This window comes from Lentzea cavernae, from assembly GCF_014653695.1.
GTDB classification, from domain to species: Bacteria; Actinomycetota; Actinomycetes; order Mycobacteriales; family Pseudonocardiaceae; genus Lentzea; species Lentzea cavernae.
Map to the genome: position 1 here is coordinate 629,889 of NZ_BNAR01000004.1, position 56,946 is coordinate 686,834.

At 71.7% G+C, this 56,946-nt stretch carries 54 protein-coding genes (1 of these 54 cut by a window edge); 35 read left to right on the plus strand and 19 right to left on the minus strand.

The features are described from left to right. Nucleotides 1-73: 73 nt before the first annotated feature. The 4 genes from IE307_RS16825 to IE307_RS16840 all read left to right on the plus strand — a co-directional run bounded on the left by IE307_RS16825 (nt 74) and on the right by IE307_RS16840 (nt 5,227). On the plus strand, nt 74-757 hold the full coding sequence (locus tag IE307_RS16825; protein ID WP_191298874.1) for a DUF2306 domain-containing protein: 684 nt from the start codon (nt 74-76) through the stop codon (nt 755-757). Nucleotides 758-782: 25 nt separating this feature from the next. Then, on the plus strand, nt 783-3,416 hold the full coding sequence (locus IE307_RS16830) for an ATP-binding protein (RefSeq protein WP_191298875.1): 2,634 nt from the start codon (nt 783-785) through the stop codon (nt 3,414-3,416). A 76-nt stretch (nt 3,417-3,492) separates the two neighbouring features. Next, nucleotides 3,493-4,308 carry an SDR family oxidoreductase gene (locus IE307_RS16835; protein WP_191298876.1) on the plus strand — a complete coding sequence of 272 codons (816 nt, stop codon included), beginning with the start codon at nt 3,493-3,495 and terminating at the stop codon, nt 4,306-4,308. Nucleotides 4,309-4,324: 16 nt separating this feature from the next. Next, nucleotides 4,325-5,227, plus strand: coding sequence for a LysR family transcriptional regulator (locus IE307_RS16840; protein WP_191298877.1), 903 nt, complete (start codon nt 4,325-4,327; stop codon nt 5,225-5,227). A gap of 17 nt (nt 5,228-5,244) precedes the next feature. On the opposite strand, the gene IE307_RS16845 is transcribed toward IE307_RS16840, so the two are convergent. From IE307_RS16845 to IE307_RS16855, 3 genes are read right to left on the minus strand one after another with little or no spacing between them, the layout of a single operon-like run. Next, nucleotides 5,245-7,269, minus strand: a complete 2,025-nt coding sequence (locus IE307_RS16845) for an iron ABC transporter permease (protein WP_191299007.1) — start codon at nt 7,267-7,269, stop codon at nt 5,245-5,247. Next, a complete protein-coding gene (locus IE307_RS16850; protein ID WP_191298878.1) occupies nt 7,269-8,225 on the minus strand; it encodes an ABC transporter substrate-binding protein in 957 nt (318 codons plus the stop codon). The genes IE307_RS16845 and IE307_RS16850 overlap by 1 nt, the downstream gene beginning before the upstream one ends. Before the next feature lie 24 nt (nt 8,226-8,249). Then, entirely contained in the window at nt 8,250-9,068 is an 819-nt protein-coding gene (locus IE307_RS16855) for an ABC transporter ATP-binding protein (RefSeq protein ID WP_191298879.1), read from the minus strand. Nucleotides 9,069-9,121: 53 nt separating this feature from the next. On the opposite strand from IE307_RS16855, the gene IE307_RS16860 reads away from it, so the two are divergent. The 3 genes from IE307_RS16860 to IE307_RS16870 all read left to right on the plus strand — a co-directional run bounded on the left by IE307_RS16860 (nt 9,122) and on the right by IE307_RS16870 (nt 11,861). After that, complete coding sequence (locus IE307_RS16860; RefSeq protein ID WP_229904770.1) at nt 9,122-9,937, plus strand: alpha/beta fold hydrolase; 816 nt, start codon at nt 9,122-9,124, stop codon at nt 9,935-9,937. A gap of 62 nt (nt 9,938-9,999) precedes the next feature. Then, the gene (locus tag IE307_RS16865; protein ID WP_191298881.1) at nt 10,000-10,416 is read left to right on the plus strand and encodes a hypothetical protein; all 417 of its coding nucleotides are present in this window, start codon (nt 10,000-10,002) and stop codon (nt 10,414-10,416) included. Continuing rightward, nucleotides 10,413-11,861, plus strand: a complete 1,449-nt coding sequence (locus IE307_RS16870; RefSeq protein ID WP_229904771.1) for an alpha/beta fold hydrolase — start codon at nt 10,413-10,415, stop codon at nt 11,859-11,861. The genes IE307_RS16865 and IE307_RS16870 overlap by 4 nt, the downstream gene beginning before the upstream one ends. Nucleotides 11,862-11,901: 40 nt before the next feature. Here IE307_RS16870 and IE307_RS46755 read toward each other — a convergent pair whose 3' ends face one another. Then, the gene (locus IE307_RS46755; RefSeq protein ID WP_229904772.1) at nt 11,902-13,419 is read right to left on the minus strand and encodes a PLL family lectin; all 1,518 of its coding nucleotides are present in this window, start codon (nt 13,417-13,419) and stop codon (nt 11,902-11,904) included. 108 nt (nt 13,420-13,527) lie between these two features. Here IE307_RS46755 and IE307_RS16880 point away from each other — a divergent pair, with 108 nt between their 5' ends. Further along, a complete protein-coding gene (locus IE307_RS16880) occupies nt 13,528-16,266 on the plus strand; it encodes an AfsR/SARP family transcriptional regulator (protein ID WP_191298882.1) in 2,739 nt (912 codons plus the stop codon). On the opposite strand, the gene IE307_RS16885 is transcribed toward IE307_RS16880, so the two are convergent. Together IE307_RS16885 and IE307_RS16890 are read right to left on the minus strand one after the other, a co-directional pair. Continuing rightward, nucleotides 16,226-17,989, minus strand: coding sequence for a bifunctional sugar phosphate isomerase/epimerase/4-hydroxyphenylpyruvate dioxygenase family protein (locus IE307_RS16885; RefSeq protein ID WP_191298883.1), 1,764 nt, complete (start codon nt 17,987-17,989; stop codon nt 16,226-16,228). The genes IE307_RS16880 and IE307_RS16885 overlap by 41 nt on opposite strands. Beyond that, the gene (locus tag IE307_RS16890) at nt 17,979-18,827 is read right to left on the minus strand and encodes a shikimate dehydrogenase (protein ID WP_191298884.1); all 849 of its coding nucleotides are present in this window, start codon (nt 18,825-18,827) and stop codon (nt 17,979-17,981) included. The genes IE307_RS16885 and IE307_RS16890 overlap by 11 nt, the downstream gene beginning before the upstream one ends. Before the next feature lie 270 nt (nt 18,828-19,097). Here IE307_RS16890 and IE307_RS16895 point away from each other — a divergent pair, with 270 nt between their 5' ends. The 3 genes from IE307_RS16895 to IE307_RS16905 all read left to right on the plus strand — a co-directional run bounded on the left by IE307_RS16895 (nt 19,098) and on the right by IE307_RS16905 (nt 21,673). Further along, on the plus strand, nt 19,098-19,742 hold the full coding sequence (locus IE307_RS16895) for a TetR/AcrR family transcriptional regulator (protein WP_191298885.1): 645 nt from the start codon (nt 19,098-19,100) through the stop codon (nt 19,740-19,742). 74 nt (nt 19,743-19,816) lie between these two features. Beyond that, the gene (locus IE307_RS16900; RefSeq protein ID WP_191298886.1) at nt 19,817-21,115 is read left to right on the plus strand and encodes an MFS transporter; all 1,299 of its coding nucleotides are present in this window, start codon (nt 19,817-19,819) and stop codon (nt 21,113-21,115) included. Between the two features lie 174 nt (nt 21,116-21,289). Then, the gene (locus IE307_RS16905; protein ID WP_191298887.1) at nt 21,290-21,673 is read left to right on the plus strand and encodes an anti-sigma factor antagonist; all 384 of its coding nucleotides are present in this window, start codon (nt 21,290-21,292) and stop codon (nt 21,671-21,673) included. 66 nt (nt 21,674-21,739) lie between these two features. Here IE307_RS16905 and IE307_RS16910 read toward each other — a convergent pair whose 3' ends face one another. The 5 genes from IE307_RS16910 to IE307_RS16930 all read right to left on the minus strand — a co-directional run bounded on the left by IE307_RS16910 (nt 21,740) and on the right by IE307_RS16930 (nt 25,545). Beyond that, on the minus strand, nt 21,740-22,630 hold the full coding sequence (locus IE307_RS16910) for an endonuclease/exonuclease/phosphatase family protein (protein WP_191299023.1): 891 nt from the start codon (nt 22,628-22,630) through the stop codon (nt 21,740-21,742). Nucleotides 22,631-22,697: 67 nt separating this feature from the next. After that, on the minus strand, nt 22,698-23,171 hold the full coding sequence (gene rraA, locus IE307_RS16915) for a ribonuclease E activity regulator RraA (RefSeq protein ID WP_191298888.1): 474 nt from the start codon (nt 23,169-23,171) through the stop codon (nt 22,698-22,700). 233 nt (nt 23,172-23,404) lie between these two features. Further along, nucleotides 23,405-24,040 (minus strand): AroM family protein, encoded by a 636-nt coding sequence (locus IE307_RS16920; protein ID WP_191298889.1) that lies wholly within the window; start codon nt 24,038-24,040, stop codon nt 23,405-23,407. 1 nt (nt 24,041) lies between these two features. Next, nucleotides 24,042-25,118, minus strand: a complete 1,077-nt coding sequence (locus IE307_RS16925; protein WP_191298890.1) for an isocitrate/isopropylmalate dehydrogenase family protein — start codon at nt 25,116-25,118, stop codon at nt 24,042-24,044. A gap of 16 nt (nt 25,119-25,134) precedes the next feature. Further along, nucleotides 25,135-25,545 carry a cupin domain-containing protein gene (locus IE307_RS16930; RefSeq protein WP_191298891.1) on the minus strand — a complete coding sequence of 137 codons (411 nt, stop codon included), beginning with the start codon at nt 25,543-25,545 and terminating at the stop codon, nt 25,135-25,137. Between the two features lie 148 nt (nt 25,546-25,693). Between IE307_RS16930 and IE307_RS16935 the strand changes: the two genes are divergently transcribed. The 4 genes from IE307_RS16935 (at nt 25,694) to IE307_RS16950 (ending at nt 31,469) form a co-directional block, all read left to right on the plus strand. Further along, a complete protein-coding gene (locus IE307_RS16935) occupies nt 25,694-26,566 on the plus strand; it encodes a GntR family transcriptional regulator (RefSeq protein WP_191298892.1) in 873 nt (290 codons plus the stop codon). A gap of 208 nt (nt 26,567-26,774) precedes the next feature. After that, the gene (locus tag IE307_RS16940) at nt 26,775-28,127 is read left to right on the plus strand and encodes a CitMHS family transporter (RefSeq protein WP_191298893.1); all 1,353 of its coding nucleotides are present in this window, start codon (nt 26,775-26,777) and stop codon (nt 28,125-28,127) included. Between the two features lie 14 nt (nt 28,128-28,141). Next, entirely contained in the window at nt 28,142-29,503 is a 1,362-nt protein-coding gene (locus IE307_RS16945; RefSeq protein WP_191298894.1) for an aldehyde dehydrogenase family protein, read from the plus strand. Between the two features lie 58 nt (nt 29,504-29,561). Beyond that, on the plus strand, nt 29,562-31,469 hold the full coding sequence (locus IE307_RS16950; RefSeq protein WP_191298895.1) for a DUF8189 domain-containing protein: 1,908 nt from the start codon (nt 29,562-29,564) through the stop codon (nt 31,467-31,469). A gap of 58 nt (nt 31,470-31,527) precedes the next feature. Here the strand turns inward: IE307_RS16950 and IE307_RS16955 are convergent, their stop codons facing one another. After that, nucleotides 31,528-31,704 carry a CsbD family protein gene (locus IE307_RS16955; protein WP_191298896.1) on the minus strand — a complete coding sequence of 59 codons (177 nt, stop codon included), beginning with the start codon at nt 31,702-31,704 and terminating at the stop codon, nt 31,528-31,530. A 132-nt stretch (nt 31,705-31,836) separates the two neighbouring features. On the opposite strand from IE307_RS16955, the gene IE307_RS16960 reads away from it, so the two are divergent. From IE307_RS16960 to IE307_RS16975, 4 genes are all read left to right on the plus strand, one after another. Continuing rightward, nucleotides 31,837-32,067 carry a hypothetical protein gene (locus IE307_RS16960; RefSeq protein ID WP_191298897.1) on the plus strand — a complete coding sequence of 77 codons (231 nt, stop codon included), beginning with the start codon at nt 31,837-31,839 and terminating at the stop codon, nt 32,065-32,067. Between the two features lie 19 nt (nt 32,068-32,086). Beyond that, nucleotides 32,087-32,824 (plus strand): D-Ala-D-Ala carboxypeptidase family metallohydrolase, encoded by a 738-nt coding sequence (locus IE307_RS16965; protein WP_191298898.1) that lies wholly within the window; start codon nt 32,087-32,089, stop codon nt 32,822-32,824. A gap of 150 nt (nt 32,825-32,974) precedes the next feature. Next, nucleotides 32,975-34,459, plus strand: a complete 1,485-nt coding sequence (locus IE307_RS16970) for a family 43 glycosylhydrolase (protein ID WP_229904773.1) — start codon at nt 32,975-32,977, stop codon at nt 34,457-34,459. 291 nt (nt 34,460-34,750) lie between these two features. After that, nucleotides 34,751-34,984, plus strand: coding sequence for a hypothetical protein (locus IE307_RS16975; RefSeq protein WP_191298899.1), 234 nt, complete (start codon nt 34,751-34,753; stop codon nt 34,982-34,984). A gap of 32 nt (nt 34,985-35,016) precedes the next feature. Here the strand turns inward: IE307_RS16975 and IE307_RS16980 are convergent, their stop codons facing one another. The 4 genes from IE307_RS16980 to IE307_RS16995 form a co-directional block, all read right to left on the minus strand. After that, a complete protein-coding gene (locus tag IE307_RS16980) occupies nt 35,017-35,361 on the minus strand; it encodes an STAS domain-containing protein (RefSeq protein WP_191298900.1) in 345 nt (114 codons plus the stop codon). 301 nt (nt 35,362-35,662) lie between these two features. After that, on the minus strand, nt 35,663-36,010 hold the full coding sequence (locus tag IE307_RS16985) for a hypothetical protein (RefSeq protein WP_191298901.1): 348 nt from the start codon (nt 36,008-36,010) through the stop codon (nt 35,663-35,665). A 120-nt stretch (nt 36,011-36,130) separates the two neighbouring features. Next, complete coding sequence (locus IE307_RS16990) at nt 36,131-37,594, minus strand: PP2C family protein-serine/threonine phosphatase (protein WP_191298902.1); 1,464 nt, start codon at nt 37,592-37,594, stop codon at nt 36,131-36,133. Between the two features lie 5 nt (nt 37,595-37,599). After that, nucleotides 37,600-38,322, minus strand: a complete 723-nt coding sequence (locus IE307_RS16995; RefSeq protein ID WP_191298903.1) for a GAF and ANTAR domain-containing protein — start codon at nt 38,320-38,322, stop codon at nt 37,600-37,602. A 195-nt stretch (nt 38,323-38,517) separates the two neighbouring features. Between IE307_RS16995 and IE307_RS17000 the strand changes: the two genes are divergently transcribed. From IE307_RS17000 to IE307_RS17030, 7 genes are all read left to right on the plus strand, one after another. Continuing rightward, the gene (locus IE307_RS17000; protein ID WP_191298904.1) at nt 38,518-39,723 is read left to right on the plus strand and encodes a glycosyltransferase; all 1,206 of its coding nucleotides are present in this window, start codon (nt 38,518-38,520) and stop codon (nt 39,721-39,723) included. Nucleotides 39,724-39,883: 160 nt separating this feature from the next. Continuing rightward, nucleotides 39,884-40,657 (plus strand): esterase/lipase family protein, encoded by a 774-nt coding sequence (locus tag IE307_RS17005; protein WP_229904774.1) that lies wholly within the window; start codon nt 39,884-39,886, stop codon nt 40,655-40,657. Then, nucleotides 40,647-42,296, plus strand: coding sequence for a RecQ family ATP-dependent DNA helicase (locus IE307_RS17010; RefSeq protein WP_191298905.1), 1,650 nt, complete (start codon nt 40,647-40,649; stop codon nt 42,294-42,296). Before IE307_RS17005 ends, IE307_RS17010 begins: the two co-directional genes overlap by 11 nt. A 25-nt stretch (nt 42,297-42,321) precedes the next feature. After that, the gene (locus IE307_RS17015) at nt 42,322-43,221 is read left to right on the plus strand and encodes an SDR family oxidoreductase (RefSeq protein WP_191298906.1); all 900 of its coding nucleotides are present in this window, start codon (nt 42,322-42,324) and stop codon (nt 43,219-43,221) included. Between the two features lie 228 nt (nt 43,222-43,449). Further along, nucleotides 43,450-44,025 (plus strand): DUF2231 domain-containing protein, encoded by a 576-nt coding sequence (locus tag IE307_RS17020; protein ID WP_191298907.1) that lies wholly within the window; start codon nt 43,450-43,452, stop codon nt 44,023-44,025. 132 nt (nt 44,026-44,157) lie between these two features. Beyond that, nucleotides 44,158-44,316 (plus strand): DUF4383 domain-containing protein, encoded by a 159-nt coding sequence (locus IE307_RS46760; RefSeq protein ID WP_229904775.1) that lies wholly within the window; start codon nt 44,158-44,160, stop codon nt 44,314-44,316. 91 nt (nt 44,317-44,407) lie between these two features. Further along, nucleotides 44,408-45,145 (plus strand): GAF and ANTAR domain-containing protein, encoded by a 738-nt coding sequence (locus tag IE307_RS17030; RefSeq protein WP_191298908.1) that lies wholly within the window; start codon nt 44,408-44,410, stop codon nt 45,143-45,145. Between the two features lie 10 nt (nt 45,146-45,155). Here the strand turns inward: IE307_RS17030 and IE307_RS17035 are convergent, their stop codons facing one another. After that, nucleotides 45,156-45,455 (minus strand): hypothetical protein, encoded by a 300-nt coding sequence (locus IE307_RS17035; protein ID WP_191298909.1) that lies wholly within the window; start codon nt 45,453-45,455, stop codon nt 45,156-45,158. 77 nt (nt 45,456-45,532) lie between these two features. Continuing rightward, entirely contained in the window at nt 45,533-46,159 is a 627-nt protein-coding gene (locus tag IE307_RS17040) for a zinc-binding dehydrogenase (RefSeq protein ID WP_229904776.1), read from the minus strand. 122 nt (nt 46,160-46,281) lie between these two features. Between IE307_RS17040 and IE307_RS17045 the strand changes: the two genes are divergently transcribed. The 9 genes from IE307_RS17045 (at nt 46,282) to IE307_RS17085 (ending at nt 56,724) form a co-directional block, all read left to right on the plus strand. After that, nucleotides 46,282-47,286 (plus strand): chemotaxis protein CheB, encoded by a 1,005-nt coding sequence (locus tag IE307_RS17045; protein WP_229904777.1) that lies wholly within the window; start codon nt 46,282-46,284, stop codon nt 47,284-47,286. Next, on the plus strand, nt 47,283-48,026 hold the full coding sequence (locus tag IE307_RS17050; protein WP_191298910.1) for an ATP-binding protein: 744 nt from the start codon (nt 47,283-47,285) through the stop codon (nt 48,024-48,026). Before IE307_RS17045 ends, IE307_RS17050 begins: the two co-directional genes overlap by 4 nt. Nucleotides 48,027-48,036: 10 nt before the next feature. Continuing rightward, nucleotides 48,037-49,896, plus strand: coding sequence for a CheR family methyltransferase (locus IE307_RS17055; protein WP_191298911.1), 1,860 nt, complete (start codon nt 48,037-48,039; stop codon nt 49,894-49,896). Nucleotides 49,897-49,924: 28 nt separating this feature from the next. Next, on the plus strand, nt 49,925-50,386 hold the full coding sequence (locus IE307_RS17060; RefSeq protein ID WP_191298912.1) for a P-loop NTPase family protein: 462 nt from the start codon (nt 49,925-49,927) through the stop codon (nt 50,384-50,386). Then, the gene (locus tag IE307_RS17065) at nt 50,383-51,312 is read left to right on the plus strand and encodes a phosphotransferase family protein (protein ID WP_191298913.1); all 930 of its coding nucleotides are present in this window, start codon (nt 50,383-50,385) and stop codon (nt 51,310-51,312) included. Before IE307_RS17060 ends, IE307_RS17065 begins: the two co-directional genes overlap by 4 nt. A 66-nt stretch (nt 51,313-51,378) precedes the next feature. Continuing rightward, nucleotides 51,379-52,665 carry a hypothetical protein gene (locus tag IE307_RS17070; protein ID WP_191298914.1) on the plus strand — a complete coding sequence of 429 codons (1,287 nt, stop codon included), beginning with the start codon at nt 51,379-51,381 and terminating at the stop codon, nt 52,663-52,665. 56 nt (nt 52,666-52,721) lie between these two features. Further along, nucleotides 52,722-53,954: an AAA family ATPase gene (locus tag IE307_RS17075; RefSeq protein WP_191298915.1), complete on the plus strand. Its 1,233-nt coding sequence runs from the start codon at nt 52,722-52,724 to the stop codon at nt 53,952-53,954. Beyond that, on the plus strand, nt 53,951-55,165 hold the full coding sequence (locus IE307_RS17080; RefSeq protein ID WP_229904778.1) for a vWA domain-containing protein: 1,215 nt from the start codon (nt 53,951-53,953) through the stop codon (nt 55,163-55,165). Before IE307_RS17075 ends, IE307_RS17080 begins: the two co-directional genes overlap by 4 nt. A 131-nt stretch (nt 55,166-55,296) precedes the next feature. Then, nucleotides 55,297-56,724 (plus strand): PKD domain-containing protein, encoded by a 1,428-nt coding sequence (locus tag IE307_RS17085; protein ID WP_191298916.1) that lies wholly within the window; start codon nt 55,297-55,299, stop codon nt 56,722-56,724. Here the strand turns inward: IE307_RS17085 and IE307_RS17090 are convergent. Further along, nucleotides 56,721-56,946: the final stretch of an FAD-binding oxidoreductase gene (locus tag IE307_RS17090; RefSeq protein ID WP_191298917.1), read on the minus strand. The gene runs 1,796 nt beyond the window's last position; only the last 226 of its 2,022 coding nucleotides appear in the window; its start codon lies off the right edge, out of view — the gene reads right to left on this strand; it ends in the stop codon at nt 56,721-56,723. The two genes, IE307_RS17085 and IE307_RS17090, sit on opposite strands and share 4 nt — an antisense overlap.

The window sequence follows — 56,946 nt, forward strand, 5'->3', positions numbered from 1 at the left end:
CCTGCCCCGGCGACGTGACGGCCCTGTGTTCCCGCGGCTCTCGATCGTTGCGCACAGGAAGTGGGAAACACGCATGTCCACTGCAGTCGTGTCACGCACCACCGGCAGGCGTTGGTGGTGGTTCGGGTGGGGACTCGTCGCGCTGGCGGCGCTCGCCACCGCCGCTGTCTTCGTGCCGCCGTACCTCGTCGGGGGCACGACCGTGCCGGGGCTCGACCGGATCACGCCGGGGTACTACACGAGCCTCGTCATCCACGCCGTGCCCGCCGGGATCGCGCTCGTCACCGGGCCGTGGCAGTTCGTGCCGAAGCTGCGGACCCGCTACCCCCGGCTGCACCGGGTGACGGGCCGCGTCTACCTGGTCGCTGTCGTCGTCGCCTCGCTCGCCGCCGTGTACTCGTCGGCGGTCACGAAGAGCGGGTTCGCGTTGCAGGTCGCGTTCTTCGTGCTGATCGTCGCCTGGCTCTACACCGCCGCGAAGGCCTACACCTCGATCCGGCGGCGCGAGGTGCAGATGCACCGGATCTGGATGATCCGCAACTACACGCTGACGTTCGCCGCCGTGACCCTGCGGCTCTACCAGCTGCCGCTCCTCGCGCTGATGAACTCGGTGACGTGGCTGGAGTACCGGGAGGTCTACACCTCGAGCGCGTGGCTGTCGTTGGTCGGCAACGTGCTCATCGCCGAGTACTTCATCGTCCACCGGTTCCTGAAGTCGCCGGCCCGGCAGGAGAAGGTGCCGGTGGCCGTCGGCTGAGGTCGCTGCCGCCAGAATGGGCAGCATGGCGATGATCGGCCGGGACGGCGAGAAGCGGCGCGTCGGCGACCTGGTCGGTCACGCGCGGGAGAGCCGTGGCGGCGCGCTCGTGCTCAGCGGCGAGGCGGGCATCGGCAAGAGCGCGTTGCTGGCGCACGCCGTGCACGCGGCCTCCGGTTTCCAGGTGCTGCGAGCCGCCGGGTCCGAGTTCGAACAGGAACTGCCCTACTCGGCGCTGCACCAGCTCTGCGTCCCGGTCCTGCGCCACCTCGCCTCCCTGCCCGGACCGCGCCGGGAGGCGGTGCGGATCGCGTTCGGCCTGGCGGACGGGACACCACAGCCCTTCCAAGTCGGCCTGGCGGTCCTCGACCTCCTCACGGCGGCGAGTGCGGAACGGCCTGTCCTGTGCGTGGTCGACGACGCGCAATGGCTGGACACGGCCTCGGCGCAGGCGCTGGCGTTCCTCGCCCGCCGGGTCGGGTCCGACGCCGTCGCCGTGGTGCTCGCACTCCGCTCTCCGTCCACGGCGGACGCGCTGGGCGAGCTGCCGCTGCTGCCCGTCGGCGGGCTGGGCGACCAGGACGCCAAGGCCCTGCTGGCCGCGCGGAACCCGTTCCCCCTCGACGACAGGGTCCGCGACCGGCTCGTCGCCGAGGCGAACGGCAACCCGCTCGCGTTGCTCGAGCTCCCCCTGGCCGGCGGCTTCGCCGCTCCGGCCGCGTCCTCGGTGCCGTCCCGGATCGAGGAGGGGTTCCGCGCCCGGCTGGCAGGGCTCCCCGAGGACGCGCGGCTGCTGCTGACCGTCGCGAGCGCGGACCCCACCGGCGATCCGGGCCTGCTGTGGCCGGCCGCCGAAGCCTTGGGCGTCGGCGGGGCCGTGGAGGACACCGCGGGGCTCGTCGAGTTCGGCGCCCGCGTCCGCTTCTGCCACCCGCTGGCGCGCTCGGCGGTCTACCGCGCCGCGTCCGGCAGCGCACGCCGAGCGGTGCACGGGGCGCTGGCCGACGCCACCGACCCGCTCACCGCGCCGGACCGGCGGGCGTGGCACCGCGCGCAGTCCTGCGCCGGGCCGGACGACGGCGTCGCGGCGGACCTGGAGCACTGCGCGGCACGGGCCCGGTCGCGGGGTGGCGTCGCGGCCTCGGCGGCGTTCCTCGAGCGCGCGGTCGCGTTGTCCCTGGACGGGCGGCTCCGTGCCGAGCGGACGCTGGCCGCTGTGGAGGCCTGCATCGAGGCGGGTGCCGTCGAACGGGCGGCGGACCTGCTCGCGACCGTCGAGACCGCGGCGCTCGACGATCCCCGGCGCGCCCGCGCCGACTTGGCGCGAGGCCGGATCGCCTTCAGCCGCCCCGGCGACGGCAGTGGTCCGTCGTGGACGGTGAGCGCGGCGCGACGGTTGGCGGGTCATGCGCCCGATCTCGCCCGGGACGCCTTCCTCGACGCCATCGAGACGAGCTTCGTCGTCGGCCGTGCCGGCGGGGTCGTCCAGGAGATCCTCACCGCGGCCCGCGCCGTGGCACCGGCGCCGGCCGAGCCGGACCTCCTCGAAGCGCTGATCACGTGGTCCGAGAAGGGATACGGTGCCGCGCTTCCGATGGTGCGCGGCGTGCTGCGCGAGGGCGGTCCGCTGTGGAGCCGGCGGCCCGCGCTGGCGTCGATGATCAGCACCGAGCTGTGGGACCTCGACACCCAGTTCGCCATCGCCGAGTGGCTGCTCAAGGTGGGCCGGCAGTCGGGCTCACCGCTGCTGCTCAGGCTCGCCTTCGCCCAGAAGGCCACCGGCGCCGTTCTCCGCGGCGACCTCGCGGAGGCGCTCGCCGCGACCGCCGAGGAGGAAGCCGTCGCCGACGCGGTCGGCGAACCCCCGTTGCGCCACCACCGGCTCCTGCTGGCGGCGATGGGCGGCCGCCGCGAGGAGACGTTGGACCTCGTCCGAGCAGCAGGAGGAACGGGACACGTGGCCAGCCTGCACTGGAGTGCCGCCCTGCTGCACAACGGTGTGGGCGACCACGCGGCGGCCCTGACCGCGGCCCGCGCGGCGACCGGGCACGGCGACCTCTTCCTCACCGGAGCGGCCCTGCCCGAACTCGTCGAAGCAGCCGTGCGATGTCATCAGCCGGATGTCGCCGCACGCGCGTTGGAGGCGTTGACCGAACGCACCCAGGCCGCCGGAACCGCGCTCGGCCGAGGGGTCACGGCGTACTCCCGAGGCTTGGTGACGGGCGTCGAGGACGACTACCGGGAAGCCGTCGAGTCGCTCGCGGACAGCCCGCTGCGCCCCTACCGCGGCCGCGCGCACCTGCTCTACGGCCAGTGGCTGCTCCGTGCGGGCCGTGGAACGGAGTGCCTGCGAGAACTGCGCACGGCCCACGACCTGCTGTCGGCGTCCGGGGCGGAGGCGTTCGCCGGACGTGCCGCCGAGGAGCTCCGCGCCGCCGGGCAGGGCGTCGAAAGCCGGCCGGCGCAGGTCCACGACAGGCTCACGAGGCAGCAGGTGGCCGTCGCCAGGCTGGTCGCCGCCGGAGCGACGTCGAACGAGGTCGCAGGCCAGCTGTTCGTCAGCAAGCGCACGGTCGACGCGCACCTGCGCGCGATCTTCCACAAGCTCGGGGTGACCTCGCGGCGGCAGCTCAAGGACCACCCCGGCCTCTCGTCGTGAGCCATGCGTCTCACGCATGGCTCAGCTGCGAAACCATCGCTGGTTCTCATGGCTTTGCCTGCCTAGCGTGGAACGCATGTCCACATGGTTCATCACAGGAGCGTCCAGGGGGATCGGGCGCGAGCTCGCCGAGCAGGTTCTGGAGCGCGGCCACCGGGTCGCCGCGACGTTGCGCGACCCGCGGCGGCTGGACGACCTCGCGGAGCGGTACGGCGACCGGTTGTGGCGCCGCGCTCTCGACGTCACCGACACCGCGCAGGTGGGGAAGGTGCTCCGGGAGGCGTTCGCCGAGCACGACCGCATCGACGTGGTCGTGTCGAACGCGGGCAGCGGCGTGTTCGGCGCCGCCGAGGACCTCAGCGACCAGCAGGTCGAGGACTCGATCGCCACCAACCTCACCGCGTCGATCCAGGTCGCGCGCAGGGCCGTACCGTTGCTGCGGGAGCAAGGCGGCGGCGTGCTCGTGCAGATGTCCAGCATGGGCGGGCACGTCACGTTCCCCGGCTTCGCGATCTACCACGCCACCAAGTGGGGCGTGGAGGGCTACTTCGAGACGCTGGCCGCCGAGGTCGCGCCGTTCGGCATCAGCACCGTGCTGGTGGAGCCCGGCATGGTCCGCACGAGCTTCTACGACTCGGCGCAGCGCGTGCCGGTCAGCGAGCCCTACCGGGGCGGTCCCGCCGACACGTCACCGCCGCCGGTCGACTCGATGCCGGGCAGCCAGTCGGGCGTCGCCAACGCGATCATCGAGGCCGCCTCGTCCGACTCGCCGCCGTTGCGGCTGCTGCTCAACTCCGACGCCTACGAACTGGTGACCGGCGCGGTCCGCGAGCGGCTCGCGGCGTTCGAGGCGCAGAAGGAGTCGGCGCACGCCGCGGACCACGAGGTCTGAGCGGATACTGGCGCGCATGTCGGAGATGACCTTGGCCGGGCTGCGCGTCGTCGTCGAGGTCGCACGGCGCGGCTCGTTCACCGCGGCCGCCGAGGTGCTCGGCTACACGCAGTCCGCGATCTCCCGGCAGGTAGGTGTGATGGAGACGGCGGTCGGCAGCCCGCTGTTCGAACGGTGGGCGCGCGGCGTCCGCCCCACGACCGCCTGCGAGGCCCTCCTCAAGCACGCACGACAGGTCGTCGTGCACCTGGAGGCCGCCGAACTGGAGATCGCGGGCCTGCGCGACCGGATCGCGGGCCGCCTGGCGGTCGGCGCCTACCCGACCGCGGCCGCGAGCCTCGTGCCGCGGGCGATGGCGCGGGTGAAGGAGGAGCACCCCGCGCTGGCCGTCCGGCTCGGCGAGGCGGGCAGCCCGGCGCTGCTCCGGCGCCTGCGGGCGGGCCGGATCGAGGTCGCGGTGATCGCGGTCGGCGACGGCCTGCCCGACTACGACCTCAGCGGGTTGCGCGCCGAGTCCGTGCCCGGCGGACGCGGACTCGGCGTCGCCGTGGCGGACGGGCACCCGTTCGCCACCCGGACCGAGGTCGACGTGCGCGACCTCGCCGGCCAGGTGTGGGTCGTGGGCGCGGGCGGGGAGGGCGGCCCGCAGTTCGGCGCCTGGCCGACGCTGTCCGCGCCCCACGTCGGCCACGAGGCCCGCACCTGGCAGACGCGGCTCGGGCTCGTCGCCGCCGGGCTCGGCGTGTCCGTCCTGCCCGGACTGGCCGCCGACGTCGTCCCGCGCGGGGTCACGTGGGTCCCGGTCCGCGACCCCGGTCTGGCCGAACGGCGCCAGACCGTCGTCGTCACCGACGAGGACCGCTCCCCCGCGGCCGACGTGTTCGCGCAGGCGTTGCGCTCAGGTCCGCACGGCTCGTGACCGCCCAGGCGGTGCGGTCACGTCCGCACCGCTCGCGACCGCCACAACACCAGCACGAAGTACGGCGTGCCCAGCAACGAGATCACCAGCCCCGCCGGTACCTGCGCGGGAGCGATCACCGTGCGCCCCAGGGTGTCCGCGACGCTCACCAGGACCGCACCGATCGCCGCCGCCACAGGGATGACCCGTGCGTGCCGGCCGCCGACGAGCGAGCGGGCCAGGTGCGGTGCGACGAGACCGACGAAGGCCACGACGCCGATCGCGGCGACGGCCGTGGCCGCGAGAACGCCGCACGCCGCCAGGACCGCCAACCGCGACCGTTCCAGCGGGACGCCGAGGATGCGGGGTGTGTCGTCGTCGATGCTGTGCAGGTCGAGCTCGCGGTGCCGCGACCACAGCAGCGGGGTCAGGACCGCCAGCGCGATCAAGCCGGGCACCACCTGGTCCAGCGTGCGGCCGTAGGTGGAGCCGGACAACCACGTGAGCGCCTTGGCCATGTTCCACGGGTCTGAGGTCACGATCATGAGCGTGATCAGCGCCATCCCGCCGGACCACAGCCCGATGCCGATGACCACCAGCCGGTCGGAGTCGAGCCCCGACCGCCAGGCGAGGCCGTAGACCAGTGCGAACGCGATCATCGCGCCCGCACCTGCCGCACCGGCGACCAGCCAGGCCCCGGCCAGCGGTACGAACGTGATCAGCGAGATGGCGCCGAGGCCCGCGCCCGCGGTGATGCCGAGCAGGCCCGGTTCGGCGAGCGGGTTGCGGCTCACGGACTGGATGCCGCAGCCGGACACGGCCAGCGCGGCGCCTGCGGTCAGGGCCGCCAGCACGCGGGGCAGACGTTGGTCGAGCACGAACGTCAACGCGGTGCCGGTGCGGCCGGACACCCAGTTCACCAGGTCGCCCAGCAGCACGAGGCGGTCGCCGAGCAGCATGCCGACGACCGGTGCGACCACCAGCAGCGCGGCGACGGCCACGCTCGTGACGACGAGCCGGCGGCGCGTTCCCGCCAGGAAGACCCGGCCCGCCGGGGGCTGGCGGCGGGTGCCGCCCGGACGGCTGCGGCGAGCCAGCCAGACCAGGACCACGGCGCCCAGCACGGTGGTGATCACGCCGGTCGGCACGCGCAGTGCCCCGGCCGAACCCATCGCGGCGCGGAGCACCACGTCGGCGCCGAGCACCAGCACGACGCCGAGGAGGCCGGACAGGGGCAGCAGCACGCGGTGCCTGCCCTCCCCGGACATCAGCAGGCGCGTGATCACCGGGGCGCAGAGGCCGACGAACCCGACGGGTCCGGCGACGGTCACCGCGGCGGCGGTCAGCGCCACCGTCAGCAGGACCGCGCCGACGCGGGTGCGGCGGACCTTGAGGCCCACGACGGTCGCGTTGTCGTCGCCCAGTGCCAGGACGTCGAGCGACCGTCCCATCGCGACCAGCGCGATGGTGGCGGCGAGCACGATCGGCGCCATCTGCGTCGTGGCGTCCAGGTTCGCGACGCTCAGCGAGCCGCTGCCCCAGGCGAACAGGCCCGTCGTCTCCTGCTCGTAGGTCAGCAGCAGGAGGATGGTGATCGACTGCAGGGCCAGCGTGACCGCCGAGCCGACCAGGACCAGCCGCGGGGTCGCCGAGCCGGCGCCGGACAGGCCCAGCACGAGAGCCGCGGCGGCGAGCGCTCCGACGAACGCCGTGGCACCGGCGGGCAGCACCGGCAGCGTCAGGCCGAGGGCGGAGACCGCGACGACGGCGAGGTACGCGCCCGCGTTCACGGCCAGCGTGTCCGGAGCCGCCAACGGGTTGCGGGCCACGGACTGCATGCCCGCGCCCGCGACGCCCAGCGCCACGCCGAGCAGCAGGGCCGTGAGCAGGCGCGGCACCCGTGAGCCGGACAGCACGGCGTACGTCTGCTCGTCACCGGCCCCGACCACGGCGCGCAGGACGTCGAGCACGCCGGTGTCGGCGGTGCCCTGGGTGAGGTGGACGGCGGCGAGCAGGGCGATGACCACCACGCTCGCCGCCGCGACGACGGCGTTCCTCACGATCAGGCGAGGGCTTTCACGAACTGGTCGGCGATGCGGGCCACGGACTTCGGCCCGCCGAACGTCCAGGTGCCCGGCTCGAACTTGTGGACCCTCTTCGCCGACACGAACGGAAGCCGCTGCCACACCGGGTTCTGCGCGAGGCCGGTGGTGAAGACGTCGTCCTCCGACGCGCTGTAGAACAGGGCGGTGTTCGGGTCGGTGAGCGCGGTCAGGCCTTCGACGTCGGTCTGGCCCAGGGCCCACTGCGGGTCGACCTGGCCGGTCCACGCGTTCTTCAGGCCGAGCGCCTCGGCCGTGTCGGAGACCAGCGATCCCTTGCCGAACGGGCGGATGCTGACCGTGCTGCCCTCGAGGTAGCCGTCGGCCATGAAGAACGGCGTGCCCGCCTTGGCCGCCAGCGCCTTCTTGCCGTCGGCCAGCTTGGTGTCCATTTCGGACAGAAGTGCGTCTGCCTCCGAAGTCCTGCCGATCGCCTGGGCGATCATCTTGACGTCCTCGCGCAGGCGGTCGAAGTTGCGGGCGGCGTCACTGGACTTCGTCACCACGACCGGCACGTACTTCTCGAGCTGCGGCACGATCGGCGAGTCGCGCTCGGCGGCCATCACGACCACGTCCGGGTTCAGCGCGACGATCGTGTCCACGCTGGGCTCGCCGCGCTTGCCGACGTCCTTGACCGAGGCGTCCAGCGGGACGGACGCGTTCCAGGTCTTGTACCCCGCGGTGTCGGCCGCGCCCACCGGCATGACGCCCAGCGACGCGACGATCTCCGCCTCGCCCCACTCCAGGACGACGACGCGCTTCGCGGCGGACTTCAGCTCGACGGCCTTGCCGCGGGAGTCGGTGACCGTGACCGGCCCGCCCGCGTTCTCGGTGGTCTGCCCGGACTGCGGTGTCTCCGTTGTGCCGCAGGCGGTCAGCAAGATCGCGGACACCGCGACCAGGAGGGGGATGCGCATGACAGTTCTCCAGACGGGGGTGGTTCAGACGCGGGGTGTGCGCCTGCCGACGGGGCGGCAGTGCAGGGTTCCGGTGACCGGGTCGTCCGCGACGTGCACGACGACGCCGTACGCCTCGGTCAGGTGCTGCGCCGTGAGCACTTCCTTCACGGCACCGCTCGCAAGGGCCTTCCCCTGCGACAGCAGGACCACGTGGTCGGCGACGATCGCCGCGTGGTCGAGGTCGTGCAGGACCACGCCGACCGCCACCTGGTGGTCGTCGGCCAGGTCGCGCACGACGTCGAGGATCTCCACCTGGTAGCGCAGGTCGAGGTGGTTGGTCGGTTCGTCGAGCAGCAGCACCGAGGTCTGCTGGGCCAGGCACGACGCCAGCCACACCCGCTGCAACTCGCCGCCGGACAGTTCGTCGACACCGCGGGAGGCCATGTCGGCGACCCCGGTCATCGCCATCGCCCTGGCGACGGCGGCCGCGCCGCCGGGGTCGGTGCCGCGCCAGCCCGAGCGGTGCGGATGGCGCCCGTAGCCGACGACGTCCTCGACGGACACCCCGGAGGGCGTGGGCCGCTGCTGGGTCAGCAGGGTGACGTTGCGCGCGAACTCCTTGCCCGACAACGCCGACCCGCGCCACACCGCCCGCTCGCCCAGGTGCACCTCGCCGCCCTTGGGCCTGTGCAGACGTGCCAGCGACCGCAGGACCGTCGACTTGCCGGACCCGTTGGGGCCGACCAGCGCCGTGACGGCTCCCGGCGCCAGCTCCACCGAAACGCCGTGCACGACCTCGTGCTCGTGGTGCGCGAGCACCAGACCGCGCCCGGTCAGCACCACCCCGTCCGTCTCCAACATGAGGGGAGCCTAACCTAAGTTCCATGACTCATTCGCAGGGCGAACCTCACATCGTGTCCACGAGGGACGGACGCCACCTGCACGCACAGCGCCGGGAGGGCCCCGCAACCGCCACCGCGGTGTTCGAGAGCGGACTGGCCGCGAACCGCTCGTACTGGGCACTGGTCCAGCAGCACCTGGCCGGACCGTCCATCGTGTACGACCGCAGCGGGCTCGGCCGCAGCGCTCCGGCGACCGGTCCGCGCCGGCTGCGCGACCTCGCCGAGGACCTGGTCGACGTGATCGACGCCATCCCCGGCGAGATCGTCCTCGTCGGACACAGCTGGGGAGGTCCGATCACGCGCCTGGCCGCCGCACGGCGCCGGGACCGCGTCGTGGGCCTCGTCCTCGTGGACCCGTCCGACGAGGGGTGCGACCTCGTCTTCGGCCGTCCGGCGCGCATCGCGGAGGCGGTCGGCCAGATCGGCAGCGCGGCGCTGGCCCGCCTCGGACTGCTCGCCACCGCCTACCGCTCCACCCTCGGCGCCCTGCCCGAGGACGCGCGGCAGGACATGCGCACCGAGGGCTTCACGGTCGCCACCACGAAGACGCGCAAGGCCGAACTCGCCGCCGTGGTCGCCGATCTCCGGTCGCTGCGGGAGACACCGCCCGATCTCGGCGGCATCGGCGTCACCGTGATCTCGGGCGCGCTGAACTCCGCGGGCATGGGCGCGAAGGTGCGCGCGGCCGTGACCGAGGCGCACCGTGCCTCCGCGGCCAGGGCCGGCGGACGGCACGTGCTCGCACCGAACTCCGGGCACATGGTGCCGGTGACCGATCCCGCCCTGGTCGCCGACGAGGTCCGGAGGCACTTCACCCGTTCGCTGTAGGGCCCTGCGCTAACGGGCCGCACACCCGCAGCGACAGGCCGGACATGTCTTCGCGGTGGTGGATGATCCCGAGCGGCGTGGCGGTGGCCGTGGTGCTCGCCTTCGTGGCGTTCTCGCTCCTGACGGACCGGACCGAACGCGGGCAGGCGACCCCGGCGCCGTCCAGTTCCGTCCCCGCGGCCGCGCCGCTGAGCGACGACGCGGCGAAGGCGCTCGCCGCGGACATCACCAGCGCCGACGAGTCACGGGTGCGCCGGGCACTGGCCATCTCCGACGCCCAGCCCCTCGACGGTGGCGCCGTGGCCCAGCTCGCGACCATCACACCGCTGGTGATCGACGTCGCGACGTTCGACGACGCGAAGGACGGCACCGCCACGGCGAAGGCCCAGGCCGGTGGCCCCTCCCCCACCACGTGGACGCTGCACTTCGTGCTGCACGACGGCAACTGGAAGATCAGCAGCACCGAGGTGTCGCAGTGACCACGCTCCTGAGAGTGCTCGCCTCACTCGTGGTGCTGGCCGCCACGATCACCCCGGCCTCCGCCGTCACCGACGACTGCGGCGACTGGCGCACGGCGGAGGGACAGGCCGCCACCCGTCGCCCGGTCGTGCTGGTGCACGGCTGGACCGGCGGCCCGATGACCGACACCGCCAACGGACTCGCCGCCCGGCTCGGCGAGCGCGTCAGCACGTTCACGTTCGACTACAGCCGCAGATCGCTGCACTGGGCCTCGGACACGCAGATCGCCGGGTGCCTGAGCCGGTTCGTCGACGCTGTGTCGAAGGACCACAAGGGAGCCGGGGGCGACGGCAAGGTGGTCGTGGTCGCGCACTCGATGGGCGGCCTCGCGCTGCGCTACGCCTTGCAGGGCAAGGGCGACACGGTTCCGCACGTGGTCACCCTCGGCACGCCGAACCTCGGGTCGCCGTGGGGCACGACCTGGGTGGCCGACCAGATCCACGCGATCAAGGCGGGCGACAGGGACCAGCCCGCGCCCGAACACAAGGCGGCGTTGTGCCTGGGCCCCCACGACAAGGGAAGCGCACTTCCCCAGGGGTGCAAGAGCGATCTGCCTCCGTGGCTGCCCGCACGCACGAACGTCACGCAGGTCGCCGGCGACGTCACCGTCGATCGGAGCCTCTTCGGATTCCGGCTCTACTCGCTGCCGCTCGTCAGCGACGGAGTCGTGCCCGTGCCGTCCGCCCACGGCTACCACACCTCAGGCCCGGAGGGGGTGAGCCCGGCTGATGGAGCACGGCTGACGACCGTCACCCAGTCCTGCACCGTCGACCACGGCCTGATGCGCACGAGACACGCGCTCGAGGTACCCGCCGGTCTCGCCCTGGACTTCGTCGCGCTGAAGGACCTGCAGTCCAACACCCTCAGCCCGGCGACCGGCTGGTACCTGATCCTCGCGACGTCGTCGGCGAGCTGTTCGCACATGAACCACACCGGTGACGCACCGACACTCGACCGGATCGGTGCCGCCGTGTCCGGGGCGGTCGACGCCCTCGCGCAGCCGATTCCGGTCAACCCCGACGACTACCGCATGCCGAACGAATATCTTGAGTACTACGCGTTCAAGTCCCCCTCCGGGAACTTCACCTGCAGCATCGTCTTCACCGAACCGTCCGCCGGCTGCCACGGGAAGACCTCGCCCCTCCCACCTCGCCCCGAACGCTGCAACCCCAACATCAGCTGGGGCAGCGGCCTGTTCGTCGACGCGAAGGGCAGGACCGACTTCATCTGCACGGGCGGCTTGCTCTACGGCGGCATGAACGGTGGGGAGAAGGTGCTGCCGTACGGGCGTTCGCTGACGGCAGGCGACTTCACCTGCGTCTCCAAGGAAACCGGCATCTCCTGCACCCACAAGCCGACCGGGCGCGGCTTCCGCATCGCCGCCGGGTCGAACGAGCAGTTCTGACGGTGGTGGGGCGCCCGGCCAGGACGCCCCACCACCCCGATCAGGACCTCCAGCCCGCCGCGAGGCTCACCCGCGTGGCGAGGCCGGTGCCGGGATCCCCGGCGTAGCCCCGCACGTCACCCCACGACGACCACCCACCGCCGCCGTAGCGCGCGGCGTGCCAGACCGCACCGCTCGTCGCCAGCGCGACCACGTGCAGCTCACCGCTGGTGAACCCGACGGTGGCGACGTCCAGGGCCAGACCGGTCCGGTTGCCGGTGTAGTCGTCGATCTTCAGCAGCGGTGTCCAGCTCCCGCTGGGCAGGCGGGTGGAGTGGCGCACCCCCGCGAAGCCGTAGTTCGCCACCAGGTGGAAGATCCCGTTCACCTCGGTGGCGCTGACCGACAGCGGGCCGCCCGGGTTTCCGGCGTATGCCTCGACGTCGCCCCACCCGCTCCAGTTGCCGTCGGTGCGGCGCAACGTGTGCATCAGCCGGATCCCGCTGACCGCGGCCACCTGCAGTTCGCCGTTGAGGAACCCCGCCGCGGCGACGTCCGTGAGGTCGGACAGGTCACCGGCGAACGCTTCCACGCTGTGCAGCGGGGTCCACGAGCCGTTGGGCCGCCGGATGCTGTGGTGGACGTTGTCGCCGGCGCTGAGGACGACCACGTGCAGCGCGCCGCCGATCTCCGTGGCGGCCACCCTGGTGATGGTGCCGATCTCCCCGGCGAAGTCCTCCACGTTGCCGAACACCGTCCACGGGCCCTCGACACGCCTGATGGCGTGCCAGAGTTCGCCGTCGTCGCCCGCCACCAGGGCGTGCTGCTCACCGTTGACCATCGCCGAGGCGGTGTCCACCGGGGTGACGGTGGCGCCGGTCGCGGACTTCACGTCACCGAAGCGGGTCCACGAGCCGTCCCGGCCGCGCATGGTGTGGACGAGGCCGCCGGAGCTGTTCGACGTGAACAGCTGGGTGCTGCGCCACTGGTTGACCGTCTCGCCCTTGAGCACGCTGAGCAGGGCGACCTTGTTGTCGTGGCTGGTGACCCTGTCGCGGTTCTCGCTGAGGTGGATGTGCCATAGGTGGCTCGAGTCCGAGCTCGCCGCCACCTTCTTGCGGAAGTCCCACCCCTCGACCGCGGTGTCGTTGTCCGTCTGGCCGAAGAACTCGCGCCACCCCTCGAGTCTGGGGTCGTTCGCCCTGCCCGCGGCCAGCAGGCGGTTCGAGTACACCGCGATGGTGCCGTAGCTGCCTCGCTGGGCGTCGGGGAAGGTCCAGTCGTACGCAGCCGCGAGGTTGGACGGGCCGCCCTGGTCCTGGGGGTCCGTGACCGAGTAGTCGTCGGACCTGTTGCCGGCTCTGGTGTTGTGGTAGCCGGGCTTGTTGTCGTAGATGCCGCCGTCGGTCGTCCCCGGCTGCAGCACCAGCAGTTGCTGCATGAGCCAGGTCGAGACGGGGCTCGTGTTCGCGGGAGCGGCGCCGGCCTGGTGAACGCCCCCCGTCGTCAGCACGCCCGCGACCACCGTCGTCGCGGCGAGCACTGTCGTCAACCTCCTGGTCGTGCGTCTCGGTTTCATGCCGCACAACGTGGACCTCCGGCACCTCGCGTTCACACCGGACTTCGGCAATCGCCTGCTCGGCGGCCGTGTGCCGGGGTAGTAAGTAGCGCCTGGGAGGTGTGCGTGGTGGAGCTGCGCGTGCTCGGGCAGGTCGAGGTGCTGGTCGACGGTCGGCCGGTGGAGATCGGCCACGCACGGCAGCGGTGCGTCCTTGCGGTGTTGCTGGTGGACGCGAACCGGGTCGTCACGGTCGAGCAGCTGCTGGACCGCGTGTGGGCGGAACGGTTGCCGCACAGGGCGCGGCAGGTCGCCACCAACTACGTGTCGCGGTTGCGGCGGGTGCTGGCCGGTGGGGCCGAGATCGCGCGGCTCGGCGGCGGTTACGTCCTGCGGGTGGACCCGGAAGACGTTGACCTGCACCGGTTCCGGCGACTCGTCGGGCAGGCGCGCGAACGGGAGGACGCTCTGGAGCTGCTGGAGGAGGCGGCCGGGCTGTGGCGGGGAGAAGCGTTCGAGGGCGTGGACTCGCCGTGGATCGCCGCCGTGCGCGAAAGCCTTGCGCGGGAACGGTTCGCCGCCGACGCCGACCGCGTGGACCTCGCGCTCGCGCAGGGCGGGCACGCCGCGTTGATCACCGAGCTCGTCGGACGGGCGGACGCGCATCCGCTGGACGAACGGGTCGCCGGGCAGTTGATGCTCGCCCTGCACCGCAACGGCCGCCAGGCCGACGCGCTCGCCCGGTTCGACGACCTCCGCGCACGTCTCGCCGACGAACTGGGCGCCGATCCCCGTCCCGAACTGCGCGACCTGCACCAGCGGATCCTGGCCACGAGCCCGGCGCGCGCCACCGCCGCGGACGTGCCGCGGCAACTGCCCGCGCCCCCGGAGTTCACGGGCCGCGCGGAGCAGCTGGCGCTGCTGGACAAGACGCTCCTGGGCTCGTCCGGCACGGTGCCGGTCGCCGTCGTCGCCGGTGCGGGAGGGATCGGCAAGACCTGGCTCGCGCTGCACTGGGCCCACCGGCACGCCGACGAGTTCCCCGACGGCCAGCTGTTCGCCGACCTGCGCGGCTTCGGCCCCGCCGACCCGCCACTGGCACCGGACGCGGTGCTGTTCGGCTTCCTCACCGCGCTGGGGGTCGCGCCCGACCGCGTGCCGACCGGCCTCGACGCCAAGGCGGCGTCGTACCGGAGCCTGGTCGCCGGCAGGCGGATGCTGGTCGTGCTGGACAACGCGGCCGGTGCCGGCCAGGTCGTCCCGCTGATCCCGGGCAGCCCGGCTTGCACGGTGCTGGTCACCGGCCGCCACCGGCTGGCCTCCCTGATCGACCGGTACGGGGCCAGGCACCTGCCGCTGGGCGCCCTCACCCGTGACGAGGGACGCGGACTGCTGGTCACGCGGCTGGGCGCCGACCGCGTCGCCGCGGAGCCCGCGGCGACCGACGACCTGGTCGACCTGTGCGGCGGTTATCCGCTGGCGCTGTCGATAGCGGTCCGCAACGCGGTCACCGATCCCGCCACCACGCTCGCCGAGGTGGCGGCCCAGCTGCGCGACCTCGGTCTGGCGGTGCTCGACCACGCGACCGATCCCGCCGCGAGCCTGCCCGCCGTGCTGTCGTGGTCCCTGCGCAGACTCACCGGCGAGCAACGCACCGCGTTCGGCCTGCTGGGAATCGCCCCTGGTCCCGACATCACCGCGCCCGCGGTGGCGGCGCTCACCGGGTCGTCCGCCGGCCGCGCGCACCACGTGCTGGCGGCACTGGTGGAGGCCTCGCTCGTCGAACAACGGCCGCACGGTCGCTACGGGATGCACGACCTCGTGCGGGACTTCGCCGCCACGACGGCCGAAACCGCCGACGAGGCCGGGTTGGCGCGCGTCGCGGACTTCTACCTGCACACCGCCCACGCCGCCGACGTGCTGCTCGATCCCCACCGTTCACTCGTGCGGCCCGGACCGCCCGCCGCCGGCGTCCGCCCACTCCCGTTGCCCGACGCGGAGGCCGCGATGGCCTGGCTGGAAGCCGAGCACGCCACCCTGCTCGCCACGCAACGCACCGCCGGCGCGCTCGGCCGGCACGAGGTCGTCTGGCACCTCGCGCGGGCGCTGGACACGTTCCACTACCGGCGCGGTCACCGGCACGACGCGCTCACGTCGTGGCGCGCGGCACTGGACGCCGCCGGACACCTGCCCGACCCCACCACCCGCATCCGCACCCACCGCTACGTCGGCAGCGCCTGTTCCCGCTGCGGTCTGCTGGAGGAGGCCACCGACCATCTCGACCAGGCCCTCGCGCTGGCGTTGCGCCACAACGACTCCACGGAACAGGCGCACACCCACCTGGCGCTCACGACGGTCTGGGAACGGCGGAGGGACGACCGCCGCGCGTACGACCACGCCCGGCAGGCCCTGGCCCTCTACCGCACCCTGTCCCAGCCGGCCTGGGAGGCCGACGGGCTCAACTCGGTCGGCTGGTTCGCCGCCAGGCTCGGCGACTTCGACACCGCGCGCGAGCACTGCGAGGCGGCCCTGGAGCTGCACAGGAGGCACCGCCACCCGATCGGCGAGGCGGACACCCTGGACAGCCTCGGGTTCATCGCGCACAGCACCGGCGACCACGGCCAGGCCGTCGGCCACTACCGCCGTGCCCTCACCCTGTTCCGCGCGCACGGCGACAGCTACCAGGTCGCGAACACCGCCGACAACCTGGGACACGCCCACGCAGCCCTGGGACAGCGTGAGCAGGCCGGGGAGGTCTGGTGGACGGCGCTGGAGCTCTACCGGGAGCAGGACCGCGCCGCCGAGGCCGCCCGCGTCCGGCAGCGGCTCACCGACCTCGGCGAGCCTCGTGGTGGGCCGCCATCCTGATGGGAGCGTTGACCACGCCGAACCCGCCGTAGCCCCCGATCCGTTGCACCACCTCGAAGAACACCCTCGCCCCGGCGAGCTCGGTGTAGAAGTGCAGGTACTCGCCGCGGTCGTCGCGGTCGTAGAGCACCGAGTGCTCGCGCAGCGCGGCGACGCGTTCCGCGGACAGGTCCGTGCGTGCCGCCAGGTCGTCGTAGTAGTTGCCCGGGATGTCGACGAGCCGTGCGCCGGACTGGCGGAGCACCTCGGCGCACGCCAGCGCGTCGGTGCACGTGAACGCGATGTGCTGCGGTTCCTTGACGGCGGGCGCCCATCCGCCGCGCCGGACCAGCGCGGCGTCGAGGGTGAGCCGCACGCCTCCGCTCACGCCCCGGCCCCGCACGAGTCCGAACGGCGCCGCGAACTCCGTCGTGGCACCGGGTTCGAGGCCCAGCACCGAGCGGTAGAAGAGCGTGGCCTCGTCGAAGTTGTCGAACGGCTGGGTCAGCGCCACGTGGTCGATGCCGGTGATCCCCGCGGGGGACGCCGACTCCCCCGTCGGCACGAAGTCGCCGAGCCAGTCCTCGTCGGCGCACAGGAAGATCTGGGTCCCGTCGGGGGCGGCGATCGCGGTCAGCGGCGCTTCGCCGGGGCCAGCCTCGCGGGACAGCGGTGGCGCGAGCAGGACCTTCGCGCGGTGCGCCGCCGCGGCGGGATCCGGTACGGCGACGCCGAGTGCGCCGATCGCGCCGGGCTCGCCCTCCGCGTTGACCAGCACGCGCGCCTCGCCCTGCGTCCACAGCTCCACGGGCTTCGAGCGGTGCACGCCCGCCCTCGTGAAGCCGAGCGCGGCGAGGTTCGACTCCCCCACGACCTCGGCGAAGGCGAACCCGGTAGAGACGGGCGCGGCCGGAACGTCCAGCAGGCCCAGGGAGTCCTTCAACGCCACCAGGGACCGCATCGCGTCGACCGCGGCGCGGTAGGGGTCGGCCTGGCGGAAGACGTCGTTGAACACCTCCAGCGAGAGCGGTCCGCGGTAGCCCGCGTCGAGCACGTTGCGGGTGAACGTCGTCAGGTCGAAGTCGCCCTGGCCGGGGAAGAGGCGGTGGTGGCGGCTCCACTGCAGGACGTCCATCGGCAGCGTCGGCGCGTCGGCCAGCTGCAGGAAGAAGATCTTCTCGCCGGGGATGGCGCGGATGGCCCTCGGATCGTCCCCTTTGGACAGGATGTGGAAGCTGTCGAGGCAGACGCCGAGCGCCGGGTGGGCGGCGCGGCGCACGATCCGCCACGCGTGCTCGTAGCCGTTGACGTACCTGCCCCACGCCAGCGCCTCGTAGGCGATGCGCAGACCCCGTTCGGCCGCGCGGGTCGCGAGCAGGTGCAGCTGTTCGGCCGCGAGATCGTCGTCGTCGATGGCGTCCGGCGACACCGACGAGCACACCAGCACGGTGTCCGCGCCGAGCTCGGCCATGACGTCGAACTTGTGCCCGGCGCGGCGCAGGTTGCGGGCGAGCACGTCCGGCGGCACGGCCTCGAAGTCGCGGAAGGGCTGGTAGAGGTCGATGTTCAGGCCCAGGTCGGCGCAGCGCCGGCGGATCTCCGCCGGGCCGCGGCGGGACGCGAGCAGGTCGTTCTCGAACAGCTCCACGCCGTCGAACCCGGCCTCGGCGGCCGCGGCCAGCTTGTCGTCGAGCGTGCCGGACAGGCAGACGGTCGCGATGGCGGTGCGCAGGTCAGGACGCATGCGCGGGCTCTCCTTCCAGCTCCTCGAAGTGCGCGAGCATGCGGGCCGCGTCCGGTTCGACGCCGGTGAACAGCCGCAACGACTCCGCGGCCTGCAGCACGACCATCCCGCCGCCGTGCAGCACGCGGCAGCCCCTCGCCCGCGCCGCCGCGAGCAGGGCGGTCTCCAGCGGCCGGTAGACGATGTCCGCGACCCAGAGGTCCTCGCGCAGCACCGACTCGTCGATCGGCAGCCCGGGATGGGCCGCCATGCCCGTGGGGGTCGCGTGGACCAGTCCGTCGGCGGTCCGCACGGCGTCGGGACCGCACGTGACGGCCCGGTCGGCGCCGAACCTGTGCTTCAGCGCCGCCACCAGCCCTTCGGCGCGCTCGGGGTCGACGTCGTGCACGCCCAGGCGTCCGGTGCCGAGCGACAGCAGCGCGTGCCCGACCGCGGCACCCGCTCCCCCGGCGCCGAGCAGGACGACGTCCTGCATGCGGGCGCCGGGAAGGCCTCGGCGCACGCTCCGGGCGAAGCCGGTGGCGTCGGTGTTGTGGCCCACGGCCTTGCCGCCGTCGAAGACCACGGTGTTGACGGCGCCCAGCGCCGCGGCCTCGGGCACCAGGTCGTCCAGGTGCGCCAGGACCGCCTGCTTGCCCGGATGGGTGATGTTGAGGCCGTGGAACCCCTCCGCGCGGGCCGCGGCGAGCACCTCGCCCACCGGTTGCCCGAGTTCGTCGAGGTCCAGGAGGCGGTAGGTGTAGCGCAGCCCGAGCTCGGCGGCCTCGCGTTCGTGCAGCGCCGGGCTCAGGGACGGGCCGATGCCGGAGCCGACGAGACCGATCAGGTAGTGGGTCACGCGGCCTCCCGGCTTAATGTACGAACTAGTGAGTTCACAGTAGCGCACCCGGCCCGTGCGCAGGAAGGCCTTAGAAGCCCCGGAAGTTCGTCCGGTGGCAGGCGCGGGCGAGAGTTCCGGAGGCGGTGCCGCCGCGATGTCCTCATACCGGGCGTGTTCGGGCATCGCGGCGGTGCCGTCTCCGGGGCCCTCGCCCGCCACCGCCGCCCGGTGGGACTTCCGGGACACGGCCTAGAGTTGGCTGGTCGTCCGCAGATCGAAGGGGGCCCGGTGGCCGCACCGTCGTCGTCCGATGCCGAGCGCCAGCGGGACAAGGACCGCACCCGCGCCGACATCCTGGACGTTGCCACGCGGGAGTTCGCGGACAAGGGCTACACGGGCGCGCGTGTCGACGAGATCGCCGAGCGCACCAGCACCACGAAGCGGATGATCTACTACTACTTCGGCGGCAAGGAACAGCTGTACATCGCCGTCCTGGAACGCGCCTACCTGGCCATCCGGGCCCTCGAGGCCGAGCTCGACGTCGAGCACCTCGCCCCGGAGGACGCGATCCGCCGGCTCGCGGAGCTGACCTTCGACCACCACGAGGCGCACCCCGACTTCATCCGGCTCGTCAGCATCGAGAACATCCACCGCGCCGAGCACATCGCGCGGTCCGAGGTGCTCGGCGGCCTGGCCAACCCCGCGCTCGACGGCCTGGCGCAGATCCTCGAACGAGGCCGCGCCGCCGGCCGGTTCCGCACCGACGTCGACCCGCTCGACGTGCACATGGTGATCAGCTCGTTCTGCGTCTTCCGGCTCGCGAACCGGCACACGTTCGCCGCCATCTTCGGGCGGGACATGCTCGACCCGAACCGGCGCGAGCACTACCGAAGCATGCTCGGTGACATGCTGGTCGACTACCTGACCAGCTGAAACAAACCCTTGACACGCGGGGGTGGCGTATCCGACCTTGTATTAACTAACTAGGTCGTACATGGGAGTACGCCGTGACCACATCGATGGCCCGCAAGACTGCGCTGGCAGCCTGGATCGGCAGCGCCCTCGAGTACTACGACTTCTTCATCTACGGCACAGCCGCCGCGCTGGTGTTCAACAAGGTCTTCTTCCCCGCCGCCGATCCCGCGACGGGGACCCTGCTGGCGCTCGGCACGTTCGGCGTCGGCTACCTCGCGAGGCCGCTCGGCGCGTTCGTCCTCGGACACGTCGGCGACCGCTTCGGGCGCAAGAAGGTCCTCGTGTTCACGTTGCTGCTGATGGGCGTGGCGACCTTCGCCGTCGGCTGCCTGCCGACCTACGGCACGGCCGGCGTCTGGGCGCCGATCGCCCTCGTCTTCCTCCGCCTGCTGCAGGGACTCTCGGCGTCGGGCGAGCAGGCCGGTGCGAACTCGATGTCGCTGGAGCACGCGCCGGAACACCGCCGGGCGTACTTCACGAGCTTCACCCTGAGCGGCACGCAGGCGGGGCAGATCCTCGCCACGGCGATCTTCCTGCCCGTGGCGGCGCTGCCCCAGGAGGACCTGCTGTCGTGGGGCTGGCGCATTCCGTTCTGGTGCAGCGCGATCGTCGTGGTGGTCGGGCTCGTCATCCGCCGCAAGATCGACGAGACCGCGGAGTTCAAGCGCGCCAAGGTGGCGAAGCTCCCCGTCGCGGTGCTGTTCCGCACGCACTGGGCCGACGTCCTGCGCGTCGTCGTCGCGGCCACCATCGCCTCGGTCAGCACGATCTTCACCGTCTACGCCCTGAGCTACGCGGTGAACACGATCGGGCTCGCACGCACGCCCATGCTGTGGGTCGGCGTCCTCGCCAACGTCGTGGCGCTCGCCGCGATCCCGTTGCTGGCGGGGCTGTCGGACAAGATCGGCCGCAAGCCCGTGTTCCTCGCCGGGTGCGGCGCGTGCGCGATCCTGATCTTCCCCTACCTGTGGTCGATCTCCATCGGCTCCTACGGGCTGGTGTTCGCGCTCGGCATCCTGCTGTTCGGCGTCGCCTACTCCGCGATCAACGGCATCTGGCCGTCGCTCTACGGCGAGATGTTCAGCACCGAGGTGAGGCTGTCCGGCATGGCGATCGGCACGCAGATCGGGTTCGCGGTCGCGGGCCTGGCGCCGAGCGTGGTCGCGGCGATCGGCTCCGGGCGCGAGGACTGGATCGGTGTCGCGATCTTCACGGCGGCCGTGTGCGCGCTCAGCGCGGTGGCGATCGCGACGGGACGCGAGACGTTCAAGCGGCCGACCGCGGAACTCGGGCGGCCCGCGCGCGAGGAACGCGCGACTGCTCCGGCCTGACACAACCCTTCCGGGGCAAGGGTTCGAGGCCGTCCACCGTCGCAGGCGGCCTCGACCCGCTCTCCAGGTTCTGCCCCACCAGGGAGAAAGGGGTTACACTCGTCCCTGAGCGGTTGAGCCTGCAGCTGCGCCCTTCTTCCGAACCCTGTTCGCGAAGGCCAGGAGGCTCCTGCCATGTCGAACACCTTCCTTTCGCCACTGCACGTGCAGCGCGAGGTGCACGGACTCTCGATCGTCGTGCGCGCCGCCGGCGAGGTGGACGACTTCACCGTGCTGCCGCTGCGGGTCGAGCTGCAGACGGCCCTCGCGATGGCGACAGCGCCGCACCCCGTCGTGGTCGACCTGTCCGCCGTGCGGTTCTTCGGGTCCGCCGGCCTCAACGAACTCGTGAGACACCACCGCGCCGCCGAGGCCGTGGGCATCCCCCTCCGGATCGCGGCGGCGCACAAGGCGGTGCTGCGGCCGATCTCGCTGACCGGGCTCGACCGGGTGCTCCAGGTGTGGCCGGACGTCGAGCAGGCGCTGACCGCCGGCCGGAGTGCCTGGACGGCCTGCTAGACCCGTTCTCCCCGGGGAGCCGGGGGGTCTGCGTCCTCAGTGGACCGGGCCCCCGGCTCCCTTCGGTCACGGCTTGGTCAGCCGCACCAGCCACCCGTCGTGATCGGTGTGGCTCATGCCGTACTTGGCCGTGCTGACGAACGCGTTGTCGTTGGAGAACACCACGTGCTGCACGTCGCCGTCGCCCTTGCGGACGTGGCCGGGCGGCACGCAGTTCTGCGCGTTCTCCGGGTCGGACGTGTCGTACTCCAGGTTGAAGTCGCCGCCGACGACCGTCTTGCCGCTCACGCCCTCGACGGACCGGATGTTCGGGACCACGTCGAACAGCAGCGCCCGGCACTGGGCCAGTGCGACCGGCTCGCTGCTCGCGGACAGGTGCGTCGCGCACGAGAGATGGTCACCCACGGCGTACGCACAGGCGAATGTGCGCTGCTCGTTACCGCTGTCCTGGCTCGTGTACCGGCCGCTCCACGCGTTCACGCCCCGGTAGTTCGCCGCCGCAACGCGCCCGAGCACGGCGTTGCCGTAGTCCTGGCCGTTGGTGCACTTGACCGGCGTGCCGGTGTCACGGCGGATCGCCGGTGCGAACACGTGGTAGATCACATCACCCGGCCAGGCCTGCGTCAGCGCCGGCGCCAACTGACCCGGCACGTCGCCGGAGCAGATCTCGTTGAGCGTCACCAGGTTCGGGCGCACCCGGCGGATCAGGTCGGCCGCCTCGGGAACCGACCGCCCCTGCGCGTAACAGCCGGCTATTCCGCTGTTGCACAGGTTCAGCTGCAGCTCCCAGAACCGTTCGGCGGCCACCACCGCCCCACCCGGCGAGGACACCACCACCGGCGTCGCGTCCAGGTACTCGACCGACCGGCTCCCCGCCGCCGCTCCCGGCACCGCCATCATCGACAGGAGCACCACCACCGCCGTCAGCACGGCCGTCGCGCTGTGTCTCCGAGCCACATGCCCTCCAGTTGGATCGAGTCACCGCGCACCCGATCCTGGCAGCGATCACCGCGCCGCGGAACGCTCAGGGCAGCAGCGCCACTCCGTCCTCGTCCGCGTGCAGCACGTCGCCCGGCCTGAACTCGACCCCGCCGAACGTCACGGGCACGTCCACCTCCCCCGCCCCGGTCTTGCCGCTCTTGCGCGGAACCGTGCCCAGTGCGAACACCCCCAGGTCCATCCCCGCGAGCGCCGCGCTGTCCCGCACCGCGCCGTGCAGCACGAGCCCGGTCCAGCCGTTCTCGGCGGCGGCCGCGGCGATCAGGTCACCGGTCAGCGCGGTGCGCAGCGACCCACGACCGTCGACCACGAGCACACGCCCCTCCCCCGGCGTGCGCAGGAGGGTGCGGACCAGGTCGTTGTCCTCGAAGCAGCGCACCGTGCGGACCGGGCCCGCGAACCGCCTGCGGCCGCCGAAGGACCGGAACTGCAGGTCGCAGACGCGCAGCGCGTCGCCGTGCTCGTCGACCAGGTCGGCCGTCGCGACTGGGGTGATCACCGGGTCTCCTCGGGTTCGCCGGCCACCCTGGTGCGGTGGCCCTGCGGTAGAAGGTAGATGCGTGCCGTCTCCTCGAGCTCCTCCGCCGCGTCGGCGGCGCTGAGGAGGTCGGGGCCGGCGACGAGCGCGGTGGTCGGCCAGCAGGGCGTGGAACAGGAGCAGCGGCTACTTCCCCACGCGCATCCCGAGGTACGCCGTGAGCGGCGGCAGGACGTCGCCGCCGAACACCGGGCTCACGCGCCCAACGCGGTCCGGATCGCCTGCGCCGCGAGGTGGGGAGCGCTGAGCACCGGAACGTCGAGGTTCGCCCGCACCGCGTCGGCGACCGGGGCGAGCGAGAACTGGCCGAGCACCACCACGTCCGCATCACGGGCACGGGCGGTCTCGGTCACCAGCCGGGCGGCGCGCTCGATCTCCCCGGCTGCCAACGCGTCACGTGCGCCGGGGACCACGCAGCCCTCCACCTCGACGGAACCGAGGTGAACGCGCAGCCTGTCCGCGGTGTCCCGGGCCCCCGCCTCGGCAGGGGCGAGGACGAGCACCCTGCTCGGGGACAGCCGGGCGACCTCCTCGAACAGGGCGAGGTCCGGCGGCAGCACCGGGACCGGGTGGTCCACCTCGGTGGCGATCGGGCCGTACATCGAGCACGTCAGCAGCACGGCGTCCGCGCCGCTGTCGACGGCGTAGCCGATCAGGGTGCGCATCCGGGCCTTGAGCTCGGGCGTCAAGCCGCCGGCCCGCTCGGCGGCGGCGGTCAACGTGTCGTCGAGGACGTTCCACAGCCGGGCGTCCGGCATGGCGGTGGCGAAGGCGTCGGCGGCGGGCGCCATCGGGGCCTGAGTGGCGTGCACGAGTGCGACGAGTGCCATGTCAGGCGTTCTCGATCGCGGTGACGACGGCCTGGGTGAAGCCGCTGCAGGACGCCGTGCCGCCGAGGTCGCGGGTGCTCGTGCCACCGGTCACCGTGGACGTGACGCCTGCCTCCACCCGTGCGGCGGCGTCGCGCAGGCGCGGGTCGTCGTGCCTGCCCGCCAGCCACTCCAGGAGCATCGCGCCCGAGTGGATCATGGCGATCGGGTTGGCGGCGTCCTGGCCCGCGATGTCCGGCGCGGAGCCGTGCGCGGCCTGTGCCATGGCGTGGGTGTCGGAGGAGTTCACCGACGCGGCGATGCCGAGCGAACCGGCGATCTCACCGGCCAGGTCGGAGAGGATGTCGCCGAACATGTTCTCGGTGACGATCACGTCGAACCGGTCGGCGCGGCGCACGAGGTGCACGGTCATGGCGTCGATGTGGAAGTCGTCCACGGTGACGTCCGGATACTGCGCGGCGATCTCGCGGCAGACGTCGCGGAACAAGCCGGTGGTCAGCCGGAGCACGTTGGCCTTGTGCACGATCGTGACGCGCTTGTCGCGCTGCATGGCCAGTTCGAACGCGGTGCGGGCGATCCGTTCGGTGGCGGCACGGGTGATGATGCCCATCGCGACGGCCACGTCCGGGGTGGGCATGTACTCACCGGTGCCCGCGAAGGTGTTGCGGTCGGCGTAGAAGCCCTCGGTGTTCTCCCGCACGATCACCAGGTCGGTGCCGGGCACGACCGCGTTGCCGCCGGGAAAAGCCTTGGCGGGACGCACGTTCGCGTACAGGTCGAAGTGCTTGCGGATCACGCCGCTGGGGTTGAGCTGCGAGCGGAACGGCTGCGGGTAGGCCACGCTGTCGTGCGGGCCGAGCAGCCACCCGTCCAGCTCGCCCAACGCGTCGAGCGTCTCCTGCGGGGTGTGGGCGCCGTGGGTCTCGATCGCCGCTGCCCCCAGCGGGAGTTCGGTCCACTCGGCGGGTTCGACGCCGGCCGCGCGCAGGGCCGCGTCGAGGACGGTGACGGTGGCGGGCACGATCTCCGGTCCGATGCCGTCACCGTGCAGGACGCCGAGGCGGTAGGGCTTGCTCATGTCGGATCTGCCTTTCTCAGCGGGCGTGTTCGGCGTCGACGCGGGTGGTCAGGCCGGTCGCGACGATCGTGCGGGTGGCCTCGACGGAGGCGTAGGTCCACAGGATGCGCATCGGGGCGGTGTCCGAGGCGTTGCGGAAGCGGTGGGGCACGCCCGCGTCGACGAAGGTGGTGTCGAAACGGGTGAGGTGGTGCTCCACGCCGTCGATCTCGACGACGGCGTCGCCCTCGAGGATCACGACGCTCTCCGGGCAGTTGTGCGTGTGCAGCGGGATGCCCGCACCGCCCGCGAACAGCGTCTGTCCATTCAGGAACGCCATCGCGCCGCGCGCCCTGGTCACGAGCGGGATCGTGCTGGCGCCGCCGCCGCGTGAGAACGCGGGCAGCTCGGCCGCGCGGAGCACCGAGGCGGGGAAGGTCTCGTTCATCGCAGGGTCCGATCCGGGTTTCGAGGTGGTGACGCCACCGTAACCCGGTCTTGGTATTTTGCCAACAAGTAATACCAACGAGGTGACCCGCGTCTCGGCGCCGGGCCGTAGACTGCGGGCGAACGAACACCCCCGCGAGGATGGACGCATGCCGCCGACTCAGCTCACCCGTCAGGTCGCCGCGCGCATCGTCGACTACATCCGCGCGGAGCAGGTCGCCGCCGGAACCCGTCTCGTCGAGCGCACCCTGGCCGACCAGCTGCGCGTCTCCCGGTCGCCGGTGCGCAACGCACTGCGCCTGCTCGCCGACTCGGGCGCGGTCGCCGAGGCCGAGCGCGGCGGTTACACCGTCCTCGACGCCGACCTCCCGCTCGACCTCGCCGAGGACGCGGAGGACGGCGCGGACGAGGCCGTCTACCTGGCGATCGCCTCCGACCGCCTGGACGGCGCGCTGCCCGACCGCATCACCGAGAGCGCGCTGGTCCGGCAGTACGGCCTCACCCCGGCGCAGCTCAACCGCATCCTGCGCCGGGCGTCGTCCGAGGGCTGGATCGAACGGCTGCCCGGCTACGGCTGGGAGTTCCGGCCGACGCTGACCTCCGAGCAGTCCTATGCGGACAGTTACCGCTTCCGCCTGACCATCGAACCGGCGGCGATCCTCGAACCGACGTTCGTGCTTGACCGCCAGGCGATCGAGCAGGTGCGCGACCAGCAGCAGCGGCTCGCGGACGGGGCGATCCACGAGCTGGACAACGTCGAGCTGTTCAACATCAACCACGTCTTCCACGAGACGATCGCGGAGTGCAGCCGCAACGGGTTCTTCATCGAGGCGCTGCGCCGGGTCGACAACCTGCGCCGCCTGGTCGAGTACCGCCGCAGGCTGCCGCGCGACCGCGGCGTGGTGCGGTGCCGCGAGCACGTGGAGATCGCCGACCTGCTGCTGGCCGGACGCCAGGCCGAGGCGGCCGAGCGCATGCGTGAGCACCTCAGCTCCGTCACCACTGAGAAGACCGTCTCCTAGCAGCCAGAACACGCCATCCCGTGATCCACGATCACCTACCGCGGGTGTGTTGCGACCAAGATTCTTGGTACTTCCTACTTGTAAAATACCGAGCAGCGACCTACTGTCGCCTCCACCGCACCCGGACCCGACGGCCGGTCGGCGCGGCACGAACCGCGCTCCGGCCTCCCGGCCCACGTTCCCCATCCGCGCGAGTGGAGAAGCAAAGATGCTTGCCGTTCTCGGTTTTCTCACGCTGGGCACGTTCATGGTGCTCGTGCTGCGCAAGTACGCCACGGCGTTCGTCGCGATCATCGCGGCGCCGGTCGTCTTCGCGATCATCGCCGGCCGCGGCGGTGATCTCGGGGACATGGCCGTCAGCGGTATCAAGACCGTGGCACCGACCGCGATCCTGTTGCTGTTCGCGATCCTCTACTTCGGCGTCATGATGGACGCCAGGTTGTTCGACCCGGTGTCCCGCGCCATCATCCGTCTGTCCAAAGGGGATCCAGTCCGGATCTGCGTGGGCACGGCCGTGCTGGCGCTGCTGGTCGCTCTCGACGGCGACGGCACCACGAGCTACATGATCATCTGCTCGGCGTTCCTGCCGATCTACCGCAGGCTCGGCATCAACCCACTGGTCATCGCCACGATCGCGACCATGGCGCTGGGCGCGGTGTCCGGCTCCACCCCGTGGGGCGGCGCGGCGACGCGGGCCATCAGCGTCCTGCACCTCGACGCCACGGCCTACTTCGTGCCGTTCCTGCCCTCGCTCGCGCTGACCGGCGGCGTCATCGTGCTCATCGCCTATCTGCTCGGCCGGCGCCAGCGCCGCCGCGTCGACCCGCTCGTGATCGCCGAGGTGGCCCAGGAGATCGCCGCCAACCGCAGCCGCGGCGGTGGCACCACGACGATCACCGGCGGATCCGACAGCGGAGACGACCACGACGAACCCGAGTCCGTCACGCCCCGGTGGAGGATGTGGTTCAACGCCGGCCTCACCGCACTGCTGCTGGTCCTGCTCGTCCTGGGCGTCGCCCCGCTGGTCACGCTGTTCATCGCCGGGTTCGTCATCGCCCTGCTGGTCAACCACCCGAAGCTCACCGAGCAGGGCGACGTCATCAAGCGACACGCCTCCAGCGCCGTTCCCGTGGTGGTGCTCGCGCTGGCCGCGGGCATCTTCACCGGCATCCTCACCGACACCGGCATGGTCGAGGCGATGGCGAAGTCGATGCTGTCGATCGTCCCCGACGGCATGGGCAACCTGATCCCGGTGTTCACCGCCGTCATCGGACTGCCGCTGAGCTTCTTCATGTCCAACGACGCCTACTTCTTCGGCGTGCTGCCCGTTCTCGCCGAGTCCGCGGCCCAGTTCGGCATCCCCGCCGACGAGATCGCCCGCGCCGGCGTCATCGGCCAGATGCTGCACTCCGTCGGCCCGGCCTCCGCGCCGCTGTGGGTGCTGCTCGGCCTGGTCAAGCGCGACCTCGGCGACTTCCAGCGGTTCGCCCTTCTCCCGGTCACGCTCGGATCGCTGGCCTGGATCGTCTTCGCCGTGCTCACCGGCGCCATCAGCATCTGACGAGGAGTCCTCCCATGAGCACGATCACCACCGTCGACCCCGCCACCGGCGCACCACTGGCCGAACACCGGGCTTTCACACCGTCCGAAGTGGACAACGCGATCGCCGCCACCCGGTCCGCCGCGGACGTCTGGGCCGCCACGCCGCTGCCGCGCCGCCTCGCGCACCTGCGGGTCCTGGCAGGGGAACTGCGCGCCTCGCAGGACTCCCTGGCCGCCCTGATCACCTCCGAGATGGGCAAGCCGGTCGCCGAGGCACTGGGCGAGGTGGAGAAGTCCGCCATCACGGCCGAGTACTACGCCGCCAACGCCGAGCAGATCCTCGCCGACGAGCCCGTCGACGTCGGCCCCGGTACGCGGGCCTGGATCCGGTACGAACCCCTGGGCGTGGTCTTCGCGGTGATGCCGTGGAACTTCCCGCTGTGGCAGGTGATGCGCTTCGCGGTGCCGACGCTGGCCGCCGGGAACACCGTGCTGCTCAAGCACTCCCCCAACGTCACCGGCAGCGCGCTCGCGATCCAGGACCTCGTCGCCCGCGCAGGGTTCCCGCCCGGTGCGCTGACGACGCTCGTCGTCGCCGAACCCGACGTGCCCGCCGTCAGCGAGCGGATCATCGCCGACGACCGCGTCGCCGCCGTCACGCTCACCGGCAGCAACCGGGCGGGCGCGGCGGTCGGAGCGGCGGCGGGCCGCGCGGCGAAGAAGTCCGTTCTGGAACTGGGCGGTTCCGATCCGTTCATCGTGCTGGACGACGCCGACCTGGACGCGGCCGCCACCGCCGCCGTGCGCGCCCGGTTCACCAACGCCGGTCAGAGTTGCGTGTGCGCCAAGCGGTTCCTGCTCCACGACGCCATCGCCGACGAGTTCACCGCCCGGTTCGTCGACAGGACGCGCGCGCTGACCGTGGGGCCGCTGGCCCGCGCCGACCTGCGCGACCAGCTCCACGCCCAGGTCGAGAAGTCGGTGGGCCAGGGCGCGACCCTGCTGCTCGGCGGCAACCCGGTCGACGGACCCGGCTACTTCTACGAGCCGACCGTCCTCGCCGGCACGGGTCCCGGTGTCGTCGCGTTCGACGAGGAGACCTTCGGCCCCGTCGCCGCGCTGGCCACCGGCGCCGACGACGCGGAACTCGCGGACCTGGCCAACGCGAGCGAGTACGGGCTCGGGGTGAGCATCTGGAGCGCCGACCCGGACCGGGCGCTGCGGCTGGCGGGAACCATCACGAGCGGTGCGGTTTTCGTCAACGCGATCGTCGCGTCCGATCCGCGTCTGCCCTTCGGCGGCACCAAGCGCAGCGGGCACGGACGGGAACTCGCCGCCGCCGGCATCCGCGAGTTCACGACCGTCCGCACGTACTGGCTGAGCGGTTCGGTGTAACGAAGATTCATCGCCGACCGAAGTCCGGGCATCAGGAAAGCTCCGGGAGGCCGCCCACATGCCCAAGATCAGCAGACGCACGGTTCTGAAGGCCGGTGGCACCGCCGCCGCACTGACCGCCGTCGGGGTCAACGCCGGAACCGCGCACGCCGACGCGCCGACGGGCGCGAGTTTCGTCAACATCATCGCGCACTCCGACGACGACCTGCTGTTCATCAACCCGGACATCCAGCCGGCGATCCTGTCCGGCTGTCCGGTGCGGACGATCGTGCTCACCGCCGACGAGTACAACGGCACCGACGACCTGACCCGCGAGCAGCTCTCCGCCGAGCTGCACAAGGGGCAGCGCAACGCCTACGCGTCCCTCGCGGGAGTGGCCAGCACGTGGACCCGCACCGCGCTGGTCGTGGCGGGCAGGACGGTCGAGATCAACACCCTCGACGGCAAGCCGAACGTGCAGCTGGTCTACCTGAACCTGCCCGACGGTGGCGACGACCTGCACATCGACGCCCTCACGAACCTGTGGAACAGCACGTCCTACAGCACCAGCACGATCGTCCCGACCGGCAGCCCCGCGAACCAGGTGCAGAACTACACGCAGTCCACCCTGGTCAACGTCCTCGTGGGACTGTTGCAGCAGTACCAGCCGACCGTGATCCGGTGCCAGGACCCGCACCCGGACGACCAGCGGTACGCCAACGGCATGCCGGAGCACTGGGACCACATCGCCGCGGCGAAGTTCGCCCAGCGGGCCGTGAAGACCTACGAGGGACCGATCGGCCGCCCGTACGCGCTGCTCGTGCGCTACCGCTGCTACAACACCCGTCAGTCCCAGCCGAACGTTCCGCTCGCGCTGCGGACGCCGAAGACCGCCGCCTACAACAAGTACAAGGCGCAGGACCCGCTGACCGGCGACACGTTCGACGTGAACATGTCGCGCAGCTACGAGCGCTGGCCCGTGGCGCCCCAGTGGGTCGCGCGCGACAGCGCCGGCACGGTGCACGCGTTCATCGCGGCGGGCGACTCGCTGATGTGGTGGCGCCAGCCCACCGGCGGCGCGTGGGTCGGTCCGACGCTGCTGCTGGCCGGGTCGTTCGCTCCCGGTGTCGCGGTGGCCATGCGCGGTGACAACAGGTTGCAGCTCGCGGTGCTCGACCTCGACACCGCCGCCATCCGCACCTGCACGCAGACCGCCGCGGGCGCGCAGAGCTTCGGCTCGTGGACCTCGCTCGGCAACCCGAACAGCAGCACGCCCGCCTACCAGACACCGGTGTTCGGCGTCTCGAACGGCGTCCTGGAGCTGTACGTCGTGAACCGCGCCGGCACCCTGGGCAACAAGTGGCAGGTGGGCAGCGGTTTCAGCACGAGCTGGGCCACGGCGTCCGGCGGGGGCGGCAAGGCGATGTCCCAGCCCTCCGCGATCACCGCGCCGGGCGGGCGGATGCACGTCTTCGCCGACGGCAACGGCAACGCGTTCCACTGGTACCAGAACGTCGGCGGCGCGACGACCTACCAGGCGCTGACTGTCGCCGCGCAGAGCACCGCGTCCATCGGCACGGCGCTGGACGGGAACCGCGTCCGCGTCTTCACCCGCCGCCACGGCGACGGATCCGTCAGCACGTTGCGGGAGCAGACGGCGAACGGCGCGTGGGAGACGACGCCGCAGAACCTCGGCGGCATGGGCGGAATCGGCCCGGTCGCCGCCGTCACCTCCGGCGGCCGCACGCTCGCGTTCGCGCGCAACGACTCCTACGGCCTGAGCATGATCCGCCAGGACGCGGCGGGGAACTTCACGCCGTGGCAGGACCTCGGCGGTTACTTCGAGGGCGCGCCCTCCGCCGTGGTGGACGCGCAGGGCCTCGTGCGCGTGCTCGCACTCGGTGCCGACATGCGCCTGCACGAACGCGTGCAGACGGCCGTGGGCCCGGACGCGCCGTTCGGCGGCTGGCAGCTCGCCGGCAACTGACGACACGGCACGGCGGCGTGCACCGAGGTGCACGCCGCCGTCGTGTGCGTGGAGGAGGTCAGTCCTTCTTGAAAGCGTCCTTGACCTTCTCGACACCTTCCTTGAGGTGACCCTTCGTCTGGTCGGCCTGACCCTCGGCCTCGAGGCCGGTGTCGTCGGTCGCGTTGCCGACGCCTTCCTTGACCTTGCCCTTGAGCTGGTCGGCCTTGGCGTCGATCTTGTCGTCGGTGCCCATGTTTCCTTCCCGGCACCTGAGTCTCAGGTGCGACGTCTGCTGATGGGTGCCCCCGCACCCACGGATCCGAAACGCCTCCCGGAAACTTTCGGATGTGATGTCGGAACGGGGCTGATCGCGTTCGCAGCAGTGGTGAGGACGCCCGCACGGGGCGGCGAGCAGACCGTCGCGTTCATCAAGGGCGCCTGCGACAGGGCCATCGCACTGGCGGGCACCACCGCGGAGATCGCGCACCTCACCCGGCGCCGCGACCGACTGGCGCGACACGGCTATCCGGGTGGTTTCTCCCCACCGAACTCGATGTTCATTTGGTGGCTCGTTGACAGACGCGGCGCCGACTCGACAGGCTGCACCTCCCTGTGATCGAAAGGTGCCGCTTGTCATGAAACTCCGTTTCCTCTTACCGGTCGTCGCCCTCCTCTCCGCCGTCGTCGTCACCCCTGCCGCGGCGGCGGAGGCCGACCCGGTGCAGGCCGCCGACGCCTGCTACACCTGGAACCGCACCCTGTCGGAGGGCGCCTCGGGCGAGGACGTGCGCCAGCTGCAGATCCGGGTGGCGGGTTATCCCGGGTACGGCGCGGTGCTCGGCATCGACGGCCAGTTCGGCCCGGCCACGAAGGCCGCCGTGACCCGTTTCCAGCAGGCCTACGGTCTCGGCGCCGACGGCATCGCCGGCTCCGCGACGTTCACGAAGATCTACGCGTTGCAGGACAACGACTGCACGCCGATCAACTTCACCTACGACGAGCTCAACAACTGCAACTCCACCTGGGCGGGCGGCAACGTCTCCGCGGCGACCGCGCGCGCGAACGCCCTGGTGTCCATGTGGAAGCTGCAGGCCATGCGGCACGCCATGGGCGACCGGCCGATCGACGTGAACGGCGGCTTCCGCAGCGTCTCGTGCAACAACGCCGTCGGCGGTGCGGCGGGAAGCCGCCACCTCTACGGTGACGCCGTCGACCTGGGCGCCGGACCGCAGGGCTTCTGCGCGCTGGCGAAGCAGGCCCGCAACCACGGCTTCAACGAGATCCTCGGCCCGGGCTACACCGGCCACAACGACCACGTGCACGTCGCGCACAAGTCGTCGCGCTTCTGGTCCGCGCCGAGCTGCGGCATCTGACGCTGAAGCGTCCACACGCGGTGACCGGCGGCCTCCGCCGGTCACCGCGTTCTCGTTCCCGATCTGGACAGCGCCGCACAGCGGGTGTTTGGATCGATGCACAGCGTGTTTACAACGTTGTAAACCGATCCCTGCAGATTGGACGAGACTTTGACGTCAAAGATCGTCGTGGCGGCTCTGGCCGTCTCCCTGCTCGGCGGCGTGCCCGCCGTGGCCTCGTCCGCGGCCGCCGTGCCCGACTTCGCGACCTCGGAGGCCGGCAACCCCTTCGTGGACGGCTGGTACGCCGACCCCGATGTCGCCGTCTACGACAACAAGTACTGGGTCTTCCCCACGTCGTCGCGGCCGTACGACGAGCAGACGTACCTCGACGCCTTCTCCTCGACCGACCTCGTCAACTGGACCAAGCACCCCAATGTCCTCACCAAGGCGAACATCTCGTGGGCGCGCCGGGCCGTGTGGGCGCCTGCGCCCGTGCAGCGCAACGGCAAGTACTACCTCTACTTCGGCGCCAACGACATCCAGAGCAACTCCGAACTGGGCGGCATCGGCGTCGCGGTCGCCGACCGGCCCGAGGGCCCGTACCGCGACGCGATCGGCAAGCCCCTGATCGCCCAGTTCGTCAACGGCGCGCAGCCGATCGACCAGGACGTGTTCGTCGACACCGACGGTCAGGCGTACATGTACTACGGCGGCTGGGGACACGCCAACGTGGTCAAGCTCAACGCGGACATGACGAGCCTCGGCCAGTTCGCCGACGGCAGCACGTACAAGGAGATCACGCCGGCGAACTTCACCGAGGGTTCGCAGATGTTCAAGCGCAACGGCAAGTACTACTTCATGTGGTCCGAGGACGGCTGGACCGGCCCGAACTACGCGGTGTCCTACGCGATCTCCGACTCCCCCACCGGGCCGTTCACCAAGATCAGCCGGGTGCTGAGCCAGGACGCCTCCGTGGCGAGGGGTTCCGGCCACAACTCGGTGATCAACGTGCCGGGCACGGACATCTGGTACATCGTCTACCACCGGCGTCCGTTGAGCCGCACGGGCGCCAACGACCGGCAACTCGCCTACGACCGCATGAACTTCAACGCCGACGGCACCATCCAGCCGGTGACCATGCGCGTCGAGGACAACTTCGACGATCGCAACGCCGTCGGCTGGACCACGCACGGCGGCACCTGGTCGGCGAGCGGCGGCCGGTACGAGACCGGGGCGTCGTTCGGCGGGAAGTCGTTGCTGGACACGAACTTCTCGAACTTCGTGCAGGACGCCGACGTCATCCCGAGGTCCGCCGGCGGTGACAGCGGCGTCGTGTTCCGAGCGACCGGCGCGACCACCGGCACCGACAGCTACCGCGGCTACTACGCCGGGATCACCGGCAACGGGCGCGTGGTGCTCGGCAAGGCGGACAACAACTGGACGCAGCTGGCCTCGGTACCGGTGACGGTCCGGCCGAACGTGGCGCACCACCTGCGGGTGGAGGCGATCGGGTCGTCGATCAAGGTGTTCGTCGGCGACATGGCCACGCCGAAGATCTCGGTGACCGACACGAGCTTCTCCAGCGGTGCCAACGGTGTCCGCGTCTTCAACACCGGTGCGGCCTTCGACAACTTCGCCGTCGGCCACCGGTAGGCCCTCGGCCGCCCCGGCTGACCCGTTCCTGCGCACCAGGCCTGGTGGATCAAGCACTGGTGCGCAGGAACGTGCGCGGTGCTGTCCCGAACCAGCCGAACCGCATCGGCGCGGACCCGCACACGACATCCGGAGACCACGGGCGTGGCGGTTCGCGTCCGGTGAACGGTTCACCCGATAGATGCTCGAGCACGGTGTGATGCGGGCGAGGTTTCAGTGAAGTCGCAGGGGTACTCGACAGGCACGCCGAGCCGTCGGCAGCTCGCAGCCCTTCGAGCCACCGGGATCCCCATGTCCGCCTCCCAGTCCCCCAGCAGCGGTTCCGTCATCACCTACCTCAACCCGGATGCGATGCACCCGGACACCTACCTGCGCGGTGTCGTGGCCGGGCCGCACGTCGTCGATCCGGAGACCGGTCATTCGTGGGTGCCGGTGCTGTTGCCCAACCGGTCGACCACCGTGCTGGACACCGTCAACATCGTGCGGGTGCGGCGACCGGCGAGCCGGAACGCACCACCGGAATGAGATCTCGCCGGGTCCTGTGAGGAGACGGCGTCTCAGCCGTGCCCGACGGATCGGGTGCGGACGGCGGCGAGTGCGGCCGGCAGGCTCGGGAACAACGGGAGCAGCACGTCCACCCCGGTCAGGGACAGCGGTCTGAGCACCACGTCCCGCGTCGCGACGACGGCGAACGGAACGGCCAGGTGTTCCACCTCGTCCTGCGCGCTGAGCAGGAGGTTGATGCCGCTGGAGCCGAAGAAGGTCACCGCCCGCAGGTCGATGACGAACCCGTCAGGGGCTCGTTTCAACGCGTCGGCGACCACGGTGCGCGGAGTCGTTTCGGTGAACATGTCGATTTCGCCGGTGACGACGAGAACAGCTATTCCACCGTGGTGGGTCACGTGGGCTTCCAGGACTTCTGAACTTCGACGTTCGGAGATCATTGCCGTGCTCCCATCGGCTGACCGCGAAAAGCGCCGACGCGAGCCGCTGCCCCACCCGGAAAACCTGCTCGATTTACCTCACCAGAAGTCGATGTTTCAGGATCTGGGTTCAAAGCTATGCCCGTGTCCGCACCGGCACAACCGCACTCGTGCGGTCGAGGGAACTTTTCACTTAAATGTCACGGGCTGTGACCAATTTGCACGAATGATTTCGCCGTCACACGAACTGCACTCCTCCAAAAAGGACGAATGCGCCGGTTCACGCTTCGGCGGCACGACTGCGATCCACCAGCGCGGCGGCGCGGTGCTGTGCGGCCGCCGCGTCGTGCGCCGCGGCTCCGGGCCCACCCCGTGCCGCCGCGTGCGAGTGCACTTCCGCCGCCCGGTCGTGTGCCTCGGCGGCGCTGCCGAGGCTTTCGCGCAACGTTTCCCGCGCGCGGGCTGCCTGGTGCCGGGCCTCGGTCAGCGCGACCAGGGCCGCTTCGACGTTGTCCGTCGTCGACGCCCGACCGGCACGCGTGCGGAGCTGGGCACGGCGCACCGCGAGCTCGCGGATGCGCTCCGCCGTGGCGCGCGCACGCGCCGCTGCCCGTTCGCCGGACGTCATGGGAACAGCGTCTCTCCCCGATCACCTGCGGCACAAGTGGTCGGCGTCCAAGACGTTCTCGTCCAAAGACCGGTCAGCACAACGGATGTCGCCGTTGACGCAGAGTTTCCGAGTGTGCGGTCACACGCTCAACTCGCCGGGCCTGATCCACCGCGCCAGCAGAACGGACGCGTCGTCCTGCAGGACGCCGTTCTGGTGTGCCAGCACGGCTTTCACCAACCGGCGCGCCGTCTCCGGCGGCGGGTGCCCCGACGCCGCCTCCCGTTCGAGGAAGTCCGTCAGCCGCGCCTCACCGAAGAACTCCCCGTCGGGGTCGCGTGCTTCGGTGACGCCGTCGGTGTGCAGCACGATCCAGTCGCCGGACTGCAGGACCTCCTCGGCGACGGTGAGCTCGCCCGTCCCCAGGCCGAAGGGCGGGCGGCGCCCGCCGCCGAGGGTCTTGACGACCTTGCCGGAGCGCAGCAGCAGGGGTGGCGGGTGGCCGGCGTTCACGTACCGCAGGCGTCCGCCGGCCAGGTCCAGCTCGGCCAGGACGCCGGTGGCGAAGGCGCCGCGCGGGAACTGGCCGTTGATCGTCTCGTCCATGGCGCGGGCCTGTTCGAACAGACCGTGCCCGACGCGGCGGGTGCTGCGGGACGCGGCCAGGGCGGCCGCGGCGACGAACCCGCTGCGCATCGTGTGCCCGACGGCGTCGAAGATGGCGAGCGACGCCGTGCCGGCCGACAACGCGTAGTCGAAGGCGTCACCACCGACCTCGTAGCAGGGTTCCAGCACACCGGCGACGGCGAAGCTGTCGACGGCGGCCGTGAGCGGTGGCAGCAGCTGGTAGATCAGGTCGGCGGCCGGTGTCCTCGGGCGCTGCAGCCGGACGGCGTCCAGGCCGTCGCCGTAGTGCGTGGTGATGGTCGCGAGGTGACCGATCAGGGAGGACAGCCACCGGCAGCGCAGGCGCAGGTCGGGGTCGTGCAGGTCCGCTCCCTCCGGCGGGACCACCTCGAGGACGCCGAGGCGTTCCACGCCGTCGAGCAGGGGCACCCACAGCCGCGCGGGACCGCCGGTCGTGGACGGGACCACCTCCACGGTGCGGAACGCCCGCCCCGGCAGGGAGGAGTCGACCCCGAGAGGGGTGGGGTTCGCGGCATCACCGAGCGGGTGCAGCAGGCTCTGCTCGTAGTCGACGAGGTAGATCGTGATGCGCAGGCCCAGCGCGAGGCCGGCGCGGGCGGCGACGGCGGGCAGGTGCTCCGGTGGCGCCTGGTGCATGCCGTCGAGCAGCGCCACCAGTCCTGCCAGCGGGCCGGTGCGCGGGCCGCCGGTGCCGGCCCGGAACGTGTAGGGGACCCGCTGCGGCCAGGTCAGCTCGTCCAGGCGCTCGTTGACCGCGTGCGCCAGCGTGTCGCGCTGCGACGCCGGCAGGGGCATCAGCCCGTGGAGGTAGGCCTCGACCTCGACCGGGCCCGCGTCCCCGCCGAGGGCGAAGTACCGGGTCCACAACTGCTGCAGCGTCAGCTCGGAGCGCCGGAACGCGTGCGTGAGCGCACGGTGCTGCTCGTCCTGTCGCGACGAGTCCTGCTCGTTCGTCATGATGATCAGCGCCCGCGACGGGTGGTCGAGCGGACCAGTGCGCCCGCGAGGTCGCGGAGCTTCCTGTTCTCCTCGTGGGAGCCGCGCGCCAGCAGGGAGAACGCCGTCTCCTCGTCCACGTGCTCCCGCGCCATGACGATCCCCTTCGCCATGCTGATCACGTCCCGGCCGCGCATCTGCTCGGCGAGCGCGTCGCTGAACCTCCCCGCGTTGTCGAGCGAGCGCACGTTCGCCACCAGGATCGCCGCCTGCGCGGCGAACATCGTGAGCAGGTACTGGTCCCTGTCCCCGAACGTGCCGGGGTCGTGGCCGTAGACCTTGATCGCGCCCAGCGCGGTGCCGCCGGCCACCAGCGGCGCGCTCATCGCCGACCGCATCGCCGACCACCTGGCGGCGGAGGTCCAGCGCTGCCAGCGCTTCTCCCTCGCGATGTCGTCGATGCGGAACGAGCGGCTCTGCTCCCACGCGCTCAGGCACGGCCCCTCTCCGAGCTCGTACTGGAGCCCGTCGAGGTGCTCCACGACCGGGTCGGTGGCGGCCGCGGTCAGCTTGCGGCCGTTCTCGTCCATCAGGGTCACGCCCGCTCCGGCGGTGCCGGGCAGCGCCTCCCGCATCAGTGACGTCACCAGGGTCAGCGCCGTGTGGACCGTCTCCCGCGAGAGCAGCAAGCCGGACATCCGCGCGGACACGGCCGCAAGTTCGTCGGCCAGCGGCAGGTCGTGGTCCATTGGCCTGGCTTCCCTCGGACTTCAGCGGCAAACCGGCGGGCGACGTTCGCGAACCGCCTGCGCGCCGTCGGCACCACAGGTTTCGATCAGCAGAAACCGGGTATCCCGGGCGGTGCCCTTGAGTGGGCTTTTCACTCCGAGTTGAGCAGACAGCTCGTTCCACGTGCTTGTCACATGCCGCAACGGGAGTCCTAATTGAAGATCGCCATGGTGTCCGCTGACGGAAGCCCGCTCGATGAGGCGGCCGGTCCGCACGGCGCCTACGTCGACGGGCTCTCGGCCGCGCTGTGCCGCGACGGGCACGAGGTGGCGGTCTACACCCGCCGCGACCACCGCGGCGCGCCGGCGCGAGTCCGCACCGACCGCGGCTACGAGCTGGTGCACGTGCCCGCCGGGCCCGCCGAGCGGCTCGCCGACGAGGACGCGTTGCCGCACATCGGCGCCTTCACCTCGTCGCTCCTGCGCGAGTGGGCGACCTCCCCGCCGGACGTGGTGCACGGGCACCGGTGGGTGTCCGGCATGGTGAGCGTGCTCGGCGGACGCAGGATCAGCGTTCCGGTCGTGCAGACGTTCCACTCGCTCGCGGCGGCCGAGCAGCGGCACTGCACCACCCGCGGCACGGGCCCGGAGCAGCGCCGCAAGCTCGAGGTCCTGGTGGGCAGGGAGGTCGCGCACGTCGCGGCCGGCAGCTCGAGCGAGGCGTTCGAACTCCTCAACGCGGGTGTGCACCGGTCGGCGATCTCCGTCGTGCCCAGCGGCGTGGACATCGACGCGTTCACGCCCGACGGTCCCGAGGCCCGGCGCGGCAGGCCGCACCGGGTCGTCCTCACCGGCACGCAGCTCACCCCCAGGCACGTCGACGCCGTCATCAGCGCGCTGTTCCGCGTCGACGGCGCCGAACTGGTGGTCGCAGGCCTTCCGCTGGGACGACCCGGCGGTGATCCCGCAGCCGCGAAGGCGCGCGACGTCGACGCCGGCCCGCGAGTCGCGTTCACCGGTCCGGTGGCGCGCTCGGCGATGCCCGCACTCCTGCGTTCCGCCGACGTCGTCGTCTGCGCGTCGTCGTACGAGCCGTCCAGCGCGATCGCGCTCGAGGCGATGGCCTGCGGCGTGCCGGTCGTCGCCACCGCGGTCGACGCGCTCGCCGACGTCGTCGTGGACGGGGTGACCGGGTTGCTCGTGCCTCCGGGTGAGCAGGTGGCCCTGTCCCGGGCGCTGCGCTCGCTCCTGCTGAACGACACGCTGCGCAACGAGTTCGCCGTGGCCGGCCGCGATCGCGTCACCGCGCGGTACTCCTGGGACCGGGTCGCCGCGGACTTCCTGCGCCTCTACGAGCAGGCCGGTGCGCGGACGGCCGGCGCGGCGGATCCGGTGCACCAGGCCTCCGCGTCCGAGGCGTGAGCAGGCAGTTCAGGGACCAAATCGCGGTCGACGTCCTGGGTGCGGTGCGCGTGGTCGTCGGTGTCCTGACCTGCCGGACTCCGAAACGTGACGCTGCTCGGTGTTTGTGCGGGCTGTGCCGGGCTAATTCCTCTGCACTCGGAGAAGAACGAGCGGAGTCATGACCTTGAGTGCTGCTGGACAACTGCGGTCGCTGGCGCGCGAACACGTCGCCGTCGCCGCTCTCACGATCCCCCGCCTGGTGCGCCACCCGGTGTGGCGCGAGCCGGACCCCCACGAGGGCGCCGGTCTCGGCGTGGTGCTGGTGCCCGGCTTCGGGGCGAACGAATTCAGCCTCACCTTCGCCACCACCTGGTTGCGCGACCGCGGTTACGTGCCGGTGGGCGCCGGTGTCGGCTTCAACGTGGGCTGCACCTCCCAGCTCGTGGACCGGATCGTGGAGCGCCTGGAGGAGCACGTCGAGGCCACCGGCGCGCCGGTGGTGCTGCTCGGTCAGAGCCGCGGTGGCGGGCTCGCGAGGCTGGCCGCCGTCCGCCGTCCCGACCTGGTGCGCGGCCTGGTGATGCTGGGCAGCCCGCTGCTCGACCCCATGGGCGCCCACCCGCACGTCCTGCTCGCCGCGAGGGCGCTGGCGGGGCTGGCCGCGCTCGGCGTGCCCGGCCTGATGGACAACGACTGCCTGTCGGGAACGTGCTTCGAGGACAACGTCGCGGCGGCCACCGCGCCACTGCCGCCGGAGGTGCCCGCGGTGTCGGTGTACTCCAAGTCCGACGGCATCGTGCCCTGGCGGCTGTCGCTCGACCCGTCGGCCGAGTGCGTCGAGGTCCACAGCACGCACACCGGCATGGGCCTCGACCCTGACGTGTACCTCGCCCTGCGCCCGCGCCTGGCCGCGTGGGCCGCCGAAAGGTTCGACCTGCGCGATGCCGGCTGACGAAGAACTCCTGCGCACCGCGGAAGAGGTGTTCGGCTGGACCGAACTGCGCCAGGAACAGCTCATCGGCATGCGGACCCTCCTCGAGGGCCGCGACGCGCTCGTCGTGATGCCGACCGGCGCCGGGAAGTCCGCCATCTACCAGGTGCCGGCGATCCTGCTCGACGGCCCGACCGTCGTCGTGTCGCCGCTGATCGCCCTGCAACGCGACCAGGCCCACTCGCTGCGGGCCGCCGGCGCGCCGCCCGCCGCCACCATCAACTCCGCCCAGTCCGCCGAGGCGATCCAGCAGGCGTGGCAGGCGTTCGGCGACGGCAGGACCGAGTACCTGTTCCTCTCACCCGAACAGCTCGCGAACGCCGAGACGCTGCACCGGCTGCACGAGGCGAAGCCGTCGTTGTTCGTCGTGGACGAGGCCCACTGCGTGTCCGCGTGGGGACACGACTTCCGGCCCGACTACCTGCGGCTGCGGCACGTGGTCGAGCGGCTGGGCCATCCTCCCGTGCTCGCCCTCACCGCCACCGCGAGCGGTCCGGTCAGGGCCGACGTCGTCGAGCACCTCGGCCTGCACGACCCCGTGGTCGTCGTCGCGGGGTTCGACCGGCCGAACCTGCACCTGTCGTCCCGTTTCTGCACCGACGACGAGGAACGCAGGCGGGCGGTGACCGACTGGGTCGCCGAACGGACCGGTCCCGGCCTGCTGTACGTGCCCACCCGCAAGGACGCCGAACGCTACGCAGCCGACCTGGCCGCGCGGGGTCTGGCCGCGGCCGCCTTCCACGCCGGCATGAAGGCCGCGGACCGCAAGCAGGTGCAGGACGGCTTCATGCGCGGCGACTACGGCGTTGTGGCGGCCACCTCCGCGTTCGGCATGGGCATCGACAAACCGGACGTGCGCTTCGTCGCGCACGCCGCGACACCGGGTTCGCTGGACGCGTACTACCAGGAGATCGGCCGGGCTGGACGAGACGGCGAACCGGCCGAGGTGGTGCTCTTCCACCGTCCGGAGGACCGCGGCCTGCAACGTTTCCTGACCGCGCGCTCGCTGGACCGCGAGTGCGTCCGCGAGGTCGCCGCCGCGGTGCGCCGGCGCCGGGGCGGCATCGCGATCACGGACCTGGCGCAGCGGCTGGACCACTCCCGCCGCAAGGTCACCAGCGTCGTGAACCTGTTGGAGCGCGCGGAGATCGTGCGCACCGGCCACGACCGCGCGTGGTACGAGGAAGGTGCTCCCCCGCCGGGCAAGGCCGTCGAGGCCGTGGCCGAGGAGGCCGAACGGCAGGCGAAGCGGGACAGCTCGCGGGTGGAGGTCATGCACCGGTACGCCGAGACGCGGGACTGCCGCAGGCGTTTCCTGCTCGGCTACTTCGGTCAGGAGCTGGACTCGCCGTGCGGGAACTGCGACATTTGCGACGAGGGTCTGCCCGACGACGGCCCCGAAGGCAGCGAGTACCCGCCGAACTCGGTGGTGCGCCACGAGCAGTGGGGCCGGGGCACGGTGGTGCACCACGAGGTCGACCGGCTGATGGTGCTGTTCGACGACGTCGGCTACAAGACGCTCTCCCTCACCGCGATCGAGGACTCCGGGGTGCTCTCGCGGCTGAACACCGGCGGCCCGGGAACACCCGCGGTGCCGTAGTCCCGTCGTCACGAGGTGACCGCACATGTCAGAAGACCAGTACACCCGCCAAGACCCTCGCGAGCAGTACCCGCGTCCCGGCCGCCAGGAGGGCCAGGAGCAGCCGCACCCCGGCACCGGCAGCCGGATGGGGCCGGAGCCGGACCACGGCGAACGCTCCTACCGGGGCAGCGAGCGCCTGCGCGACACCAAGGCCGTGATCACCGGCGGCGACTCCGGCATCGGCAGGGCCGTCGCGATCGCGTTCGCCCGCGAGGGCGCGGACGTGCTGATCTCCTACCTCGACGAGGAGCAGGAGGACGCCGAACGCACCGCCGAACTGGTGCGGGAGGCGGGCAGGCGGGCCGTGCTCGCACCGGGCGACCTGCGCACGGAGGACGCGTGCCGCGCGGTGGCCGAACGCGCCGGGGCGGAGTTCGGCCGGATCGACGTCCTGGTGAACAACGCGGCCTACCAGATGGTGCAGGAGGACGGTCTGCTCGGCATCGACAGCGAGCAGTTCGACAGGGTGTTCAAGACGAACGTCTACGCGATGTTCTGGCTGTGCAAGGCGGCGGTGCCGCTGATGCGCCCCGGCGCCGCGATCATCAACACCTCGTCGATCCAGGCGTTCTCGCCCTCGCCGGAGCTCATGGACTACGCGGCCACCAAGGCCGCCATCGTCAACTTCACCAAGTCGCTCTCCGCCGATCTCCTCGCGAAGGGCATCAGGGTCAACTCCGTCGCCCCCGGTCCGGTGTGGACACCGCTGATCCCGGCGACGATGCCGGCGGAGAAGATCGGCGACTTCGGCGCGCAGTCGCCGATGGGCCGTGCCGCGCAACCCGCCGAACTGGCACCCGCGTTCGTCTTCCTCGCCTCCCAGGAGTCGAGCTACGTCACCGGTGAGATCCTCGGCGTCACCGGCGGCCAGCCGCTCACCTGACACCGGAGGGCGTTTCCGCCCCTCGTTGCGGGAGGACGGTCTCGGACGGACCACCGCTGAACTCGCCGCCGCCGTTGAGGACCGGTCAGCACGACGGCTGCCAGACCGCGGACCGGTCAGCACGACGAACAGCACGACAGCGTGCCGCACCGCAGCCCGCTCGGGACGGCTCGGGCCCGGCGGCACCCGGTCGAAGGGTGGGATGCGCGTGACGGGGTATCCGCGACCATGAACCTTCATGAGGTGTTGCGCGCCGTCGAGGACCTGCGGGCCGCTGACCGGCCGGCGGCCGCTCTGACGGCTGCCGCCAAGCGGTTGATGAAACCGCGTCTCGCCGAGGCGTTGCGCGGGTCGTGGCTCGGCCACCCGCTGCACCCCCTCATGATCACCGTGCCCATCGGCGCCTGGGTGTGCGCGTCGGCTCTGGACGCGCGGCCGGGCAACGAGGACGCGGCGCGGCGCCTCACCGCCATCGGCCTGGCCGCGGCGCCACCGGCCGTCGTCCTGGGCCTGGCCGACTACGCCGACCTCAACCGGCGGCAGCGGCGGGTGGGCGTGGTGCACGCGATCGCCAACACCGCCGCGCTGGCGTGCTTCACCGCCTCCTACGCGGCGCGGAAGCGGGAGGCCCACATCGGTGGCAAGGTGCTGAGCCTGCTCGGGCTGGCGGCGATGGGAGCGGGCGGCGCCCTCGGTGGTCATCTCGCCTACGCGCAGGGTGCCGGTGTGTTCCGCTGGCAACGGCCGCTGGCGGCCGCCGCGCCCACGGGCGACCGCCAGTTCGCAGGGTCGGCGCAGGGGTAGCAGCCGCGCGACCGAAGCGGCGTCCCACCGTTCACGGGGAGCAGATGTGGCTCGAACCGAGATGACCGCGCGTTCATCGGCGCAGAGGGCGTCGGTCGCAGTCGCCGCGGTGTTCGCACGAACCACGACACGATGTCGTTCACCGGCCACGAGTCGGAGGCGATGTCGCTCGGCGGCGGCGGTGCGATCTACCTGCTGTTGTGGCTGTGCGGACCGCTGATCGACCACGACGGCGACGCCGACTTCATGCCGGTCAACACCGGCTGCACCTGTTCCTCGGCGTCGGCGTGACCGGCTTGGGCGTGGCCCTCGGCCGCGGTACCCGCCGGTGCTGACCCCGCGGACCACGTGTCCGCACCCCAACTCGACGAGGTGATTGCTCGTGACACCGCAGGAGCCGGACGGCTCACCGCTCGGCGAGGCCCTGGACGAGGTGACCAGGGCGCTGAACTCGCTGGACGAGGCGCTCAGCCGCTCCGACGACCTCCCCGCACTGGTGGAGATCGTCTGCCACCAGGTGGTGCGCGCGGTGCCCGGTGCCGACGGGGTGTCGGTGACGCTGCTCGACCACGGCGCGCCGTTCACCGCGTCGGCCACGAGCGACCTCGTCGTGCGGCTCGACGCCGTCGAGTACCGCGAGGACGCCGGGCCGTGCATCGACGCCGCGAAGACCGGTGAGCTCCAGCGCGCGGCGATGGACGAGGCGCTGGAGCGGTGGCCGGTGTTCGCGCGGGCGTGCCGGGCTGAGGGCATGCACAGCTTCCTGTCCACCCCGCTGACGGTCGACGAACGGCATGCCGGCGCCATCAACGTCTATTCGACGCGCCACAACGGGTTCGCCGACCTGGACGGGTCGCTGCTCGGGCTGTACACCGCGGCGACGGAGCTGGCGCTGCGCAGCCACACCAGGTACCTGCGGGCCATCGAGCTCTCCGAACAGTTGCGCACCGCCCTGGACTCCCGTGCCGTGATCGACCAGGCCAAGGGGATCATCATGGCGGTCCACGGCATCACCGCGGACGAGGCCTTCTCCATGCTCGTCGGTCAGTCGCAGCGGCAGAACCGCAAGCTGCGGATCGTCGCCGAGGAGTTCGTCAACGGGATCCTGACCCAGCGCTGATGACCGGTCCTCAGTCGTCCGCGGACTCCAGGCGCACGAGGAGCCCGCGGACGGACAGCACCGTCGACTCGGGGCTCTCCGGCAGCACGAACTCCACGTCGACCGGTTCGCCGTCGACGCGCACCGGTTCCCGTGCCTCCAGGCGGATCTCTCCGCCCGGCTGGACGACGGTCGCCGCGTCCCGCTCCAGCACCACGGTCCCGCCGTCCTCGGCTCCCCCGAGGTCCGGCAGCTCGGCGACCAGCCGGATCTCCGAGCCGTCGCACTCCCCGGTGAAGTCGAGGACCATCGTCTTGGACCGCAGCGTCACTTCGACACCTTCGGCGTGGCAAGGAGTCCTGGTCATGTCTCATGCCATACCCGCGCACGCCGCGGCCAAACGTCGTTCTAGAGCTGGAAGACCGAGCGCACGCAACCGTCCTCTTTGTCCTTGAACAGCTGGTAGCCACGGGGACCGTCGGCCAGCGGCATCACGTGGGTCGCCAGGTGGTTCGTGACGAGCTCACCGGACGCGATGCGGTCCAGCAGCATCGGGATGTAGCGCTGGCCGTGCTGCTGGGCGCCGCGCACGGTCAGGCCCTTGTTCATCATGGCGCCGAGCGGGAACTTGTCGACGAAGCCGGTGAACACGCCCAGCACGAAGACCGACCCGCCCTTGCGGCAGTTGTAGATGGCCTCGCGCACCGCGATCGGCCGGTCCGTCTCCAGCTTGAGCTTGCTCTTCACCTGGTCGTAGACGTGCTGCGGGCCGGTCGAGTGCGCTTCGCAGCCCACGGCCTCGATGCACACGTCGGGCCCGCGGCCACCGCTGGCCTCCAGCAGCGCCTCGCCGACGGAGGTGTTCGCGTAGTTGATCGTCTCGACGCCGAACTGCTGCTCGGCCTGGCGCAGCCGGTAGTCGAATCGGTCGATGACCAGCACCCGTTCCGCACCGAGCAGCTGGGCCGCGCGCGCCAGCAGTACCGGGCGTTGCTGCGCACCGAACTCGGCCTCGAACCGTCCCCGCACATCCACGACCTCATGCGACCGCTCCTGCGCAGCACGCGATAGCGCCCTCCACCGATGGGCCGGCGGGTGTGCGAGGTGTCACAGTGGTGATGCGGGGTAACCAGCCCCCAGCCGACGTGAGGAGCTCCGTGCACAGGGACCTGGTCGTCGTCGGGGCTTCCGCCGGTGGCGTGGAGGCGCTGCAGACCCTCGTCTCGCGACTGCCCGCCGGACTCCCGGCCGCCGTGGTGGTCGTGCTGCACATGCCGGCGGGAGGGTCCTCGGCGCTGCCCACCATCCTCGGCCGGTGCGGGAAGCTCCCCGTCTCCTCCGTCGTCGACGGCACCCCCGTCGAGCACGGCCACGTCTACGTCGCGCCCCCCAACCACCACACGGTGGTGCAGGACGGGGTGCTGCGGCTGTCGAGGGGACCGACGGAGAACGGCCACCGCCCCGCGGTCAACGTGCTGTTCCGCTCCGCCGCGCTGGCGCGGGGGTCCGAGGTGATCGGCGTGGTCCTGTCCGGCGCGCTGGACGACGGCACGGCGGGCATGGTCTCGATCAAGAACAGGGGCGGCCTGGCGCTGGTCCAGTCCCCCGAGGACGCGCTGTACCCCGGGATGCCGGACAGCGTCCTGCGGCACGTCGACGCCGACCACGTCGTCCCCGCCTCCGAGATGGGCGGACTGGTCGCGCGGTGCGTCGGGAAGGGCCCCGACGCACAGGCGGGCACGCCCGCCTCCGAACTTCTGCGCATGGAGGTCGAGGTGTCCCGCGACGACGCCGGAGCGGGGAGCGGCGACATCCCCCAGCACGGCACCATGACCACGCTCACCTGCCCGGACTGCGCGGGCTCGCTCGTCGCGCTGCCGAACGAGAGCGGGCAGTACCGCTGCCTCGTCGGCCACGGCTGGACCCCCGACGCCCTGCTCGACGCCTACAACGGCGGTCTGGAACGGGCGCTGTGGATGGCGCTGCGCACGTTGGAGGAGAAGACTTCACTCGCGCGCCGGATGGCGTCGAGCTCCCGGCGGTCGGGCCGCGAACTCGTCGCGGTGCGCTACGACGACCAGGAGGAGGAAGCGCTGGCGGCGGCCGCCGTCCTGCGCAAGTTCCTCCTGAACCCCGAGCTGCGGGAGGATGCCGGCGCGTGACGGACATCAGCGTCCAGACGACCGAGCTGGCGGGCGTGGTGGTGGCGACGCCGGTCGGCCGTCTCGACCTGTCCTCCTACCCGGCACTGCGCGACGGGCTGCTCAAACAGGCGGCGGGGGTGCCGGACGCGATCGTCGTGCGGCTCGGGCCGGACTTCGAGTCCGCGAGCAGGGCCATGCTCGCCGTCTTCACCACGGTCTGGATGAAGATCTCGCAGTGGCCGGACGTGCCGATGGTCCTCGTCACCGAGACCGAGAAGCACCGCCACGACCTGCGACGCAGCGGTGTCGCCCGGCACGTGGCCACCGCGACCGACCTGCGGACCGCGCTCCAGCGCGCCGAAGAGCCGCCGCCCCGCCGCTACCGGCGGATCTCCCTGCCGAACTCGCTGGTCGCTGCCCTGATGGCACGCGAGGAGGTGCGCAACGCCTGCGAGGACTGGGACCTGCCCGCGCTGGTCGACGACGCGCTGCTCGTGGTGACCGAGCTCGTCGAGAACGCGGTCCGGCACGCCGGCTCCGAGTCCGTGCTGCGCATCGAGCTGCGGGCCTCCGGACTGTCCCTCGCCGTCCGCGACGACGACCCCGGCCCCCTCGTCACGACCGCCTCGCGTCCGGGCGTTCCCGGCCACAGAGGACTCGAGCTGATCGACAGGATGTCCCTCGCCTGGGGTACGAGTCCCTCGTTCGACGGTGGCAAGATCGTGTGGGCCGTGCTGGCCCGGCGGCCGAAGCGGTAGTTTTGCCGTCGTGAACGCCCGTCGCCCCGACCCGGACCAAGCCTTCGAGGACGTGCTGCTCTACCTCAAGGAGTCACGCGGCTTCGACTTCACGGGCTACAAGCGCACGAGCCTGCAGCGGCGCGTGCGTCACCGGATGAACCAGATCGGCATCGAGGACTACCCGGACTACATCGACCAGCTGCAGGTCAACGCGGACGAGTTCAGCGCGCTGTTCAACACGATCCTCATCAACGTCACCGGGTTCTTCCGCGACACCGAGGCGTGGACGTACCTGCGCGAGGACGTGATCCCGGCGATCCTGGCCGAACGCGGGCCGGACGACCCGATCCGGGTCTGGAGCGCCGGCTGCGCGTCCGGTGAGGAGGCCTACAGCCTCGCGATGGCCCTCGCCGAGGCGATGGGACCGGACAGGTTCCGCCAGCAGGTGAAGATCTACGCGACCGACGTCGACAACGAGGCGCTCACCCAGGCCCGGCTCGCGAGCTACGGGGAACGCGACCTGCAGAGCGTGCCGCCGGAGTTCACCGCCAAGTACTTCGAGCAGCAGAACGGCCGCTACAGCTTCCGCAAGGACCTGCGCCGCTCGGTCATCTTCGGCCGCAACGACCTGGTGCAGGACGCGCCGATCTCCCGGATAGACCTGCTGGTGTGCCGCAACACGCTGATGTACTTCAACCAGGAGACGCAGTCCAAGATCCTCGGCCGCTTCCACTTCGCCCTGGTGCCCAAGGGCGTGCTGTTCCTCGGCAAGGCCGAGATGCTGCTCAGCCACAGCCGCATCTTCGACCCCATCGACCTCAAGCGGCGCATCTTCCGCAAGGCGCCCAACGGTTCCGGTAGCGCGGCCGGCTTCGTCTCCCACCCGGTCGTGCACGACCGCCGGGTCGACGTCGGCGGCATCGACGAGCTGCGGGAGCACGCGTTCTCCGCCAGCCCCGTCGCCCAGGTCGTCGTGACCGCGGACGACGTGGTGGCCCTCGCGAACCAGCAGGCGCAGACCACGTTCGGGCTGTCCCCCAAGGACGTCGGCCGGCCGTTGCGCGACCTCGACCTCTCGTACCGGCCGATCGAGCTGCGCGGCTACGTCGAACAGGCCCGGCTGGAACGCAAGTCGTTGCGCGTCAAGGACGTCGAGTGGCTGCGCGGCCCCGGTGAGTCGCTGTGGTTCGAGATCCACGTCAACCCGCTCGTCGGTGTCGACAACACCATCCTCGGCGTGTCCGTGGTGTTCCACGACGTGACGTCGGCGCGCAGGCTGCTCGAGGACCTCGAGTACGCGAACCGCCAGCTGGAGTCCGCCTACGAGGAGCTCCAGTCCACCAACGAGGAGCTCGAGACCACGAACGAGGAGCTCCAGTCCACTGTGGAGGAGCTGGAGACGACCAACGAGGAGCTCCAGTCCACCAACGAGGAACTGGAGACGATGAACGAGGAGCTCCAGTCGACCAACGACGAGCTCCAGACCATCAACGACACCCTGCGCGAGCGCAGCGTGGAACTCGACCAGGTCAACGAGTTCCTGGAGTCGATACTGACCTCGCTGCGCGCGGGCGTCGTCGTGCTCGACCTGCAGATGCGCGTGCTCGCCTGGAACCGGGGCGCCGAGGAGCTGTGGGGCGTGCGCCGCGACGAGGCGGAGGGTGAGCACCTCCTCAACCTCGACATCGGCCTGCCGGTCGCCGACCTCCGGCCGGTGGTGCGCTCGGCGTTGTCCGACGCGGCGTTCATCGACGAGGTGAAGGTCAGCGCGGTGAACCGGCGCGGCCGCGAGGTCGTCGTCCGGGTCGTGTGCAGTTCGTTGCGCAACAATGACGGGGAGCCGGGCGGGGCGATCCTGGTGATGGAGCAGCAGACCGACCAGGTGTGACGTCCAGCCCTTCTGGCACGATCGCCGCATGAAACGCGTGGTGGTCCTGGGCCGGGGTGGTGCCGGCAAGTCGACCCTCGCCGTCGCCCTGGGCGACGCGACGGGCCTGCCCGTCGTCGAACTGGACAAGCACTTCTGGAGCCCGGAACTGGAAGCGATGCCACCGGAGCGCTGGTCGGAGGTCCAGAGTGGACTCGCCGCCGGCGAGCGGTGGATCATGGACGGCGACCTCGGCCCGTACGACGTGCTCGACGTCCGGCTCCGCAGGGCGGACGCGGTGGTGCTGCTCGACTACTCGTTCCCGCGGTGCGCCTGGCGGGCGGTGTGGCGTTCGCGGGAACGCGCCGACTTCTGGCGGTGGGTGTGGTCGTGGCGCCGCCGTCACCGGCCGCTGCTCCTGGAAGCGTTCGCGGCGCACGCGCGGGACGCGGAGGTGCACGTGTTCCGGAGCCCGCGTGCGACCGCGCGTTTCCTGGCGCGGATCCGGTGATCTCGAAGCTGCCCGCCGCGTTGTCGGGCTGGCTGGCCGCGAACCTGCCCGGCGGGCGGATCGCCGGCGAGCTCTCCGGCGGGTTCCGCAACCAGAACATCGCCGTCGTGACCGATGGCGGCGAGAAGTTCGTGCTGCGCCGGTATCTCAGGGGCAACACGTGTGCGGTCGAACGCGATCTGGCCGAGCGGGCGGGCCGTGTGGTGCCGGTACCCGGGGTCGTGGCGGCTGACCCGGACGGCGTGGACGCCGGTGAACCCGTGCTGCTGTCGCGGTTCGCGGAGGGTGTGGTGCTCGACCGGGTCCTGACCGGTCCCGGTCCCGGGGAGGCGGAGGAGCTCGGCCGCCGGGTGGGCTCGGTGTTGGCGGCGATCGGCTCGATCCGTTTCCCCGCACCGGGTTTCTTCGCAGGATCCGGTCTGACACCGGTGCCGGGCGGCTCCGAGACCGGAGACCTGGTGTCGTTCGCCGCGAGCCGTGCCGGGGACCTGCGGCTCGACTCCCGGGACAGGGCGGCGTTGTTCGCCCTGGCCGAGCGCGACCAGCGGGTGCTCGACGCGGTGGAGCCGGTGGCGCGGCTCGTCCACGCGGACTTCAACGGCAAGAACCTCCTCGTCGCGCGGAAGTCCGGGCGGTGGGAGGTGACCGCGGTGCTGGACTGGGAGTTCGCGTACAGCGGCAACCCGCTCGCGGACGTCGGCAACGTGCTGCGCTTCCCGGACGACACGGGACCCGCGTTCGGCGCGGCCTTCGCGGAGGCGTTCCTCGCGGACAGCGGACCGGTGCCCGGCGGCTGGCGGGAGGTCAGCGCGGCGCTCGACCTGTTCGCGCTCGTGGACCTGCTCACGCTGCCCGACACGCATCCGTTGCACGCCAAGGTCGTCGCCGCGGTGCGGGCGCGGGCCGAAAGCACTTGCGCGCTCTGATACGGTTCCCGCGATGACTACCTCCTCGAGCAGATCGGGGGTCCCGTTCACCAAAGGTGAGTGCTGATGCACCACTGGGCCGTGAACGGACACCCCCGCCTCCTTTTCTGGTCGCACGTGCGCGAGTTCGCCGTGCCGACGTCGATGATCGAGTCCGCGACCGTCCGCCGCGAGGCGGGCGACTGGGCCGGGGCCTGCGCCGCGGCGCGGGCCGACGTGGATCTCGACCTCCGTGCCGCAGGTCGTGCCCGTGGCAGGCGGTTCGCGGCAACTCTGCGCGCTGACCTGCGACATCTCGCTCCTGACCTGCTCCGCTGGCACTTCCCGAGAACCAGGCCAGACGGGCTGCTGCGGCCGGGCCTCACCGTCTCCCTGGCCAGGTACACCGACGACGACGGCCACGAGGTGCACCTCGTGGCCCGCACACCACCTGCCTGGGCTTCCGCCGGTCAGCGGATCGGTCTCGCGCTGTGGGCGCCGTCCGGGCCGCTGTCCAGGCCGGGCGGGCACCCCCATCCCCGGCCGGACCGGCGTTTCCGCCTCGACCTGCACCGCCACCTGTGGGACGCGCGCAGGACCGGGGAGCTGCGGGAGCGCTCGGGCGGCGATCCCGGGCCCGGCGACGGTCACGCCGCCCACCGGTGGGCCGCCGAGGCCGCGATCCTGCTCCGTGCGGACGGATGCGCGGGCAACGCCGTCGCCGTGCGGCTCAGCTCCCGGCACCGGATCGTGCTGGACGCAAACGGTTCCACAGCAAGGGTTTCAGCCCTCCAGTGCACGATGCCGCTCCTGCCCGATGCCGCGACCTGGGTGCCACCGGACCTGGAGCTGCTGCACGCGGGCCTGATCGACGCCGAACGGCTGCATCCCCTGGTGAGGACGGCACTTCTGCCGGACGCACCCGTCCCCGGGCCGAGAAGCCCTGACAGCACAGCGGCTTCGCGGCTGGTCGACTGCTGCGGCGCGACCCACCGGATCGGTGTGGCCGACGGGGTGCTCGTCGCGCTGGACCACTCCCCCGAAGAGATCCGGCGCGAGGAACTGCTGGTCGCGTTGGGCGGCAACGGGTTGCCCTGCCTGCGCGCGATCGACGCCGCACACCGCCACCCGGAAGACCTCGTGCAGGTCAGGGCCCGCCTCGACCACGGCGACGTCGAAGGTGCTCTCGCCGTCGTCGAAGGTCTGCTCGGACCGGACGCGCTGCTGCGCGGCGGCCAGTTGCGCGACGAGTTGGAGACGGCCGCCCGGCGCAAGGTCGTGCACGGGCTGTACCGGGCAGGGCTCGTCCAGGGACCCGCACCGTCCACTCGGGACTCCCGCCGCTCTCGCCGGCGTCGCTCGACCGTTCGCTGACCCCACCTCCTCTCGCCCAGGCCGGCGCACGGCCTCTACTCAAGGTGACTGAACACATGCCTGCTCCCACGAACGTCTCCTTCGGCACCGTCCGGCAGCTCGACGTGGCCGCCGACCTGCTCGCCCTTCTCGGCGACACCTCCACCGAGCCGCGGGCCGATCCCCAGCTCGACGCCTTGACCCTCGCCGTGTCCGCGGACCTGCCGGTGCTGCTGTGGGGTGAGCCCGGCATCGGCAAGACCGCGGCCCTCACCCAGCTCGCCGCCTCTCTCGGGCTGCCGCTGACCACGGTGATCGCCAGCGTGCACGAGCCGTCGGACTTCTCCGGCCTGCCGGTTCTCGGCGACGACCCGGCGACCCAGGGCGTGCCGATGGCGCCTCCGGACTGGGCGGTGCGCCTGGTCCGCGAGGGGCGCGGGCTGCTGTTCCTGGACGAGCTGTCCACCGCGCCGCCCGCCGTCCAGGCCGCGCTGCTGCGGGTCGTGCTGGAACGCCGGATCGGTGTGCTGCGGTTGCCGCCGGGCGTCCGGATCGTGGCCGCCGCCAACCCGCGTTCCTCGGCCGCGGACGGCTGGGAGCTGAGCGCGCCGCTGGCGAACCGGTTCGTGCACCTGCAGTGGGCGCACGACCACGAGGTCGTCGTGCGTGGACTGGGCGGCACGTGGCCCGCCTCCACGCTCCCCCGGCTGGATCCCGGACGGCTGCCGGACGCGGTGGCGTTCGCGCGCCGCGCCGTGTGCGAACTCCTCGCCGCGCGGCCGAACCTCGTGCACCAGCTGCCGAAGAACGAGGCGCTGCGCGGCGGCCCGTGGCCCTCGCCGCGCAGCTGGGAGATGACGCTGCGGCTGATCGCGTTCGCGACCGCCGCGGGCACCTCCCGCGAGGTGCTTTCCATGCTCGTGCGCGGTGCGGTCGGCGACGGTCCCGGACTCGAGCTGCTGGCGAGCATCGACCGGATGGACCTGCCGGACCCCGAGGTGCTGCTCGCGGATCCGGCGGCGGCCGTCCTGCCCGAACGGGGCGACCTGCGGCAGGTCGTGCTCGACGGCGTGGTGGCCGCGGTGCGCAACCGCCCGGACGAGGCCCGCTGGAACGCGGCGTGGGCGCTGCTGACCCTGGCGCTCGAAGCCGGCGCACCGGACCTGGTGGTCGTCCCGGCGGCCACGCTCGCCGCGCTTCGCCAGGACGACTGGCAGGTCCCCGACACGATCGAACGACTGGCCGGCGCCGTGTCGCTGTCGCAACGGGCGGACAAGGCCCTGGCCCGCGTCGGGGGTGCGGGCCGGTGACGCTGGACGAGGAGAAGCTGTTCGCCGCCCGGTTGTACGCGGTCCGCCTGCGGCCGTACCTGGCGACGGCGTTGTTCGCGCTGCACCCGGTGGAGTCGCGCCGGGTGCCGACGATGGCCGTGGACCGGCACTGGCGTTGTTACGTCTCACCGGCGTTCGTGGACCGCACCCCGCTGGAGGAACTCGCCGGGATCTGGGTGCACGAGGTGTCCCACCTGATCCGCGACCACCACGGGCGCGGCGACCGGTACGCGGTGCGGCACGGGCTCACCGGGCCCGGTGAGCGGCTGCGGATGAACATCGCGGCGGACTGCGAGATCAACGACGACGTGTTCGGCGAAGGTCTTCCCCGTCCGGAGGACGCGGTGCACCCCCAGGCGCTCCACCTGGACGAGGGTCAGCTGATGGAGGACTACCTGCGGCAGTTCCGGCTCGGCCGCCACACCAACGCCTTCGCCTGGATCGACTGCGGCAGCGGGGCCGACGGCCTGGAACGCGAGTGGGACCTCGGTCCGGGCGGCGCGCACGGGCTCAACGAGCAGGAACGGGACTCCGTGCGGTTCCGCGTGGCGCAGGGCATCGCGGGGAGCCCCGGGACCGTCCCCGACGGCTGGCGGCGGTGGGCGGAGGAGGCGTTCCACCCGCCCCAGCCGTGGCGGGACCTGCTCGGAGCGGCGATCCGCTCGGCCGTCACCGGCCCCGGCTTGGGCGAGGACTACACCTACGGCAGGCCGTCGCGCAGGTCGGCCGGCGTGCCGGGCGTGGTCCTGCCGAGCCTGCGGCGCCGTCCGCCCCGCGTCGTCGTCATCGTCGACACCTCCGGGTCCGTGAGCGACGCCGAACTGGGCAGCGCGCTCCTCGAGATCACCGCGATCGTCCGCGCGGTGGGCGGCCGCCGCGACCTCGTCTCGGTGCTGTCGTGCGACGCCGCCGCCCACGTCACCGGTCCGCTGTGCAAGGCGGAGGGGATCACGCTGGTGGGCGGCGGTGGCACCGACCTGCGCGAGGGCTTCACCAAGGCCCTGCGCGCGTCCCCCCGACCCGACGTCGTCGTAGCCCTGACCGACGGCCAGACGCCGTGGCCGAGCTCCGCGCCTGCCTGCCGGACGGTGGTGGGACTGTTCCCGCGCCCCAGCCGGTCCTACGAGGACGACCCCGAGTACGAGCCGGACACACCGCCCGAGTGGGCGCGGGTGATCACGATCGGCTGACCGCCTGTTGGCCGCACGCCGTTGCGGCAGATGATCGAATTCCCGTGTCGAAGCCATCCTCCACGCACTGCGGCGCGTCTTCCGCTCTGGAGAGGTTCAACAGGAACTGGGGTTCTCATTTGCGTGCATTGATGATCGGTGTCGCCGCCGTGCTGACCACGGCACTGGCACCCGCCGCGGCTCACGCGGCGCCGCCGTCCAACGACGACTTCGCCGACGCCACCGCGATCCCGGCACTGCCGTTCAAGTCCATTGTGGACACCAAGGAGGGCACGGCGGCGGACGACGACCCGTTCAGCTGCTCGTGGAGCACCAGCAGCGTCTGGTTCCGGTACACCGCGCCCGCCGACGGGTTCGTCCGGATGTCGTCGGACCGGCCCGACGACGAGAAGCCGGCGCTGTCGGCCCACACCGGTGAGCGCGGGGCGCTGACGTGGACGCCGGGAGCGTGCCAGCACCCGCACGGCGGCGGCTCGAACACGTTCGCCGTGACGGCGGGCACCACGTACCACTTCCTGCTGCAGGACACGAGGTTCGCGGGACCGGTCGAGTTCGCCCTCGAACTCGTGCCCCGCGCGGCCAACGACGACTTCGCGACGGCCGCGGAACTCCAGCCGGACACCGACGTCGCGGGTGATCCCGGACCGGCCACGCTCGAGGCGGGCGAACAGAGGCCCAGTTGCGACCGGTCGTCCACCCGGTCGCTGTGGTTCCGCCACACGCCCGCCCGCTCCGGCATCCTCTCGGTGAAGTCCACCCAGCTGACCAGCAGCGCGGGTGTGGCCGTCTTCAAGGGCACCGCGCTCGACTCGCTGTCCGAAGTGGACTGCCGGCAGTCCGGCCACAGCCCCGCGATCTTCACCGCCACCGCCGGCGAGACCTACTACATCCGGGTCGCGGACGGCATCTACGGCGCCACACCGCTGACGGTGCGGCTGGAGGACGCACCGCAGATCACGCCCACCGCGTCCTGGGTCCTGCCGGAGTCCCCCGGCGTGTTCGACGAGGTCCGGTTCGGCATCGATCCGGGCGACCCGGCCGGCCGGTGGCTCGTGGGCGGCGAGGTCCGGTTCGGTGACGGCACGTCCGCCCCGATCCAGGCCGTTCCCGGTCAGGCCGAGGTCCGGCACCGCTACACCGCCGACGGCGAGTACCAGGTGACGATCACCGGGCACACGGCCGACGGTCGTTCCGGCAGCTCCACCCGGACGCTGAAGGTCGAGACGCACGACGTGGCCGTGACGAACGTCGTCGCGCCCGCCACCGCCTCGGTCGGCGAAATCGGGCAGGTCGAGGTGACCGTCGCCGGCGCCCGGTACGCCGAGGACGTCGTCGTGGAGTTGTTGCGCCGCAGGGCGGACGGGTACCACGACGTCGTCGGCACGGTCCGCCGGCACGTGGAGGCGGACGGCTCGGTGGTCGTGCCGTTCAGCTACACGTACTCGGCCGCCGACGCGGCTCTCGGCAAGGCGACGCTCAAGGCCCGGGCTCGCCTGGACAGCCGTCAGGACAACAACCCCGCCGACAACGAGCGAGTCGTCGAGACGATCGTCGGCTAGCTTTCCGGCAACTCCACGGTGACGTCGGTCAGCGGAGCGCTCGTGCAGGTGAGGACCTGACCGTCCGCCTCCCGCCGGGAGACCTCGCCCGCCAGGAGCTTCACCACGCACTCCCGGCAGCTGCCCACCGTGCACGAGTACGGCATCGGCAGACCGGCGGCGAGTCCGGCGTCGAGCAGCGTCTGACCGGGCTCGACCACCGCGGTGCCCACGCCTTCGACG

What these genes read in the sequence shown, in the direction of transcription:
- IE307_RS16825 (WP_191298874.1), top strand. Translation starts at nt 74, where the DNA reads ATGTCCACTGCAGTCGTGTCACGCACCACCGGCAGGCGTTGGTGGTGG.
- IE307_RS16830 (WP_191298875.1), top strand. Translation starts at nt 783, where the DNA reads ATGGCGATGATCGGCCGGGACGGCGAGAAGCGGCGCGTCGGCGACCTG.
- IE307_RS16835 (WP_191298876.1), top strand. Translation starts at nt 3,493, where the DNA reads ATGTCCACATGGTTCATCACAGGAGCGTCCAGGGGGATCGGGCGCGAG.
- IE307_RS16840 (WP_191298877.1), top strand. Translation starts at nt 4,325, where the DNA reads ATGTCGGAGATGACCTTGGCCGGGCTGCGCGTCGTCGTCGAGGTCGCA.
- IE307_RS16850 (WP_191298878.1), bottom strand. Translation starts at nt 8,225, where the DNA reads ATGCGCATCCCCCTCCTGGTCGCGGTGTCCGCGATCTTGCTGACCGCC.
- IE307_RS16855 (WP_191298879.1), bottom strand. Translation starts at nt 9,068, where the DNA reads ATGTTGGAGACGGACGGGGTGGTGCTGACCGGGCGCGGTCTGGTGCTC.
- IE307_RS16865 (WP_191298881.1), top strand. Translation starts at nt 10,000, where the DNA reads ATGATCCCGAGCGGCGTGGCGGTGGCCGTGGTGCTCGCCTTCGTGGCG.
- IE307_RS46755 (WP_229904772.1), bottom strand. Translation starts at nt 13,419, where the DNA reads ATGAAACCGAGACGCACGACCAGGAGGTTGACGACAGTGCTCGCCGCG.
- IE307_RS16885 (WP_191298883.1), bottom strand. Translation starts at nt 17,989, where the DNA reads ATGCGTCCTGACCTGCGCACCGCCATCGCGACCGTCTGCCTGTCCGGC.
- IE307_RS16905 (WP_191298887.1), top strand. Translation starts at nt 21,290, where the DNA reads ATGTCGAACACCTTCCTTTCGCCACTGCACGTGCAGCGCGAGGTGCAC.
- IE307_RS16920 (WP_191298889.1), bottom strand. Translation starts at nt 24,040, where the DNA reads ATGGCACTCGTCGCACTCGTGCACGCCACTCAGGCCCCGATGGCGCCC.
- IE307_RS16925 (WP_191298890.1), bottom strand. Translation starts at nt 25,118, where the DNA reads ATGAGCAAGCCCTACCGCCTCGGCGTCCTGCACGGTGACGGCATCGGA.
- IE307_RS16930 (WP_191298891.1), bottom strand. Translation starts at nt 25,545, where the DNA reads ATGAACGAGACCTTCCCCGCCTCGGTGCTCCGCGCGGCCGAGCTGCCC.
- IE307_RS16935 (WP_191298892.1), top strand. Translation starts at nt 25,694, where the DNA reads ATGCCGCCGACTCAGCTCACCCGTCAGGTCGCCGCGCGCATCGTCGAC.
- IE307_RS16940 (WP_191298893.1), top strand. Translation starts at nt 26,775, where the DNA reads ATGCTTGCCGTTCTCGGTTTTCTCACGCTGGGCACGTTCATGGTGCTC.
- IE307_RS16945 (WP_191298894.1), top strand. Translation starts at nt 28,142, where the DNA reads ATGAGCACGATCACCACCGTCGACCCCGCCACCGGCGCACCACTGGCC.
- IE307_RS16950 (WP_191298895.1), top strand. Translation starts at nt 29,562, where the DNA reads ATGCCCAAGATCAGCAGACGCACGGTTCTGAAGGCCGGTGGCACCGCC.
- IE307_RS16955 (WP_191298896.1), bottom strand. Translation starts at nt 31,704, where the DNA reads ATGGGCACCGACGACAAGATCGACGCCAAGGCCGACCAGCTCAAGGGC.
- IE307_RS16965 (WP_191298898.1), top strand. Translation starts at nt 32,087, where the DNA reads ATGAAACTCCGTTTCCTCTTACCGGTCGTCGCCCTCCTCTCCGCCGTC.
- IE307_RS16975 (WP_191298899.1), top strand. Translation starts at nt 34,751, where the DNA reads ATGTCCGCCTCCCAGTCCCCCAGCAGCGGTTCCGTCATCACCTACCTC.
- IE307_RS16985 (WP_191298901.1), bottom strand. Translation starts at nt 36,010, where the DNA reads ATGACGTCCGGCGAACGGGCAGCGGCGCGTGCGCGCGCCACGGCGGAG.
- IE307_RS16990 (WP_191298902.1), bottom strand. Translation starts at nt 37,594, where the DNA reads ATGACGAACGAGCAGGACTCGTCGCGACAGGACGAGCAGCACCGTGCG.
- IE307_RS16995 (WP_191298903.1), bottom strand. Translation starts at nt 38,322, where the DNA reads ATGGACCACGACCTGCCGCTGGCCGACGAACTTGCGGCCGTGTCCGCG.
- IE307_RS17005 (WP_229904774.1), top strand. Translation starts at nt 39,884, where the DNA reads ATGACCTTGAGTGCTGCTGGACAACTGCGGTCGCTGGCGCGCGAACAC.
- IE307_RS17010 (WP_191298905.1), top strand. Translation starts at nt 40,647, where the DNA reads ATGCCGGCTGACGAAGAACTCCTGCGCACCGCGGAAGAGGTGTTCGGC.
- IE307_RS17015 (WP_191298906.1), top strand. Translation starts at nt 42,322, where the DNA reads ATGTCAGAAGACCAGTACACCCGCCAAGACCCTCGCGAGCAGTACCCG.
- IE307_RS17020 (WP_191298907.1), top strand. Translation starts at nt 43,450, where the DNA reads ATGAACCTTCATGAGGTGTTGCGCGCCGTCGAGGACCTGCGGGCCGCT.
- IE307_RS46760 (WP_229904775.1), top strand. Translation starts at nt 44,158, where the DNA reads ATGTCGTTCACCGGCCACGAGTCGGAGGCGATGTCGCTCGGCGGCGGC.
- IE307_RS17060 (WP_191298912.1), top strand. Translation starts at nt 49,925, where the DNA reads ATGAAACGCGTGGTGGTCCTGGGCCGGGGTGGTGCCGGCAAGTCGACC.
- IE307_RS17070 (WP_191298914.1), top strand. Translation starts at nt 51,379, where the DNA reads ATGCACCACTGGGCCGTGAACGGACACCCCCGCCTCCTTTTCTGGTCG.
- IE307_RS17075 (WP_191298915.1), top strand. Translation starts at nt 52,722, where the DNA reads ATGCCTGCTCCCACGAACGTCTCCTTCGGCACCGTCCGGCAGCTCGAC.
- IE307_RS17085 (WP_191298916.1), top strand. Translation starts at nt 55,297, where the DNA reads ATGATCGGTGTCGCCGCCGTGCTGACCACGGCACTGGCACCCGCCGCG.